Annotated in this window: 54 protein-coding genes and 1 tRNA gene (2 of these 55 only partly in view); 17 read left to right on the plus strand and 38 right to left on the minus strand. The window is 70.6% G+C overall.

Annotated elements, in window-relative coordinates:
• A protein-coding gene (locus ACFO9I_RS05865; RefSeq protein WP_379178744.1) for an ABC transporter substrate-binding protein crosses the window boundary here: on the minus strand, positions 1-908 show its 5' portion. Its footprint begins 352 nt before the window's first position; only the first 908 of its 1,260 coding nucleotides appear in the window; its start codon is at positions 906-908; its stop codon lies beyond the left edge, outside the window.
• 199 nt (positions 909-1,107) lie between these two features.
• The gene (locus ACFO9I_RS05870) at positions 1,108-2,112 is read right to left on the minus strand and encodes a LacI family DNA-binding transcriptional regulator (protein WP_379178746.1); all 1,005 of its coding nucleotides are present in this window, start codon (positions 2,110-2,112) and stop codon (positions 1,108-1,110) included.
• Positions 2,113-2,303: 191 nt separating this feature from the next.
• Between ACFO9I_RS05870 and ACFO9I_RS05875 the strand changes: the two genes are divergently transcribed.
• A complete protein-coding gene (locus ACFO9I_RS05875) occupies positions 2,304-3,662 on the plus strand; it encodes a glycoside hydrolase family 172 protein (protein ID WP_379178748.1) in 1,359 nt (452 codons plus the stop codon).
• A gap of 5 nt (positions 3,663-3,667) precedes the next feature.
• Positions 3,668-4,924 (plus strand): glycoside hydrolase family 32 protein, encoded by a 1,257-nt coding sequence (locus ACFO9I_RS05880; RefSeq protein WP_379178750.1) that lies wholly within the window; start codon positions 3,668-3,670, stop codon positions 4,922-4,924.
• Positions 4,925-4,949: 25 nt separating this feature from the next.
• Here the strand turns inward: ACFO9I_RS05880 and ACFO9I_RS05885 are convergent, their stop codons facing one another.
• The 21 genes from ACFO9I_RS05885 to ACFO9I_RS05985 all read right to left on the minus strand — a co-directional run bounded on the left by ACFO9I_RS05885 (position 4,950) and on the right by ACFO9I_RS05985 (position 26,334).
• Positions 4,950-5,375, minus strand: coding sequence for an SOUL family heme-binding protein (locus ACFO9I_RS05885; RefSeq protein WP_379178752.1), 426 nt, complete (start codon positions 5,373-5,375; stop codon positions 4,950-4,952).
• A gap of 25 nt (positions 5,376-5,400) precedes the next feature.
• Positions 5,401-6,228, minus strand: a complete 828-nt coding sequence (locus ACFO9I_RS05890) for a hypothetical protein (RefSeq protein ID WP_379178753.1) — start codon at positions 6,226-6,228, stop codon at positions 5,401-5,403.
• Entirely contained in the window at positions 6,221-6,808 is a 588-nt protein-coding gene (locus ACFO9I_RS05895; RefSeq protein ID WP_379178755.1) for an RNA polymerase sigma factor, read from the minus strand. The genes ACFO9I_RS05890 and ACFO9I_RS05895 overlap by 8 nt, the downstream gene beginning before the upstream one ends.
• 529 nt (positions 6,809-7,337) lie before the next feature.
• Positions 7,338-8,534 carry an acyl-CoA dehydrogenase family protein gene (locus ACFO9I_RS05900; protein ID WP_379178757.1) on the minus strand — a complete coding sequence of 399 codons (1,197 nt, stop codon included), beginning with the start codon at positions 8,532-8,534 and terminating at the stop codon, positions 7,338-7,340.
• Between the two features lie 43 nt (positions 8,535-8,577).
• The gene (locus ACFO9I_RS05905) at positions 8,578-10,017 is read right to left on the minus strand and encodes an aldehyde dehydrogenase (RefSeq protein WP_379178759.1); all 1,440 of its coding nucleotides are present in this window, start codon (positions 10,015-10,017) and stop codon (positions 8,578-8,580) included.
• Positions 10,014-10,745 carry a 3-oxoacyl-ACP reductase FabG gene (fabG, locus tag ACFO9I_RS05910; protein ID WP_379178761.1) on the minus strand — a complete coding sequence of 244 codons (732 nt, stop codon included), beginning with the start codon at positions 10,743-10,745 and terminating at the stop codon, positions 10,014-10,016. Before fabG ends, ACFO9I_RS05905 begins: the two co-directional genes overlap by 4 nt.
• Positions 10,742-11,947, minus strand: a complete 1,206-nt coding sequence (locus ACFO9I_RS05915; RefSeq protein ID WP_379178762.1) for an acyl-CoA dehydrogenase family protein — start codon at positions 11,945-11,947, stop codon at positions 10,742-10,744. The genes fabG and ACFO9I_RS05915 overlap by 4 nt, the downstream gene beginning before the upstream one ends.
• Positions 11,944-13,089 carry a branched-chain amino acid ABC transporter permease gene (locus ACFO9I_RS05920; RefSeq protein ID WP_379178764.1) on the minus strand — a complete coding sequence of 382 codons (1,146 nt, stop codon included), beginning with the start codon at positions 13,087-13,089 and terminating at the stop codon, positions 11,944-11,946. The genes ACFO9I_RS05915 and ACFO9I_RS05920 overlap by 4 nt, the downstream gene beginning before the upstream one ends.
• Entirely contained in the window at positions 13,086-14,054 is a 969-nt protein-coding gene (locus tag ACFO9I_RS05925) for a branched-chain amino acid ABC transporter permease (protein ID WP_379178766.1), read from the minus strand. The genes ACFO9I_RS05920 and ACFO9I_RS05925 overlap by 4 nt, the downstream gene beginning before the upstream one ends.
• 10 nt (positions 14,055-14,064) lie before the next feature.
• On the minus strand, positions 14,065-14,781 hold the full coding sequence (locus ACFO9I_RS05930) for an ABC transporter ATP-binding protein (RefSeq protein WP_379178768.1): 717 nt from the start codon (positions 14,779-14,781) through the stop codon (positions 14,065-14,067).
• Positions 14,778-15,542, minus strand: coding sequence for an ABC transporter ATP-binding protein (locus ACFO9I_RS05935; RefSeq protein WP_379178770.1), 765 nt, complete (start codon positions 15,540-15,542; stop codon positions 14,778-14,780). The genes ACFO9I_RS05930 and ACFO9I_RS05935 overlap by 4 nt, the downstream gene beginning before the upstream one ends.
• A 63-nt stretch (positions 15,543-15,605) precedes the next feature.
• Positions 15,606-16,916, minus strand: a complete 1,311-nt coding sequence (locus ACFO9I_RS05940) for an ABC transporter substrate-binding protein (RefSeq protein ID WP_379178772.1) — start codon at positions 16,914-16,916, stop codon at positions 15,606-15,608.
• A gap of 301 nt (positions 16,917-17,217) precedes the next feature.
• On the minus strand, positions 17,218-18,375 hold the full coding sequence (locus ACFO9I_RS05945; RefSeq protein ID WP_379178774.1) for a CaiB/BaiF CoA transferase family protein: 1,158 nt from the start codon (positions 18,373-18,375) through the stop codon (positions 17,218-17,220).
• Positions 18,362-19,153 (minus strand): enoyl-CoA hydratase/isomerase family protein, encoded by a 792-nt coding sequence (locus ACFO9I_RS05950; protein WP_379178776.1) that lies wholly within the window; start codon positions 19,151-19,153, stop codon positions 18,362-18,364. The genes ACFO9I_RS05945 and ACFO9I_RS05950 overlap by 14 nt, the downstream gene beginning before the upstream one ends.
• Positions 19,150-20,343 carry an NAD(P)/FAD-dependent oxidoreductase gene (locus ACFO9I_RS05955; RefSeq protein ID WP_379178777.1) on the minus strand — a complete coding sequence of 398 codons (1,194 nt, stop codon included), beginning with the start codon at positions 20,341-20,343 and terminating at the stop codon, positions 19,150-19,152. The genes ACFO9I_RS05950 and ACFO9I_RS05955 overlap by 4 nt, the downstream gene beginning before the upstream one ends.
• A gap of 2 nt (positions 20,344-20,345) precedes the next feature.
• Positions 20,346-21,503, minus strand: coding sequence for an acyl-CoA dehydrogenase family protein (locus ACFO9I_RS05960; protein WP_379178779.1), 1,158 nt, complete (start codon positions 21,501-21,503; stop codon positions 20,346-20,348).
• Positions 21,500-23,044 (minus strand): long-chain-fatty-acid--CoA ligase, encoded by a 1,545-nt coding sequence (locus tag ACFO9I_RS05965; protein ID WP_379178781.1) that lies wholly within the window; start codon positions 23,042-23,044, stop codon positions 21,500-21,502. Before ACFO9I_RS05965 ends, ACFO9I_RS05960 begins: the two co-directional genes overlap by 4 nt.
• Positions 23,041-23,934 (minus strand): SDR family NAD(P)-dependent oxidoreductase, encoded by an 894-nt coding sequence (locus tag ACFO9I_RS05970; RefSeq protein WP_379178783.1) that lies wholly within the window; start codon positions 23,932-23,934, stop codon positions 23,041-23,043. The genes ACFO9I_RS05965 and ACFO9I_RS05970 overlap by 4 nt, the downstream gene beginning before the upstream one ends.
• A gap of 9 nt (positions 23,935-23,943) precedes the next feature.
• On the minus strand, positions 23,944-24,882 hold the full coding sequence (locus ACFO9I_RS05975; RefSeq protein WP_379178785.1) for an acyl-CoA thioesterase: 939 nt from the start codon (positions 24,880-24,882) through the stop codon (positions 23,944-23,946).
• Positions 24,879-25,082: a ferredoxin gene (locus tag ACFO9I_RS05980; protein ID WP_379178787.1), complete on the minus strand. Its 204-nt coding sequence runs from the start codon at positions 25,080-25,082 to the stop codon at positions 24,879-24,881. The genes ACFO9I_RS05975 and ACFO9I_RS05980 overlap by 4 nt, the downstream gene beginning before the upstream one ends.
• A gap of 16 nt (positions 25,083-25,098) precedes the next feature.
• Positions 25,099-26,334, minus strand: a complete 1,236-nt coding sequence (locus ACFO9I_RS05985; protein ID WP_379178789.1) for a cytochrome P450 — start codon at positions 26,332-26,334, stop codon at positions 25,099-25,101.
• A 270-nt stretch (positions 26,335-26,604) separates the two neighbouring features.
• On the opposite strand from ACFO9I_RS05985, the gene ACFO9I_RS05990 reads away from it, so the two are divergent.
• From ACFO9I_RS05990 to ACFO9I_RS06025, 8 genes are read left to right on the plus strand one after another with little or no spacing between them, the layout of a single operon-like run.
• Positions 26,605-27,792, plus strand: coding sequence for a lipid-transfer protein (locus ACFO9I_RS05990; protein WP_379178791.1), 1,188 nt, complete (start codon positions 26,605-26,607; stop codon positions 27,790-27,792).
• Between the two features lie 2 nt (positions 27,793-27,794).
• Positions 27,795-28,250: a MaoC family dehydratase N-terminal domain-containing protein gene (locus tag ACFO9I_RS05995; protein WP_379178793.1), complete on the plus strand. Its 456-nt coding sequence runs from the start codon at positions 27,795-27,797 to the stop codon at positions 28,248-28,250.
• Entirely contained in the window at positions 28,247-28,669 is a 423-nt protein-coding gene (locus tag ACFO9I_RS06000; protein ID WP_379178795.1) for a MaoC/PaaZ C-terminal domain-containing protein, read from the plus strand. Before ACFO9I_RS05995 ends, ACFO9I_RS06000 begins: the two co-directional genes overlap by 4 nt.
• Positions 28,666-29,469: an SDR family NAD(P)-dependent oxidoreductase gene (locus ACFO9I_RS06005; RefSeq protein WP_379178797.1), complete on the plus strand. Its 804-nt coding sequence runs from the start codon at positions 28,666-28,668 to the stop codon at positions 29,467-29,469. Before ACFO9I_RS06000 ends, ACFO9I_RS06005 begins: the two co-directional genes overlap by 4 nt.
• On the plus strand, positions 29,469-30,635 hold the full coding sequence (locus ACFO9I_RS06010) for a thiolase family protein (protein ID WP_379178799.1): 1,167 nt from the start codon (positions 29,469-29,471) through the stop codon (positions 30,633-30,635). The genes ACFO9I_RS06005 and ACFO9I_RS06010 overlap by 1 nt, the downstream gene beginning before the upstream one ends.
• Positions 30,636-30,681: 46 nt before the next feature.
• On the plus strand, positions 30,682-31,452 hold the full coding sequence (locus ACFO9I_RS06015; RefSeq protein ID WP_379178801.1) for an SDR family NAD(P)-dependent oxidoreductase: 771 nt from the start codon (positions 30,682-30,684) through the stop codon (positions 31,450-31,452).
• A gap of 25 nt (positions 31,453-31,477) precedes the next feature.
• Complete coding sequence (locus tag ACFO9I_RS06020) at positions 31,478-32,281, plus strand: enoyl-CoA hydratase/isomerase family protein (protein ID WP_379178802.1); 804 nt, start codon at positions 31,478-31,480, stop codon at positions 32,279-32,281.
• On the plus strand, positions 32,278-34,071 hold the full coding sequence (locus ACFO9I_RS06025) for an AMP-dependent synthetase/ligase (protein ID WP_379178804.1): 1,794 nt from the start codon (positions 32,278-32,280) through the stop codon (positions 34,069-34,071). Before ACFO9I_RS06020 ends, ACFO9I_RS06025 begins: the two co-directional genes overlap by 4 nt.
• On the opposite strand, the gene ACFO9I_RS06030 is transcribed toward ACFO9I_RS06025, so the two are convergent.
• Both ACFO9I_RS06030 and ACFO9I_RS06035 read right to left on the minus strand, forming a co-directional pair.
• Positions 34,062-35,240, minus strand: coding sequence for a TetR/AcrR family transcriptional regulator (locus ACFO9I_RS06030; protein WP_379178805.1), 1,179 nt, complete (start codon positions 35,238-35,240; stop codon positions 34,062-34,064). The two genes, ACFO9I_RS06025 and ACFO9I_RS06030, sit on opposite strands and share 10 nt — an antisense overlap.
• 58 nt (positions 35,241-35,298) lie before the next feature.
• Positions 35,299-36,636 carry a flavin monoamine oxidase family protein gene (locus ACFO9I_RS06035; protein WP_379178807.1) on the minus strand — a complete coding sequence of 446 codons (1,338 nt, stop codon included), beginning with the start codon at positions 36,634-36,636 and terminating at the stop codon, positions 35,299-35,301.
• 213 nt (positions 36,637-36,849) lie between these two features.
• Between ACFO9I_RS06035 and ACFO9I_RS06040 the strand changes: the two genes are divergently transcribed.
• Positions 36,850-37,101, plus strand: a complete 252-nt coding sequence (locus ACFO9I_RS06040) for a hypothetical protein (protein WP_379178809.1) — start codon at positions 36,850-36,852, stop codon at positions 37,099-37,101.
• Between the two features lie 9 nt (positions 37,102-37,110).
• On the opposite strand, the gene ACFO9I_RS06045 is transcribed toward ACFO9I_RS06040, so the two are convergent.
• Positions 37,111-37,662: an acyl-CoA thioesterase gene (locus tag ACFO9I_RS06045; RefSeq protein ID WP_379179392.1), complete on the minus strand. Its 552-nt coding sequence runs from the start codon at positions 37,660-37,662 to the stop codon at positions 37,111-37,113.
• A 112-nt stretch (positions 37,663-37,774) separates the two neighbouring features.
• Here ACFO9I_RS06045 and ACFO9I_RS06050 point away from each other — a divergent pair, with 112 nt between their 5' ends.
• The 3 genes from ACFO9I_RS06050 to ACFO9I_RS06060 all read left to right on the plus strand — a co-directional run bounded on the left by ACFO9I_RS06050 (position 37,775) and on the right by ACFO9I_RS06060 (position 40,448).
• Complete coding sequence (locus ACFO9I_RS06050) at positions 37,775-38,536, plus strand: SDR family oxidoreductase (RefSeq protein ID WP_379178811.1); 762 nt, start codon at positions 37,775-37,777, stop codon at positions 38,534-38,536.
• A gap of 200 nt (positions 38,537-38,736) precedes the next feature.
• Positions 38,737-39,636 carry an ABC transporter ATP-binding protein gene (locus tag ACFO9I_RS06055; protein ID WP_379178813.1) on the plus strand — a complete coding sequence of 300 codons (900 nt, stop codon included), beginning with the start codon at positions 38,737-38,739 and terminating at the stop codon, positions 39,634-39,636.
• Complete coding sequence (locus ACFO9I_RS06060) at positions 39,633-40,448, plus strand: ABC transporter permease (protein WP_379178815.1); 816 nt, start codon at positions 39,633-39,635, stop codon at positions 40,446-40,448. Before ACFO9I_RS06055 ends, ACFO9I_RS06060 begins: the two co-directional genes overlap by 4 nt.
• 165 nt (positions 40,449-40,613) lie before the next feature.
• On the opposite strand, the gene ACFO9I_RS06065 is transcribed toward ACFO9I_RS06060, so the two are convergent.
• The 7 genes from ACFO9I_RS06065 to ACFO9I_RS06095 all read right to left on the minus strand — a co-directional run bounded on the left by ACFO9I_RS06065 (position 40,614) and on the right by ACFO9I_RS06095 (position 47,709).
• Complete coding sequence (locus ACFO9I_RS06065; protein WP_379178816.1) at positions 40,614-41,270, minus strand: response regulator; 657 nt, start codon at positions 41,268-41,270, stop codon at positions 40,614-40,616.
• The gene (locus ACFO9I_RS06070; protein WP_379178818.1) at positions 41,267-42,412 is read right to left on the minus strand and encodes a sensor histidine kinase; all 1,146 of its coding nucleotides are present in this window, start codon (positions 42,410-42,412) and stop codon (positions 41,267-41,269) included. The genes ACFO9I_RS06065 and ACFO9I_RS06070 overlap by 4 nt, the downstream gene beginning before the upstream one ends.
• A gap of 297 nt (positions 42,413-42,709) precedes the next feature.
• A complete protein-coding gene (locus ACFO9I_RS06075; protein ID WP_379178820.1) occupies positions 42,710-43,552 on the minus strand; it encodes a phospholipid scramblase-related protein in 843 nt (280 codons plus the stop codon).
• Positions 43,553-43,906: 354 nt separating this feature from the next.
• Positions 43,907-45,529, minus strand: a complete 1,623-nt coding sequence (locus tag ACFO9I_RS06080) for a DUF726 domain-containing protein (RefSeq protein ID WP_379178822.1) — start codon at positions 45,527-45,529, stop codon at positions 43,907-43,909.
• 349 nt (positions 45,530-45,878) lie between these two features.
• On the minus strand, positions 45,879-46,262 hold the full coding sequence (locus ACFO9I_RS06085; protein ID WP_379178824.1) for a hypothetical protein: 384 nt from the start codon (positions 46,260-46,262) through the stop codon (positions 45,879-45,881).
• Between the two features lie 592 nt (positions 46,263-46,854).
• On the minus strand, positions 46,855-47,349 hold the full coding sequence (locus tag ACFO9I_RS06090) for a hypothetical protein (RefSeq protein WP_379178826.1): 495 nt from the start codon (positions 47,347-47,349) through the stop codon (positions 46,855-46,857).
• A gap of 286 nt (positions 47,350-47,635) precedes the next feature.
• A tRNA-Met gene (locus ACFO9I_RS06095) sits at positions 47,636-47,709 on the minus strand.
• A 106-nt stretch (positions 47,710-47,815) separates the two neighbouring features.
• On the opposite strand from ACFO9I_RS06095, the gene ACFO9I_RS06100 reads away from it, so the two are divergent.
• Positions 47,816-48,667: a YihY/virulence factor BrkB family protein gene (locus ACFO9I_RS06100; protein WP_379178828.1), complete on the plus strand. Its 852-nt coding sequence runs from the start codon at positions 47,816-47,818 to the stop codon at positions 48,665-48,667.
• A gap of 28 nt (positions 48,668-48,695) precedes the next feature.
• On the opposite strand, the gene ACFO9I_RS06105 is transcribed toward ACFO9I_RS06100, so the two are convergent.
• The 5 genes from ACFO9I_RS06105 to ACFO9I_RS06125 are packed head-to-tail and all read right to left on the minus strand — an operon-like array spanning position 48,696 to position 54,174.
• Positions 48,696-51,650, minus strand: a complete 2,955-nt coding sequence (locus tag ACFO9I_RS06105; RefSeq protein WP_379178830.1) for a UPF0182 family protein — start codon at positions 51,648-51,650, stop codon at positions 48,696-48,698.
• Positions 51,647-52,300 (minus strand): PPA1309 family protein, encoded by a 654-nt coding sequence (locus ACFO9I_RS06110; RefSeq protein ID WP_379178832.1) that lies wholly within the window; start codon positions 52,298-52,300, stop codon positions 51,647-51,649. The genes ACFO9I_RS06105 and ACFO9I_RS06110 overlap by 4 nt, the downstream gene beginning before the upstream one ends.
• Positions 52,297-53,349: a PDZ domain-containing protein gene (locus tag ACFO9I_RS06115; RefSeq protein ID WP_379178834.1), complete on the minus strand. Its 1,053-nt coding sequence runs from the start codon at positions 53,347-53,349 to the stop codon at positions 52,297-52,299. The genes ACFO9I_RS06110 and ACFO9I_RS06115 overlap by 4 nt, the downstream gene beginning before the upstream one ends.
• 53 nt (positions 53,350-53,402) lie before the next feature.
• Positions 53,403-53,672, minus strand: a complete 270-nt coding sequence (locus tag ACFO9I_RS06120; protein ID WP_379178836.1) for a hypothetical protein — start codon at positions 53,670-53,672, stop codon at positions 53,403-53,405.
• 46 nt (positions 53,673-53,718) lie between these two features.
• Positions 53,719-54,174, minus strand: coding sequence for a molybdenum cofactor biosynthesis protein MoaE (locus ACFO9I_RS06125; RefSeq protein ID WP_379178838.1), 456 nt, complete (start codon positions 54,172-54,174; stop codon positions 53,719-53,721).
• 67 nt (positions 54,175-54,241) lie between these two features.
• Between ACFO9I_RS06125 and ACFO9I_RS06130 the strand changes: the two genes are divergently transcribed.
• Both ACFO9I_RS06130 and ACFO9I_RS06135 read left to right on the plus strand, forming a co-directional pair.
• The gene (locus ACFO9I_RS06130) at positions 54,242-55,591 is read left to right on the plus strand and encodes a zinc-dependent metalloprotease (RefSeq protein ID WP_379178839.1); all 1,350 of its coding nucleotides are present in this window, start codon (positions 54,242-54,244) and stop codon (positions 55,589-55,591) included.
• On the plus strand, positions 55,588-55,754 hold the start of the coding sequence (locus ACFO9I_RS06135) for an NUDIX domain-containing protein (RefSeq protein ID WP_379178841.1). Its footprint extends 433 nt past the window's final position; the window shows 167 of its 600 coding nt (coding positions 1-167); it begins with the start codon at positions 55,588-55,590; the stop codon falls past the right edge of the window. The genes ACFO9I_RS06130 and ACFO9I_RS06135 overlap by 4 nt, the downstream gene beginning before the upstream one ends.

Genomic DNA, 55,754 nt, shown 5'->3' on the forward strand with positions numbered 1-55,754 from the left:
GCCGAGGCGACGTTCATGACGATGTCCTGCTCACCGACCCCGTCGTCGAACGTGGCGCCGTTCCAGAAGACGGTGTCCGCCGCGACCGACGAGTCCTGGATGGCGCTGGACGCCCACACGCCGGCATCGAGCATCGCCGCCTTCCCCTTGAGGAACTGGTCGACGGCCTGCTGATAGGTCTGCGTCGAGACGTTGGAGGCGAAGGCCCCGGCGTCGCGCAGCTCGGCGATGTGCTCGTACATCCGCACGAAATCGGGGTTGTCGTAGCTCTCGGAGCCGTCGAGGATGCCGTCGATCTTGTCCTCGAAGCCGAAGCGGTCGAGCCACACCAGGAAGGACCAGACGCTGAAGGAGGACTGGTTCGCCCCGTCGGAGATGGTGACGATGCCCTTGTCGTCCAGGGTCTTGGCGACGGCCACGAGGTCGTCGAAGGTCTGGGGCATCTCGAGCCCGTTGTCACTGAGGATCTTCGTGTTGACCCAGAGCCCGGTCAGCAGTCCCTGGTAGGGGACGCCGTAGATCTTGTCGTCGGCGGTGAAGTTGTCGACGGTGCTCTCGGGCAGCCGGTCGGTGATCCCGAGGTCGTCCAGGGTCGGCTTCAGGTCCATGACCTTGCCCGCCTCGAGCATGTCCTCGGCGGTCGCCTTGTAGACCCAGAACACGTCGGGGAGCGTGTCGCTCTGGGCCGCGATCGAGAGGCTCTGCAGGTGCTCGGCGACCGCCTGGCCACTGACCTCGACGTGGATGTCGGGGTTGGCCTTCTCGAAGGCGCTGACGATGGCCCAGGTGGCCGGGTCCGCGGACTTCACGTCCGGGTTCTGCATCGACAGCGTGATCGTGGTCTTGCCGTCCTCGCTCTCGGCATCACTCGCACTGCTGCACGCGGCGAGAGCCAGGAGCGACGACACCGTCAGCAAGACACCACCGAGGCGGCGCCGGCTCCGGCACCGACCGGCGAAGTTGCGACCAATCATGGCGTTTCCTTAAGAAAGAGGAGGGGTGGGCGGGGTCAGAACCACCGAGATCATCGAAACGTTTGCGCGAATCGTTTCGCTGAAATTACGTGTCCCCCGTCACACCTGTCAAGCACTTCTGCGGGTCCGCCCGTCATGCCCTACGGAGGACGTAGTCCTCGGTGGAGGACCGCAGCTCCAGCCGCTGCTGGAGCCGCGTGGTGCGCGGACTGGTGCGCGGCGCGGCCAGTCGCTCGATCAGCATCCCGACCGCCGTGGCACCCATCTCGAACGCCGGCTGCCGGACCGTGGTGATCGCGGGCCGGAAGAGGTCGGAGTGGCTGAACCCGTCGAAGGTCGCGAAGGCGATGTCGTCAGGGACCATCGTGCCCACGTCACGCAGGCACTCCAGCGCGGCGACGGCGAGCGGGCTGCTGGCCGCGATGACGCACGTGACCCGGTCCCCGGCGAGGGCGTCAAGCAGTCGACGCTTGAGCTCGTCGTTGTCGGCCCCCTCGAGGACGATGCTGCCCTCTGCCTCGCCACCGAGCACTGCATCCCTGAACCCGGCGAGTCGCTCGACCAGGGTGGGGACACGGGTGTCCCCCGCCACCAGGACGAACCGGCGGTGTCCCTGCGTGAGCAGGTGTGCCGCGAGGCGTCGCATGCTCTCCCTGTTGTCAGCGCCGACCTGGTCGCACGGGGCGCCGTCGAAGACCCGGTCGAGGAGCACGACGGGCGGCGACTCCGACGACATGGTGCGCACCACCTCCGAGGAGGAGGTAGGGCAACGGGCGAGGATCAGGCCGTCGACCCGCCGCGCGAGAAGCGTCCGCACCGCACGCGTCTCCCGCTCCTCGTCCTCCGCGGAGTTGGCGAGAACCAGCGTCAGGCCCTGGGCGGCCGCGGCGTGCTCGACGCCGTGGACCATCTCGGCGAACGCCGGCTCCCCCGCGTCGGAGACGACGAGGCCGATGCTGTCGGTCCGGGAGCGGCGCATCGCGCGCGCCACGGCGTCCTGGCGGTAACCGGTCTTCTCGATGGCGTCGAGGACCTTCCGCCGGGTGGCGGGCTCGACGTTGCGCGTGCCGTTCAGCACGTGGGAGACGGTCGAGGTCGACACCTGCGCCAGACGGGCGACCTCCACGATCGTGGCCATGCGGGGCTCCGTTCAAACGTTTCTCCGTTGCGGCTCCGGCGACGCCGCAGGCCCTGACGACGCTGAACATACCGCGATACGACGTGCCTTGCGTCACGTGAGCCCAGGCGCCTACGATGCGGCTCCTACGCAAACGTTTCGATGCCTTGTCGAGGCTCGTTCGCCGGGCCTCCCGCCCGCACGAAAGGACGATGATGACTGCAGACCTCGCTCCCGGTGGCCTTCTGGGCGACCTGACCCGGGCGCGCCCCGGGCGGACGGCTCGGGCCTCGAGCTACGACCAGACCGGTCGCAACCGCGACAACTGGATCGTCATGCCGGGTGAGGAGCGCACGCTGGCGGATCTCGAAGGGCCCGGCTTCATCACCCACATCTGGATGACACAGTCCTGCCGGGTCCAGCCCGGCCCCGGCCAGATCGACCCGGACGTGGTGGGTGTGCCGATGCTGGAGATCCACAACGCCCTGGGGGTGAGCTGGGAGGTCGTCGACCCGGACTACTACCGCAAGGTCCTGCTCAAGATCTACTGGGACGACCAGGAGACCCCGAGCGTCGTCGCGCCGCTCGGCGACTTCTTCGGGCTCATGAACTCGCTGTCGGGCAGCTACGACTCACTGCCGTTGTCGGTGTCGGCGAAGGAGCCCGAGCTGCACACCTTCGGGGGCAGCGCCGCGTTCAACTCCTACTTCCGGATGCCGTTCGCGAAGCGGGCCCGCGTCGTCGTGGAGAACCAGAACGACATCCCCTACCTGCAGTACTTCTACATCGACTACGAGCTCTCGCCGGCTCCGCTGCCCGAGGACACTGTCTACTTCCACGCCCACTGGAGGCGCGCCCTGCCCAACGTCGGGTGGGGCCCGGACCTGCAGGCCAACAGCATCGAGACCACCGTGGCCAACCTGGACGGGGTCGACAACTACGTCGCCCTCGAGACCGAGGGACGGGGCCACTACGTCGGCTGCACCCTCGCGGTCCGACACTTCCAGGGGTCCTGGTGGGGCGAGGGCGACGACATGATCTTCATCGACGACGACACGTGGCCGCCCAGCCTCCACGGCACCGGCATGGAGGACTACTTCGGTCACGCCTGGGGCATGCAGCGCAACGCCTACCAGTTCAACGGCACGATCGTGCACGAGGAGGACGTGCCGGGGTTCCACCACAGCTACCGCTTCCACATGGTCGACCCGATCCGGTTCGAGAAGCGCATCAAGGTGACCTTCGAGCACGGGCACGGCAACCACCTCTCGGACGACTGGTCGTCCACGGCGTACTGGTACCAGACCCTCCCGTCGCCCGTCCTCGAGGTTCCCGACGTCGACCAGCGCCTGCCGTTGCGACCGGTCGACCGGGTCATCGAGGCTCCGCTCCCGCCGCTGACGGACGAGCAGCGCACGGCGCGGGAGCGGGCTGCGGAGCGGATGCGGCGATTCGTCGAGGCGCGCGACGCTCTCCGCGAGGAGCGTCGTCAGCAGGTCGACGAGTGGGAGCGTGGCAACGTCGACCAGGCCCGCGCGATCCGTCGCGCCTACAACGCCGGACAGGAGTGAGCGGGATGCGACCCAGGATCCACTTCACCTCCGAGACCGGGTGGATCAACGATCCTCACGGCCTCACGTTCCACGCGGGCGAGTACCACCTCTTCCACCAGTACGTCCCGGACAGCCCGGTGTGGGCACCTCACTGCCACTGGGGCCACGCCACCAGTCCTGACCTGCTGACCTGGACGGCCCGGGAGGTGGCGATCGAGCCGGGTCAGGGCGACGACGGCATCTGGACCGGCAGCCTGGTCGTCGACGGTGAGCGCACGCGGATCCTCTACACCTCCGTCGCCCTGCCGGACCTCGGGCTTGGGCGGGTCCGCCTCGCGACCCCGGCCGACGACACCTGGGACGAGTGGACGAAGGGCGACATCGTCGTACGCCCACCCGAGGACCTCGACCTGATCGCGTTCCGCGACCCCTTCGTCATCCGCGAGCATTCCGGCTGGCGGATGTTCATCGGCGCAGCCACCCGTGACGGCCGGGCCCTCGCGCTCACCTACGTCTCGGACGACCTCACCACGTGGAGCTACGACGGCGTGGCGCTGTCACGTTCGAGCGACGAGAAGGCCCCGGTCTGGATGGGCGCCCTGTGGGAGTGCCCGCAGATCTTCGAGGTCGACGAGCACTGGGTCATGGTCAGCTCGGTCTGGGACGACGACGTCCTCCACTACGCCGGCTACGGCATCGGCGACGCCGACTCCTACCGCGACGGGCGCTTCTCCCCCACCGACTGGGGGCAGCTGAGCTTCGGCGGCTCCTACTACGCACCGTCGTTCTTCCGCGACCGCGACGGCCGGCCCTGCCTGATGTTCTGGATGCGCGGCGTCCAGGACACCGACCAGGGATGGGCCAGCTGCCTGAGCGTGCCCTACCTGCTCTCGGTGCAGGACGGTCGCCTGGTCGCACGACCGCACCCGGAGCTGGAGGCCCGACGGAGCGCGGAGGTCGCGGCGGGCGAGCCTGCTGTGGCGTTCGACCTCGAGTGGACACCCGCACCCGACGGCGACCAGCTCGCGCTCGGGTCGGGCAGCGGCAAGACGGCCCGCATCTCGGTGGGCGATGGCCTCGTGGCCCTCGAACGACCCGGACTGGAGACGTGGACCATGCCCTGGTCGGGCGGCCCGGTGCGCGTCCTGGTGGACGGCCCGGTCCTCGAGATCTGCACCACCGACGGCGTCCTGGGGGCAGCGATCGAGCCGAGCAACACGTGGCACGCCCCATTCGGTCATGCCGCCGCCTGGCGCATCTCCACCGCGCAGACCGTCTGAATTCCTCGTCCGCGGCCCGGCGCGCTCACGGCGGGCCGCTGACGTCGGACGAGTCAGCGACGGGGACGACCTCGTTCCTCTGCAGGAACCACGGTGTCCACGGCGGGTCGAAGCGCGCGTACCGGGAGGCGCCGGCGACCTCCAGCCCGTGCTCCTCCGCGGCCGCGAGCAGCTGCGTGCTCCGCTTCGCGAAGGAGCTGTGCGACCAGCGCCCGGAGAACCGCGGCGCGGCCGCCGTCTGGGCCGGCACCCGGCGGACGTGCACCGCAGAGTCCACCGGGTCCGGGAGGTCCTCGGCGCTGACGTCGGCGGGCATCACGAAGCCCACGACGTAGCGACGGCTGCCAGGGTGCTGCTCCTGCACGACGGGCGCGGCGTCGGAAGCGGAGGATGCTGCCGCGTTCGGCGCGACCGGCGTCCTTCCAGCACCGTTGACCGACGGGGCTTCCACGGGTCAGTGCGGATGGCCCGTGCCGCTACCGGGCCCGCGCCGGCAGGTGGTCGGTGACCGAGGTGGTGGAGATGGTCCGGTAGGAGAGGTGGTTCCCGACGTCGGGATTCCCGACGCCCTGCATGCCGACCAACGTCCCGGAATGCCGGTCGAAGATGAACTGGGTCTCCAGCGGCTCACCCCGACCGATGATCACCACCGACCGGTCGGCCATCACCGCGTCGTCGTCGACGACCTCGACGCCCTCGACGTCGCGCAATGCGGTGAACAGCGCCGCCTGAAGCTCGGGCGGTGCCGTGTCTGACGCCAGCAGCTCGCCCGCCCGCTCGTACGCGGCGTCGTCACCCTCTTGGTCGCCTAGGGGACGCCGGAGCCACGCCAACAGCTCTTCGGCCGACAGGCCCGTCCGCCCGTAGATCTTGGGCAGCGGCGAGCGGCTCCGGTAGACGAACCCTTCGAAGTCGCGGAAGACGCGCGGCTCGTAGTCGTTCCCCGGCAGCCAACGCTCCTGGACGGTGGTCTCGGGCCCGTCGTCGTACCAGCGGGTGGTGACCTCGCGCACGTGGAGGTACTCCCCCGGCCCGGGCCAGCTGAGCTTGCCGGCCTTTTCGGCCGCGCGACTCAGTACGGCGGCCGCAGCCGGGCTGCCCGTCGGCCCGCCGCCGGTCAGGGCCAGGACGCCCGCGACCACAGCCACCACGGCGGCACTCGCCAGGACCAGACGACGCCGGCGCCGGCCGGCGCCGGACACGATGAGGGCACGCCTGAGCACGCGACGTCGGGATCGGACGAGCGACGCGGGGTCGATCACCACCTCGGACCGGAATCGTTCGATCAGGGCCATCTCATCCATGTCGGGTCGTCCTCTCTGCTCGCTCGGTCTGGTCTCCGATGTGATCGCGCAGCTTTCGTCGTGCTCGGTGCAATCGGGACTTGACCGTTCCCACGGGGATCTCGAGGGCCGCCGCGATCTCGTCGTGCGACAGCTCGGTCCAGGCGACCAGCAGGAGCACGTTCCGGTCGCCGGGAGAGAGGTCCACGAGCCGGGCGGCGAGGCCGGCGGCCTGCTCGGCGGCGTCCAGTCGCGCGGCGGATGCCTCCTCGAAGATCGTGACGCCGGGGTCGACCGGGATCCGCGCCAGGGCGCGCAAGAACCGGACCTCGTCGCGGCGGCGGCGCAGGAGGAGGTTGCTGGCGATCCCGTACAACCACGGTCGAGCGCTCTGCGCCGTGGCTTGGAAGGAGCCGCGCCTCTCGAGCGCCACCAGGAAGGTCTGGCTCAGCAGGTCCTCGGCCTCCTGCGCACCGACCCGGCGGGTCAGGTAGCGCAGAATCTCGGGTGCGTGCCGGTCGAAGACCTCCCCGATCAACCGCGGCGCCGCCACCGACGCGGCGAGCAGCTCTGCGTCGCCGAGGTCCCGAGGATCAGTCATCACGTCCTTACTTTTCCGAACCGCACGACCGGGTTCACGGGCGGCGTCCACCACTGTGCACGGCAGCAGCAGTACATGAAGTACGCCCGGGTCGTGCTGCGCACCGCGACGGGTGCAGCACGAGGTGGACGGCCGGGGGCTCGTTGCTCGAGCCGAGAACCCAAGTCCGCGTACCTGTCGTAGCTCAGTCCACGTGAGTAGACGCTCACCCTTGCCGTTGGCGCGCATCACGACGAGGTAGGCGGCGGAGTTGAGCTCGTCGCCCGCCGATTGAGGGGCGCTTGCTGCCGGTGATCCACTTCCCAGCTGATGACCGACTCCGGCCGCTCCGCCATCCAGCCATGGCGCTCGCGACTCCAGGGCGGACGACTCCTGACGGTCGTCGATGGATGAATGAGGCTCGAAAGGACGGTCGGTACGAGGGAGTTCGCAGATCTGCGCTCCCGCTCTCGAACCTCGTTTCTTGACTGTTCCGCAAGACCGACACGACACGGCGATCAGACGAACGACGCCCCGCGACCGCCGGCCGTCAGCGGAAGGCGGCGATGCCGGTGAGCGCCTGTCCGAGCACCAAGGTGTGCATCTCCACGGTGCCCTCGTAGGTGAGGACCGACTCGAGGTTGTTCTGGTGTCGGATCACCGGGTACTCCAGAGAGACGCCGTTCGCGCCCAGGATGGTCCGCGCGGTCCGGCAGATCTCGATTGCCTCCCGGACGTTGTTGAGCTTGCCGATGCTCACCTGCTCGGGACGCAGCAGCCCGGCGTCCTTCCGGCGGCCGAGGTGCACGGCGAGCAGGTAGCCCTTGATGTACTCCAGCGACATGTCCGCCAGCTTCTGCTGGGTCAGCTGGAACGCGGCGATGGGCTTGCCGAACTGGACGCGGTCGATCGAGTACTGGCGCGCGGCTTCGAGGCTCGAGCGAGCGGCGCCGAGCGCTCCCCAGATGATGCCGTAGCGGGCCTCGTTGAGGCAGGAGAGCGGCCCCTTGAGCCCGCGCACCTCGGGGAGGACGGCGGACTGCGGGAGCCGGACGCCGTCGAGCACGAGCTCGCCGGTCGCGGAGGCACGCAGCGACATCTTGTGCTTGATCTCGGGAGCCGAGAAGCCGGGGGCGTCGGTCGGGACGACGAAGCCGCGGATGCCCTCGTCGGTCTGCGCCCAGACGACCGCGACGTCGGCGTACGGCGCGTTCGAGATCCACATCTTGCGGCCGTCGAGGATCCAGTCGGAACCGTCCCTGCGTGCCCGCGTCGTCAGCGCTCCGGGATCGGAGCCGTGGTCGGGCTCGGTCAGGCCGAAGCAGCCGATCGCCTCGCCTGCCGCCATGCGGGGCAGCCACTCCTGCTTCTGCTCCTCCGAGCCCCACCGCCAGATCGCGAACATGGCGAGCGAGCCCTGCACCGAGACCAGCGACCGGAGGCCGGAGTCCGTGGCCTCGATCTCCAGGCACGCCACGCCGTACTCGGTCGCGCTCATGCCGGCGCAGCCGTAGCCGTCGAGGTGCATGCCCAGCACCCCCAGGGAGCCGAGCTCCCTGGCGAGGTCGCGGAACTCGGGGATGGCACCACGCTCGAACCAGTCGGCGATGTGCGGCTCGACGGACTTGTCGAGCATGTGGCGGACGGAGGCGCGGACCGCCTTCTCGTCGTCGGTCAGCAGGTCGTCGAGGGCGGCGGGATCGGTGGGATCCACCGCGGGGAGGACCGTGGGGTCGGGGTGGCTCAACGTCTTCGTGCTCCTGGTTCCTTCAGCAGTGAGGGCGATCGGATCAGCCGGCGAGGACGATGGACTTCGCCTCGAGGTAGGCGGAGAGGCCGTCGGCTCCCATCTCCCGGCCGATCCCCGACGACTTGAAGCCGCCGAACGGCGCCGTCGGCTCGGTTGCGAATCCGTTGACGGTGATCGTCCCCGTGCGGATCCGCCGCGCGACGTCGAGTGCCCGCTCCCGGTCCGCCCCGAAGACGGCGCCGGAGAGCCCGAAGTCGGAGTCGTTGGCGATCCGGACGGCGTCGTCCTCGTCGGCGTACGGGATCAGGCACACGACGGGCCCGAAAATCTCCTCCTGCGCGATCCGCATGGAGTTGTCGACATCGCCGAAGAGGGTCGGGGCGAGGTAGCAGCCGCCCTCCAGCCCGGCCGGCACTCCCCCGCCGGTCAGCAGCGTGGCGCCCTCCTCCTGGCCGATCCGGACGTAGTCGAGGTTGCGCTCCTGCTGCCGGCGCGACACCAGGGGACCGACCTGCGTCGACGGGTCCATCGGGTCGCCGACCGGCAGTTCGGCGGCCGCGGCGCTGAGTCGTTCGGCGACCTCGGCGTACCGGCTGCGCGGTGCGAGCACACGGGTGAGCGCGATGCAGGCCTGACCGTTGTTGAGAGCCCACGAGGCCCCGGCGATGGCCGGGATCGCGGTGTCGAGGTCGGCGTCCTCGAGGAGGACCGCCGCGGACTTCCCGCCCAGCTCGAGGGTGATCCGACTCAGGTTTCCTGCCGCCACCTCCATCACGCGCTTGCCGGCGGCGACCGACCCGGTGAAGGACACCTTGTCGACGCCGGGGTGGCCGACGAGGTACTCGCTCACCTCGCGGTCGGCGGGCAGGACGCTCAGGACGCCCGCAGGCAGGCCGGCCTCGACAGCGACCTCGGCCAGCAGGTTGGCGTCCAGGGGTGTCTCGGGGGACGGCTTCAGGACGACGGTGCAGCCGGCGGCAAGTGCTGGGGCCAGCTTCAGGGCGGCGGCGAACTCCGGCACGTTCCACGGGACGACGGCGGCCACGACCCCGACCGGCTCGCGCCGGACGACGACGGGACCGCGCATGCCCTCGCGACGTTCCTCGAACGGGTAGCCGCGCGCGATGCCGGCTGTGACGGCGTAGATCGCCGCCGACACCCCTGCCTGGGCGCGGGTGCTGAAGGCGATCGGTGAACCGTTCTGGCGGGTGATGAGCGCGGCCAGCTCGGGGGTTCGCCCCGTCAGCAGCGCCCCGATCCGTTCGACGACGGCCAGCCGCTCCTCGAGGGCGAGCCGTGGCCAGGGCCCGGACTCGAACGCCGCGCGGGCGGCGGCGACCGCCGCGTCCACGTCGGTGGTCGTCGCGTGCGGCACGCGGCCGACGGGCGTGCCGTCGTGCGGGTTGACGACCTCGATCACGCCGTCCCCCGTGGACTCGACCCACCGGCCGCCGATGAACAGCTTGTCGTAGGTGCTCACATGAACCTCCCACCGGTGACCTCGGCGACGGTCCCTGTCATGTACGACGAGAGGTCGGAGGCGTAGAACAGCGCGACGTTGGCGACCTCGTCCGGCTCGCCCGGGCGTTGCATCGGGATCTCGGACAGCTTCTGCTCCCAGATCCGCTCGGGCATGACCTCGGTCATCGCGGTGCGGATCAGGCCGGGTTGGATGACGTTGACGCGGATGCCCCGGTGCGCGACCTCCTTCGCCGCCGCCTTGGAGAGGCCGACGACGCCGGCCTTGGCGGCGGAGTAGTTGGTCTGCCCGACGAAGCCGACCTTCCCGGAGATCGACGAGACGTTGACGATCGAGCCGCGGCCGGCCTCCCGCATGACCGCGACAGCAGCACGCGTGCCGATCCAGCAACCGCGGAGGTGGACGTCGACGACCTGGTCGAAGTCCTCCTCGGTCATGGTGCGCAGGGTGGCGTCTCGGGTGATCCCGGCGTTGTTCACCATGACGTCCACGCTGTCGTACGCCGAGGACGCCGCCTCGAGCAACGCGGAGGTCTCCTCGGCCGACGTGACGTCGCAGCGCACGCCGATCGCCTCAGTCCCGAGGGATGCTGCTGCGTCCTTGGCCCGCGCCTCGTCGAGGTCGCCGATCACGACCCGCGCTCCGTGCGCCGCGAAGGTCCGCGCGATCGCGAGCCCGATGCCCTGGGCCGCGCCGGTGATCACGGCCGTGCGTCCGGAGAGCATCATGCGCCACGCACCCGGGCGCCGCGGACGAGTGCGCCGCCGATGATGAGGCGCTGGATCTCGCTGGTGCCCTCGTACAGCCGCAGCAGCCGCACGTCGCGGTAGATCCGCTCGACCGGCACCTCGCGCATGTAGCCGGTGCCGCCGTGGACCTGGACCGCGAGGTCGGCTGCCTTGCCGGCCATCTCGGTGCAGTAGAGCTTGGCGACCGACGGTGCCACGCGGGTGTCGACGCCGGTGGCGTACAGGCGCGCGGCGTCACGGACCAGCGCCCGCCCGGCGTGCACGCCGGTCTGCAGGTCGGCCAGCATCGCCTGCACCAGCTGGAAGTCCCCGATCGGGGTGCCGCCCTGCGTCGCGGAGGCGGCGTAGGTGACCGACTCGTCGAGGGCACGCTGCGCACACCCGACCGCCATCGCAGCGACGACGACGCGGCCTCGGGCCAGCGAGGTCATGGCCGCCCGGTAGCCGGCCTCCACGTCACCGCCCACGAGGGCCTCGGGCCCGACCCGGGCGCCGGTGAAGGTGACCTCGGCGGTGCGTGAGCCCTCCTGCCCCATCTTGACGTCCTTCGCGCCGACCTCGACTCCGGGCGTGTCCGCCGGCACCAGGAAGACCGCGATCCCGGGGTCCTTGCCGACGGCCGGTCGCACGCGGGCGAAGACCACGAGGAGATGGGCGTCGGGGGCGTTGGTGATGAAGCACTTCGATCCGTCGATGACCCAGTCGTCGCCGTCGCGGACGGCGGTCGTGCGCATCCCGGCGGGGTTCGACCCGGCACCCGGCTCGGTCAACGCGAAGGCGGCGACCACCGCCCCCGACGCGATGTCCGGCAGCCAGCGTGCGCGCTGCTCGTCGGTGCCGTAGCCGACCAGCACCTGGCCCGCGATCCCGTTGTTCGTGCCGAACATCGAGCGCAGCGACAGACAGGTGTAGCCCAGCTGCATGGTGAGCTCCACGTCCTGGACGAGGTCGAGGCCGAGCCCTCCCCATTCCTGCGCGATGGCGTAGCCGAACAGGCCCATCTCCGCGACCTGGGCACGCAGGTCGGCCGGGATGGCGTCGGTCGTCATGATCTCGGTCTCCCGAGGGACGACACGCGTCCGCACGAAGTCGGTCACCTGCGCGAGGACGTCGGCGAACACGTCGTCGGGCACGGCGGGATTGCCGGCGTACGTCGACGGGTCGCTGGCGAGGGTGGTCATGATCGCTCCATCTCGATGGCGGAAGACACGGCGGAAGAGCTGTCGGAACGGGTAGCGGAAGGCGCCGCGGCGGGGACCGCGACGAGCGCGGCCGCGGGAGGCGCCGGGACACGTGGCACGACCACCGCCAAGCGGGATCGGATCCGTCGCAGGAACGCGACGATGCCGCCGGGCATCGCGAAGACGACGACGATCAGCACCGCGCCGTAGACCGCTGTCGAGAGCGCCGACGCGTCACTGTCGGACACCAGGGGCAGGGCGCCGGCCCAGTGCTTGCTCAGCTCGGGCAGCCAGACGACCGCCACCCCGCCGATGACCGCGCCCGAGATGGTGCCGGCGCCGCCGATCACCATTCCGGTGATCAGCGTGACGGCGACGAGGAAGCCGCCGCTGTCGGGCGTGACGATCGGCACCGCGAGCATCATCAGCGAACCGGCCAGCGAGGCGTAGGCCGCGCTGACGGCGAACGTCGACGTCTTCCAGGTCGCGGGGTGGACCCCGGAGACGGCGGCGCCGATCTGGTTGTCCCGCAGCGCCACAACCGCACGGCCGACCCGGCTGCGCATGGCGTTCGAGGCGAGCATGAAGAGCACGCCCGCGATGGCCGACAGGGTCAGGAACACCCAGGCGGCGCTCGTCACCGTGAACGGGAGCCAGGTGGGCGGGAGCCACTGGATGTACGCGAGCTTGCCGTTGGCCCCGCCGGTGAGGGTGTTCAGCTGGTCCATCTTGGCGATGGCCGGGAACGCCAGCGCCAGCGCCAGCGTGACGAGCGCCAGGTAGAGACCGCTGATCCGCAGCGCCGGTAGGCCGAGGAGGAACCCGATCGCGGCACCGGCCAGGGCCGAGATCGGGAGCGTCCCGACGAACGACACCCCGTAGTCGGCGTACAGGATGGCGGTCAGGTAGGCGCCGAAGCCGAAGAACGCACTGTGCCCGAGGGCCATTTGGCCGCCGTACCCGATGATCAGGTTCATGCCGAGCAGCGCCACCGACCAGGCCGCGACGGCGCTGAACTGGGCCATCCGGTAGTCCGGCTGGGTGAGCGCGATGCCGAGCACGACGGCGGCGATCCCGCCGTAGAGGATCACCTGCCAGACCCGGTGCTCGGTCGAGCCGTGCTGGATGGTCCTGGTCCTCATACCCTCACCACTTTCGCCTTGCCGAAGATGCCTTGTGGCCGCACGAGGAGGACGGCGACGATGACGACCAGGGCCATCACGAGGCTGAGCTCGGATCCGATGAAGCTGAAGAACGCCGGGACGAGCGCCTCGACCAGACCGACGACCGCGCCACCGACCACGGCGCCCGGGATGCTGTCGAACCCGCCCAGGGCTGCCGCAGCGAGGCCGTACAGGATGACGGCTGCCATCAGGTTGAAGTCGAGGGAGCCGGTCTTCTGGGAGAACAGGACGGCGGCGAGCGTGCCGATCCCGGCCGCCAGCGCCCAGCCCAGCATCAGCATCCGGTCCTTGGGGATCCCGACGAGGAGTGCCGACTCCGGGTTGGCGGCGACCGCCCGGTAGCCGAGCCCGAGCCGGGTGCGCTGCAGGAGCAGCCAGAGCAGCCCGACCACGACGGCGAGCGTGACCCAGATCCCGATCGTCGAGTAGCGGATCGCGAACTGCGGCGGCCCGTCCAGGATGACGAAGCGGTCGCCCGGGTCCGACGGGAACGGCGTCACGGGGGTGACCGGGTCGGCGCCCCAGATGACGGTGTCGACCGCATTGATGACCAGGAACAGGCCGAGCGTCACGAGCACCACCCCCATGCCGCCCCTCCGCTCCACCGGTTGGACGAGGGTCCGCTGCAGGACCGCGCCGACGACCATCGACAAGACGATGGCGGCCGGGATGGAGATCCAGTACGGGACGCCGCGCTCCACCGAGATCGAGAACACCAACAGGCAACCGATGGTGCCCATCTCACCCTGGGCGAAGTTCAGGTGGCCGGTGGTCCGGTAGACGATCACGACGCTGAGCGCCATCAGGGCGTAGACCGCCCCGTTGGCCAGGCCGGTCGTGATCAGCTGCAGGACGTACGACCAGTCGAAGAAGGCAGCGTTGACCCCCGGAACGGTCCAGGGAATCGCCATGAGCAGGTTCATGTGTCTCTCCTCAGAACCCGAGGTAGGCGCGACGGACCCCGTCGTCGTGCTGGAGCTCGGACGCAGGACCGGTGAGGACGATCTCCCCCGACTCGATGACGTAGGCACGCGAGGCGATCGAGAGCGCCAGGGTGGCGTTCTGCTCCACGACGAGGATCGTCGTCCCGTCGTTGCGGTTGAGGTCCGCGAAGATCTCGAACAGGCGCTGGATCACCAGCGGCGCCAGCCCGAGCGACGGCTCGTCCAGGAGCAGGAGCTGGGGGCGACTCAGGCAGGCACGAGCCACCGCGAGCATCTGCTGCTCGCCCCCGGACAGGGTGCCCGCCGACTGGTGGCGGCGGTCCGCGAGCCTCGGGAACGTGTCGTACCAGCGCTCGATGTCGTGGCGGACCTCGCGTCGGTCGCGGCGCAGGTAGGCGCCGGCGTCGAGGTTCTCCGCGACGCTGAGCTCGGGGAACGTGCCCCGCCCCTGAGGCACGTGGGCGATGCCTCGACGCACGACCTCCTCGGTGCGGCATCCGACGAGGGACCGCCCGTCGAAGCGGACCCGGCCGCCGGTGCTCAGCCCGGGCAGCTGGCACAGCGCGCGCAACGTGGTCGTCTTGCCGGCGCCGTTGGCTCCCAGGAGCACGACCACCTCACCGCGCTCGACCGTCAGGTCGATGCCGTGCAGCACCCGCACCGCGCCGTACGACGCCTCGAGCCCCTCGACCTCCAGCAGCGTCATGCGACACCGCTCCCGAGGTAGGCCTCGACCACGGCCGGGTCCTCGCGGACGACGGTTGGGGCGCCGTCGGCGATCTTCTTGCCGAAGTCGAGCACGACGACGTTGTCCGAGAGTCCCATCACCATCTGCATGTGGTGCTCGACCAGCAGGATCGTCAGGTCGAAGTCGGAGCGGATGGCGCGCAGGGTGTCCGCGAGCTCGGCGACCTCGGCGTGGGTCAGGCCGGACGCCGGTTCGTCGAGCAGCAGCAGCCGCGGTCGCGCGGCCAGCGCACGGGCGATCTCGACGCGCTTGAGCGTGCCGAACGGAAGTCCTGCACAGGGTCGGAACGCGATGTCGTCGAGGCCCAGGTAGGTCAGCAGCTCCCATGCCTCCGCCTGCAGCTGGTCGTCGTCGCGGCGCGTGCGCAGCCGCAACGCCGCTGTCAACCAGTTCTGTCGCGAGGCGGCATGGGCGCCGACCATGACGTTCTCGGCGACCGTCATCGTGGGGAACAGCGCGAGGTTCTGGAACGTGCGGGCGATCCCCCTCGCGGCCGTCCCCCACGCCGGGACCGAGAGCAGGTCCTCACCGTCGAACGTGATCGAGCCGCTGGTGGGCAGGTAGACCCTGCTGACGCAGTTGAAGAGCGTCGTCTTGCCGGCACCGTTCGGGCCGATCAGTCCGCAGATCTGGCCCGCCTCGACCGCGAACGAGAGGTCGCTGAGAGCCACGATGCCGCCGAAGCGGACCGTCACGTCGTCGACAGTGAGTAGTGCCATGTCCAAGTCCCTTGTCCGTCGAACGGGTTGCCCGGGGGCGGCCGTACCGCCCCCGGGGCCACGTCAGCCGCTGTACGCGCCGGTCTTGCCCTCGCGGTCGATCGGGTCGCCGACCGGGACGAGCTCCTGCTTGGCGGCGTCCCACGACACCATCTGGCCGGTCTCCTGGGCATAGGCGTCCTTGGTCCCGTCGGTGCGCGCCGCTCCGCCGACGGACGCGAACCACCGCGTGTCGAGGTTCCACGCCGCGTCCATGAGGTTCGCCCGGGTCAGCCCGCCGTCGAGCTTCGCGGCGGCCTTGGCCGCCTCCACGAAGATCATCGCGTAGCGGTAGCCGCTGAGCGCGTCGTCGGTCGCCTTCGCTCCCTCGCCGTACTTCGCGATGTCGTCCTTGAACTTCTGGATGTCGGGATCGCTGTCGTCGGTGATCTGCTTGTTCTCCGCCACCGCCAGGGCGCCCTGCGCAGCAGGGCCGAGCACCGGGAAGATCGCCGCCGCCGCGCAGGTGTACGCCGCGATGGTCGTCCCCTTGAAGCCACCGGCGGCCATGGCGCCCATGGCCTTGGCGCACGACGCGCCGACCGACATCAGGATGACGACGTCCGGCTTGGCGGCCAGCAGGTTCGTGACCTGGTTCTCGACGGTCGCGGCGTCGGGAGCGACCTTCTCGCTCGCCACGACGGTGAGCCCGTCCTCCTTCGCGGCGGCCTCGAATCCGTCCGAGTACGCCTTGCCGCCGTCGGTGTCGATCGCGAGGTAGGCGACCTTGGCGCCGGGCTTGGCCTCCATCAGGTAGTCAGCCCACGCCTGCGCCTCGGTGTTGTAGGCCATGGCGCCCGAGATCGTCCACGGGTGGTTCGCGGGGTCGCCGTACTGGGGCGCGCCGGTGCCGACGAACAGCTGCGGCGTGCAGGTCTGCTCGTACAGCGGCTGGACCGCGGCAACGTTGGGCGTGCCGGCCTGCGCCACCGTGGCGAAGACCTTGTCCTGCTGGATCATCTTCGTGACCACCGGCAGGGTCTTCGACGGGTCGTAGCCGTCGTCCTCGGCGTCCAGCTCGACCTGGTGGCCGTCGATGCCCCCGTCGGCGTTCACGCTGGCGAACGCCGTCTTCATGCCGGCGACGATCGGCTCGCCCAGCGCGGCGTACGGCCCCGACAGCGGCCACACGGTCCCGATCTTGATCGGGTCGCCGTCTCCGAGGGCGGTCGTGGCGTCCGGCGGGCAGCTCTTGGTGCTGACCTCGAAGGCGCCGCTCGCGCTCGTCCCTCCGGTGCCTCCTGCCGCCGAGTCCGAGGCGTTGGAGCAACCGGCTGCTGTCACGGCAAGCGCTGCGGCGATGCCGAGAGCCTGGAGCCGCCTGTAGCTGTTCATTCGTGGCATTCCCTTCGTGGAGCCCTGGGTCGCCGGACTCGGTCCGGCCGCACGGCCGACCAGTCGGGGCGTTCCCCAGGGTGAGGCAAAGTGACTATCCGTTTGGAGTCGATGTGGTCTAGTGGGATCGTTCTGCTCCGAGATCGGCTACCGCTCAGATCGGGGTATCGTCACTAAGACAGGCTTCGCCGTACTACCTGCTGTGCACTCTCAGGGTCTGAGACAACACATTATGTGAATGATCGTTAGAGTAGATAAACCCTGCAGGCGGTGTCAAGGACTTGGCGCCTGCTCCTCTGGTTCACGCAACGACGCCGCGGGCGCGGAGCGCCTCGATCGCGGCCGACTCGAGTCCGGCCTCCCTGAGAACGCCGTCCGTGTCTGCGCCCACGGTCGGGGCGGGCCGCGGCGGCGCCGGCGGCGTCGCGGAGAACCGCGGCGCGGGCGCCGGTGCGATCGAGCCGCCGGCACCGGTGAGGAACGTCCCGCGTGCGACGTTGTGGGGATGAGCCGGGGCCTCGGTCAGCGAGAGCACCGGGCTCACACAGGCGCCACGACCGGAGAGGACCTGCTCCCACTCGTCGCGCCGGCGGCGCGCGAAGATCTCGCCGAGAGCCTGGCGCATCCGGCCCCAGGCCGAGCGGTCGGCGCGGTCGCCGAAGTCCGGATGGCCGGTCAACCCGAGCGCGTCGAGCAGCACCCGGTAGGAGCGCTCGTCGCCGATGCCGAGGGCCACGTGGCGGCCGTCGGCACAGCGGTAGGCGCCGTAGCAGGGCGATGCCCCGTCGATGGAGTTGCTCGCGCGCTCGTCGCGCCACCGGCCCTGGTTGAGGAAGCCGTGGACCATCGCCAGCAGCGTCGCCGAGCCGTCCGTCATCGCGGCGTCGACCACCTGGCCCTGCCCGCTGGTCCGCGCGTTGAGCACCCCGCCGAGCACGCCCAGGGCCAGCAGCATGCCGCCCCCGCCCATGTCGGCCACCAGGTTCAACGGGACGGCGGGCTGCTCGGCGGTGCCGATCGCGTGCAGCACGCCGGTGAGCGCGAGGAAGTTGATGTCGTGTCCCGGCTCGTCCGCCAGCGGGCCGGACTGCCCCCATCCCGTCATCCGCCCGTAGGTCAGGCGCGGGTTGCGGGCGAGGAGCTGGTCGGGCCCGATCCCGAGGCGCTCGGCGACACCCGGCCGGAAGCCCTCGATCGCGACGTCGACCTGCTCGGCGAGCCGCAGCACGACCTCGACCCCGGCGGGATGCTTGAGGTCGAGAGTGATCGACCGGCGGTTGCGGAAGAGCACGGGATGGCTGCTCGCCCGTCCGGCCTCGTCCGGTCGGTCGACACGCGTCACGGTGGCGCCCAGGTCACCGAGCAGCATGCCCGCGAAGGGGCCGGGGCCGATGCCGCCGAGCTCCAGGACCCGGAGTCCGGCAAGCGGACCGCTCGCCGACGTCTCAGGACCGGGCATACCGCGGGGCCCGCTTCTCCACGAACGCCAGGCGCGCCTCCTCCACGTCGGGCGAGGCGGCGCACAGGGCGTACTGCTCCGCCTCGAGCGGGAGGTAGTCGCCCAGGGACAGGCTCATGGCCGCCTGGAGGTTGCGCCGGGCTGCCGCGACGCCGTACGTCGAGTACGACGCGAGCTCCGTGGCGACCTCGCGCACTCGCGCGGAGAGCCGGGCGTCGGGGACGACCTCGGTCACCAGTCCCCGCTCGCGCAGCTCGTGACCCCTGATCTTCGGGGAGAGCAGCATCAGCTCCTTGGCGCGCATGGGTCCGAGCAGCTTCGTCAGGTGCCAGGGCGCGGCGAGGTCGCCACCGAAGGCGACCTTGACGAACGCGGTGCTCATCACCGCGTTGTCGGAGGCGAATCGCAGGTCGCAGTTCAGCGCGAGCGACAGGCCGGCCCCCGCGCAGCCGCCTCTCACCTCGGCGATGGTCGGCGTGTTCATCTCGTAGAGGAACGTCACCAGCCTCGCGAAGTGCAGCAGCTTCGTGCGGCCCTGCAGGTGGTCCCCCGGCGGGTACGGCGGCGGGTCGGTGTCGGCGTTGTCCCGGCCGACGCAGAAGTCCTTGCCGGTGCTGGCGACGATCACCGCGCGCACGGCGGGGTCGTTCTCGGCCCGCTCCAGACCGGCGAGCAGGCCGTCGGCCATCTCGATGGTGAACGAGTTGCGGCGGTCGGGCCGGTTCATCGCGACGGTCGCGACGCCGTCCTCCTGGCGGTACACGACGGTGTCGGTCATGACGTGGTCCTCACGAGTGCGTGGTGGATGCGGTACTGCTGGACGAGCTGCTGGCGCAGGGTCCTGGCCTGACGCGGCATGTTCCAGGCCGCGACGGCCGTCAGCCGGCCGGCGTCGTCGTGCTGGACCGCTGCGAACGGCCCCTCGTCCGGGTCGCCGTCGACGACGGTGAAGTCCGTGCCGGCCGGCCGGCCGTAGACCTGGATCCGCACGTCGAACTGGTCGCTCCAGAAGTAGGGGACGGGGGCGAAGGGCACCCGCTGGCCGAGCAGGGTGCGGGCGGCCGCCATGCCCTGCTCGGTGGCGTTCATCCGGTGCTCCAGCCGGACCCGGCCGAGCACCGGGTGCGGCCACGACGCGACGTCGCCGGCGGCGACCACGCCTGACGCTGCCTGGCAGAACTCGTCGCAGACCACGCCGTCACCGACGGTCAGGCCGCTGTCGCGCAGCCAGTCGACGACGGGCTCGGCGCCGATCGCCACCAGCACCACGTCCGCGACGAGCTCCTCTCCGTCGTCGAGCACGACCGCGGCGACGCGGCCGTCGTGCCCGCGGAGTGCGGACACGCCGGTCTCGCAGCGCACCTCGACCCCGTGCTCACGATGGAGCCGGGCCACGCGCGCTCCGACGCAGGCGCCGAGCTGACGCACCATGGGTGCGGGGAGCGGGTCGACCACGCAGACCTCGCAGCCGAGCTCGCGGGCGACGGCCGCCGCCTCGGTCCCGAGGAAGCCGGCGCCGACGACGACCACACGCCGGCCCGGGAGCAACGCCGCGCGCAGCGCGTCGGCGTCCTCGACCGTGCGCAGGACGTGGACGCCGTCCAGGTCGGCTCCGAAGGGCAGCCGCCGCGGCCGCACCCCGGTCGCGACGACCAGGCCGTCGAACTCCAGCGCGCTGCCGTCGGCCAGGTGGACGCGACGGTCGGAGAGATCGAGCCGCTCGGCTCGCAGCCCGAGCCGCCACTCGGCGTCGAGACCCGCCAGCGCGTCGGCGGGCCGCAGGGCGAGGCGCTCACGGTCCCAGTCGCCGCGCAGCCACTGCTTGGACAGCGGCGGGCGGTCGTAAGGCGGGTGCGGCTCGGCGTCCACGAGGGTCAGCCGTCCGGCGTACCCCTCACGTCGCAGGGTCTCGGCCGCGGTGAGCCCGGCGGCCGACGCACCGACGACCACCACGTTCGACAGGCTCATGCCTACAACCCCATGTCCTTAGCGATGATCGTCTTCATGACCTCGCTGGACCCGCCGTAGATGCGGTTGACGCGGATGTCGGCGTACAGGCGCGCGATGGGGTACTCGCGCATGTAGCCGTAGCCGCCGTGCAGCTGGAGGCACTTGTCCACGACCTGACCGGCCATCTCGGTCGCCTGGAGCTTGATCCGCGCAGCGTCGGCGGGGGTCAGCTCACCCTCGTGCTCGAGCTCGATGCCCCGGTCGACGAGCGCCTGGGTCGCCAGCACCTGGGTGTCGCACTCGGCGAGCACGAACTTGGTGTTCTGGAAGGCGGCCACCGGCTTGCCGAAGACGTGCCGTTCGAGGACGTAGTCCTTGGCCAGCTGGACCGCGGCCGCGGCGCGGGCGACCGCGTCGACGCCGACGACGAGGCGCTCGCGGGGCAGGTTCTGGCCGAGGTAGGAGAAGGCCCGGCCCTCCTCGCCGAGGAGGTTCTCGGCCGGCACCCGGACGTCGGTGAAGGACAGCTCGTTGGTGTCGCTCGCCTTGAGCCCGATCTTGTCCAGGTTCCGACCGAACTCGAAGCCCTCGCTGTCGGTGGGCACGACCAGCAGGCTCAGGCCGGCGCGGCGGTCGTCGGGTGTGGCGGGCGCGGTCCGGGTCACCACGACGCAGAGCTCGGAGGTGCGGGCGCCGGAGATGAACGTCTTGGCGCCGTTCAGCACGTAGTGGCTGCCGTCCTCCGACAGCTTCGCCGACGTGCGGATCCCCGCCAGGTCCGAACCGGTTCCGGGCTCGGTCATGGCGATGCAGAGGACGATGTCCCCGGCGGCGATGCCGGGGAGCCAGCGCGCCTTCTGCTCGTCGGTGGCGAGCGTCAGCAGGTAGGGCAGCACCATTCCGGTGCTGAGCCCGTAGTGGCCGAGCATGATGCCGGCGCGGGCACTCTCCTCGCTGATGATGGCCGAGTACTTGTAGCTGATGTCGCCGGGACCGCCGTACTCCTCGGGGATGCCGAAGCCGGTGACGCCGAGCTCGCCGAGCTTGGTGAACAGCTCCCGCGGCGGCTGGCCCGCCTGCTCCCAGTCCGGGTAGTGCGGGACGACCTCCTTGGCGATGAAGTCCCGGATGACCAGGCGGAAGGACTCGTGGTCCTCGTCGTAGACGGTGCGCTTCATGAGGTCTGCTCCTGCGAGGTGTCGTGGGTGGCACGCAGCTCGCGCTTGAGGATCTTCCCGGTGCCCGACACGGGCATCGCGGTGACGAACTCGACGCTGCGCGGGGCCTTGTAGCCGGCGATCAGGGTCTTGGCGTGGGCGCGGATCTCCTCCGCGGTGGCGGTGAACCCGTCCCGGAGGACGATCACGGCATGGACGCGCTCGCCCCACTCGGCGTCGGGGAGGCCGATGACGGCGCTCGACTCGACGGCGGGGTGCGAGGCCAGGGCGTTCTCGACCTCCGCGGAGTACACGTTCTCGCCGCCGGTGATGATCATGTCCTTGATCCGGTCGACGATGTAGAGGTAGCCGTCCTCGTCGAGGTAGCCGCCGTCACCGGTGTGCATCCACCCGCCGCGCAGCGCGTCCGCGGTCGCCTGCTCCTTGTTCCAGTAGCCGGCCATGACGTGGTCACCACGGGTCACGACCTCGCCGACCTGGCCCGGGGGCAGCCGGTTGCCCTCGGGGTCGACCACCGCGAGGTCGACCATCGGCGTCGGCCGCCCCGCGGAGCGCAGCCGCGGGCCGCCCACGCGGTGCTCCTCGCCGCTGAGCGAGGTGAGCACGCCGGTCTCGGTCATGCCGTAGACGTGGACGAGGTTGGTCGTCGGGAAGTGCTTCATCGACGCCTCGAGCTGGCTCTGGGGCGTGCCGGCGGCGCCGTACCCGATGAACTCGAGGCTGCTGACGTCGTAGGAGTCGAAGTCGGGGTGCTCGTAGAGGCGCTGGATCATCGCCGGCACCAGCGCGCAGCTGGTGACGCGGTGCTCCTGGATCGTGCGGAGCACCTGCTCGGGCACGAACGCGGAGACGAACACGAGGCTCCCACCCAGGATCGTCTGGGCGTACCAGCTCAGGAGGGCGCCGATGTGGAAGAGCGGCGCGGTGAGCATGGTGGTGCCGCCGCGCTTCACCGACGACCCGGCGATCTGGTAGCTCAGGAGCGACGTGCTGAACGACCGGTGCGTCACCATCACACCCTTGGGTGTCCCGGTGGTGCCGCCCGTGTAGAGCAGCATCGCGAGGTCGTCGCCGTCGCGGCGGGCGTCCGGGACCGCGGAGCCGCCGCCCAGGAAGTCCTCGTAGGCCACCATGCCCGCGGGGGTCTCCCCCGACCCGCAGTGGACCAGGACGCGAAGGCCCGGGACCCGGTGCCGCAGCTCGCTTGCGAACGCGACGAAGCTGTCGTCGAGGAAGACGACCTGGCTCCCCGAGTCGTTGAGCGCGTAGGCGATCTCGGTGGCCGACCACCGGGTGTTGACCGGGTTGGCGACCGCGCCGGCCCACCAGCTGGCGAAGATCACCTCGTGGTGCCGGTCGCAGTTGGCCGCGACGATCGCGACGCGGTCGCCGTCGGCGATCCCCGCGTCGCGCAACGCACCGGCCAGTCGGGCCACCCGGTCGACGACCTCGCTGGTCGTGCGCACCCGGTCGCCGTCGATGGTCATCACCTGGTCGGGCCAGAGGTTCACAGCCCGGTGCAGCGCGTGGGTGAGATTCACGAGGTCCTCCTCAGCAGCTCGGGCGTCCTCACGTCGATCGACCGGGGGAAGCCGTCGGAGCCGAGGACGGCGGCCAGCTCGCTGACCGTCCATCCCTGGTCCGTCTCAGCAACATGCCCCACCGAGTGCCCGGCGTACAACCCGACGTGACCGCCGGTGACCGAGAAGACCTGGCCGGTGAACGGACAGTCGGCGCTCGAGAGGTAGGCGACCAGCGGGGACACGTTGCGCGGGTGGAAACGGTCGAAGGCCTGCTCGTCCTCCGGTGGGGCGACGGCGGCCGCGAGCGCGGGCGCCGACGTCACCATGGCGGTGCGCGCGGCCGGCGAGATCGCGTTGGCGCGAACGCCGTACCGTCCGAGCTCGTGCGCGGCCACCGTCGCCTGCACGGCGACGCCGGCCTTGGCTGCGGCGTAGTTCCACTGACCGACGTTGCCGTGCAGGCCGGCGGCCGAGGTGGTGTTCACGATGGAGCGGTCGACGACCTCGCCCGCCTTGGCCCGGTCGCGCCAGTAGCGGGCGGCGGCCCGGGTGAGGGAGAAGGTGCCCTTGAGATGGACGTCGAGCACGAGGTCGAACTCGTCCTCGGTCATGTTCCACACCATGGCGTCGCGCACGACCCCGGCGTTGTTGACGATCGCGTGCAGATCGCCGAAGTGCTCGAGAGCCGTGCCGACCAAGAGCTCGCCGGTGGCCATGTCGGCGACGCTGGCGGCCACGGCGACCGCCTCTCCGCCGGTGGCCCGGATCTCCTCGGCGACGGTCTCGGCGCCGGCAAGGTCGTTGAGGACGACCGCGGCGCCCTCAGCCGCGAAGAGCAGGGCGTGCTCACGCCCCAGTCCCGTGCCGGCGCCGGTGATGACCGCGACGCGGCCCTCCAGGTGTCCCATGGGTGCTGCTCACCTTCCGTTCGGCGGCCCGGGGACCGCATCGTTCGAGGGGCGGGTCCGCACGTTGCGGAGCACCGATTCCTGGGCCGCCGAGGCGACCAGGACGCCGTCGCGGGTCCAGAACTCGCCGTGGTTGAGGCCGCGGCCGTCCCCGGCCGAAGGGCTGCGCTGCGCGAACAACAGCCACTCGTCGGCGCGGAACGGCCGGTGGAACCAGACCGCGTGGTCGATCGAGGCCAGTGCCAGCCGGGAGGGGTCCCGGCGCAGCGGGTAGAGCACGTCGTGCTCGAGGGTGGCGGTCTGGGCGAGGCTGATGTCGGAGAGATAGGTCAGCGCGCTCGCGTGCAGCAGGGAGCCCTCGTCGAGCGCGTGCGAGCTGCGGAGCCAGACGTGCTGGAGGATCTCGCCCTCCCGTCCGGGGACGGCGTCCTCGGCGGGGACGACGCGGAGCTCCGTCACGTGCGCGTACGGCGAGATCTCGTAGGAGACCGGATGGATCTCCGACCACACCTGCCAGGCGTCGACCAGGTCCTCCGGCGGTGTCACGTCGGGCATCGCCGGCTGCCTCTCCGGGCCCGCGTCCACGCCCTCCGGCGCCTTGAACGAGGCGGCCAGGGTGAAGATCGGCTCGCCGGCCTGCGAGGCGACCACTCGGCGGGCGTCGTAGCTGCGCCCGTCCCGCAGCCGCTCGACGGCGTACTCGACCGGGCGGCGGGTGTCACCACTGCGCAGGAAGTAGCCGTGCAGGGAGTGGACGGCGTGTCCGGGATCGACGGTGTGGCCTGCGGCCATGAGCGCCTGCGCCGCGACCAGGCCGCCCATCGCCCGCAGCGGTGCTCCCCCGTGGCACCAACCGCTGAAGCGGTCCGCGTCGACGCGGACCACGTCCAGCCAGTCGGTCAGCTCGGAGGTGGCTCCGGGGACCACCGGCTCGGCCGATGAGCTCACTGAGCGGTCTCCTCGAGGGTGATCGCGAGCGCCGGGCACAGGAGGGCGGCCTCGCGGACCTGGTGGTCCAGGTCAGTGGGCGGCTGGTCGTCCAGCAGCACGACGATGCCGTCGTCGTCCCGCTGGTCGAACACCTCCGGCGCAGCGAGCACGCACTGCCCGCCTCCGACGCACTTGTCCTCGTCGATGTGGATCTTCATGGGGTCACTCCTTCCGTCACCAGGTCACGAGCAGCTCGTGCGCGCCGTAGATCGACATGTCCGTCTTGAACGGCACGTCGGCGAGCGGTTGCGCAAGGGCGAGCGTCGGGACCCGGCGGAACAGGGTCGAGAAGACGACCTGCAGCTCGACACGGGCGAGCTGCTGGCCGAGGCACTGGTGCACCCCGAACCCGAAGGCGAGGTGGTGGCGGGCCGGTCGCGTGAGGTCGAGGCGGTCGGGGTCGGTGTGCTCCTCGTCGGCGAAGGCCGCCGCGTCACGGTTGCCGGAGCCGAGCGCGAGGATGACGCCCTCGCCGCGACGGATCGTGGTGCCCCCGACCTCGAGGTCCTCCACCGCCACCCGGCGCAGGCCGCTGTGCACGATCGTCAGGTAGCGCAGCAGCTCCTCGACCGCACCGGCGGCCACCGCGGGGTCCTCGGCGTCGCGGATCAGCGCGAGCTGGTCGGGGTTCGTCAGCAGTGCCGCCGTGCCGAGCGCGATCATGTTCGCCGAGGTCTCGTGGCCGGCGGTGAGCAGCAGGAGGCCCATCCGGGACAGCTCCTCGCGAGAGCGCAGGCCGGGCACGAGCTGCTCGGTGGCGAGCCGGCTGAGCAGGTCGTCGCCGGGCGCCTGGGCCTTCTCGTCGAGGAGGCCACCGATGAGGTCGAGCAGCTCCTCCGCCGCGGCGGTGGTGTCCGCCGGCGTCGACGAGGCGGCCACGAAGACCTTGGTCAGGTCCTGGACGCGGGCATGATCGACGTCCGGAGCGCCCAGCAGGTCGCAGATCATCACCGTGGGCACGGGCAGCGCCAGCTTCTCGACGAGGTCGGCCGGCTTGTCGCCGGCGAGCATCTCGTCGATGGCGCGATCCGTGACCTCCTGGATGACCTCGCGGAGCGACTGCATCCGCTTGGCCGTGAACTCCCGCGCGAGCACGCGGCGCGGCTCGTCGTGCTCCTCGACGCCGTCGGCGGTGAAGAAGGTCTTGGCCCGCGACCGGCGGGCGCGGATCGCCGCCGACTGGTGCGGGTAGCCCTCGTTGTCGATGTCGGCGCTGATCGCCGGATGACTGAGGACCGCACGGATGTCCGCGTGGCGGGTGACCAGCCACGGCCGGCTGCCGTCCCAGATCTGGACCCGGCGGATGCCCTCGCCGTCGCGGATCTCGGCCAGCTCCGCCGGGGGGTCGAACGGGCAGCGCGCGGCGTCGCGCGGCATCGGGTAGGAGGGTGCGTCACCGGTGTGCAGCATGAGGGGCTCCCCAGGGATCGTTCTGAGATGGGTCTGTTCAGGACTTCACTCTAACCATAATTCACTTCTTGGGTGCGATGTCAAGGCGTCCAACCGGCTGGGGTGAGCACTTCACGGCTTGAGTGCCGTCGATTCTCGCATGGAGCGGGCAACGAGGATTGCGGGCAGCAGTCGAACTGTGAATTACATGGGAAATCGTTCCCTCCCCTTGACAACCCGGCGCCATCCTGCCTATAAGTGAATCCTCGTTAGACCAAATGAAGGGTAAACATGAGTCGCAGAGTGCTCGTCGCCGGCGTTGGCATGGTCCCGTTCACGAAGCCGAGTGCTGGCCTGACCTACGACAGTCAGGGGGCCGAAGCCGCCCGCTCCGCGCTGACGGACGCCGGCGTGCAGTACGCCGACGTGCAGCAGGTGTACGCCGGTTATGTTTACGGCGACTCGACCGCAGGGCAGCGCGTGGTCTACCAGCTCGGCAAGAGCCGGGTCCCCGTGCTCAACGTGAACAACAACTGCGCCTCCGGATCGTCCGCACTCTGGCTCGCCCGTCAGGCCGTGGCCAGCGGCGCGGTCGACTGCGCGCTCGCGGTCGGCTTCGAGCAGATGCCCCCCGGCGCGCTGAGCGCGAAGTGGACCGACCGTCCCGCACCCCTGAGCGACTTCAAGGCCACGCTCGAGGACATCTACCCGGTCGACGCGGAGCTGCCGATGACGCCGCAGTACTTCGCGGCAGCCGGTGCCGAGTACGTCGAACGCTACGGCGTGGGGCCGGAGATGTTCGCCACCGTCTCGGTGAAGTCGCGCAAGCACGCGGCCAACAACCCGTTCGCCGTCTTCCGTGACGCGGTCTCCGCGGAGCAGGTCCTCTCCTCCCCCACCGTCGCCGGCCTGCTGACGCGGCTCCAGTGCTGCCCGCCCACCTGCGGCGCCGCCGCGGCCGTCGTCTGCTCCGACGACTTCGCCCGGGCGCACGGCCTTCGGCCGCAGGTCGCGATCGCCGCCCAGACCCTGCAGTCCGACGCCGACGACGTCTTCGACAGCCGCAGCGCGATGACGCTGGTCGGCCAGGACGTGACCCGCCGGGCGGCCGCGGAGATCTACGCCGCCGCCGGCGTCGAGCCGGCCGACGTCGACGTCGTCGAGCTCCACGACTGCTTCACGGTCAACGAGGTGCTCTCCTACGAGGCGCTGGGACTCTGCGACGAGGGCGGCGCCGAGAAGTTCATCGCCGACGGCCAGAACACCTACGGCGGCCAGGTCGTCACCAACCCCTCCGGAGGCCTGCTGTCCAAGGGCCACCCGCTCGGCGCCACCGGGCTCGCCCAGACCGCGGAGATCACCTGGCAGCTGCGGGGCGAGGCCGGCGACCGCCAGGTCCCCGGCGCGCGGGTCGGCCTCCAGCACAACCTCGGCCTCGGCACCGCCGGCGTCGTGACCCTGCTCGAGAGGCTCTCCTGACCATGCCCGTCGATCGCAGCATCATCGGCACCCGGACGCCCGCGTTCTCGACGGTCGCCGAGCGCGGCCGGCTGAGGTTCTTCGCCGAGGCGACCGGGCAGACCGACCCCGCCTACACGGACGTGACGGCCGCAGCACGGGCCGGGCACCCGGACCTCCCGGTCCCGCCCACCTTCCTGTTCTGCCTGGAGATGGACAACCCCGACCGCGGCCGGTTCCTGGCCGACCTCGGCATCGACGTCCGCACGATCCTCCACGGCGGCCAGTCGTTCCGCTACCACGCCCCGGCGTACGCCGGCGAGACACTGACCTTCTGGACGGAGGTGGTCGACGTGCAGTCCAAGAAGGGCGGCGCGCTGGAGCTGATCATCCGTGACACGCACGTCGAACGCGACGGCGCCGAGGTCGCGACCCTGACCGGCACGATCGTCGTGCGCGACCCGAGGGCGGCCCGATGACCCTGACCGATCTCGCGCCCGGCGCGGTTCTCACGCTCCAGTGCCCGACCATCACCCGCACCGCCCTCGCGCTCTACGCCGGCGCGTCGGGCGACCACAACCCTGTGCACCTCGACATCGATGCGTGCCGGGCGGTGGGCATCGACGACGTGTTCGCCCACGGCATGCTGTCGATGGCCTACCTCGGCCGGCTGCTCACCGACAACGTCCCGCAGCAGAGCCTGCGGTCCTTCGAGGTGCGCTTCACCGCGATCACGCCGGTGAACGTCACGCCGTGCTGCCGCGCCACCGTGACGCGGGTCGAGGACGGGTGCGCCGACCTCGAGCTCGTCGTCCAGCTCCCCGACGGGACCGTGACCCTGCAGGGCCGCGCCGTCGTCTCCCTCCCTGAAACCGATCCGAGGAAGTTGCACTCATGAGCACGTTGCAGGACAAGGTCGCGATCGTCACCGGCTCCGGACGCGGCATCGGCCGCGAGGTCGCGCTCAAGCTCGCCTCCGAGGGAGCCAGCGTTGTCGTCAACGACATCGACGAGGCGCCCGCGAAGGAGACCGTCGCCGACATCCTGGAGGCCGGCGGTCAGGCGGTCGCCTGCGTCGGGTCGGTCACCGACCACGAGTTCGCCGACCGGTTCATCGGCACCGCGACCGACACCTTCGGCGGCCTCGACATCATCGTCAACAACGCCGGCTACATCATGGACAGCGTCATCCAGCGGATGACCGACGACCAGTGGAACACCGTCCTGGACATGCACCTCACGGCTCCGTTCCGCATCCTGCGGGCGGCCCAGCCCTACATCAAGGCGAACCCCACGGACCACCACCGCAAGGTCGTCAACGTCTCCTCGGTGTCCGGCGTCTACGGCAACGTCGGCCAGGCCAACTACGCCGCGGCCAAGTCCGGTGTGATCGGTCTGACCAAGACGCTCGCCAAGGAGTGGGGGCGCTACAAGGTCAACGTCAACGCCGTCGCCTTCGGCTTCATCCTCACCCGGATGACGGAAGCCGTCGCCGGCGACGACATGTTCATCGAGATCGAGGGCCGCAAGGTCCGCGCCGGCGTCAGCCAGGCGGCGATGGACAGCATCACCCGCACCAACCCGCTCGGCAGGCCCGGCACCCCTGCGGAGGCCGCCGGCGCCGTCTACGCCTTCTGCCTGCAGGAGATGAACTACGTCTCCGGCCAGTGCATCACCGTGGACGCGGGGTCCCGATGATGCGCGACGCGGTGATCGTCGACGCCGTCCGCACGCCCGTGGGCAAGCGCAACGGCTCGCTGTCCCGGATGCACTCGGCCGACCTCTCGGCCCACGTCCTGAACGCCCTCGTCGAGCGCACCGGCCTCGACCCGGCCACGGTGGACGACGTCATCTGGGGCTGCGGCATCCCGATCGGCATGCAGAGCGGCTGCGTCGGCCGGGCCGCGGTCCTGGCCGCCGGATGGCCGGAGTCGGTGCCCGGCGTGACCGTCGACCGGCAGTGCGGGTCGTCCCAGCAGGCCGTGCACCAGGCGGCCGCCGGTGTGATCGCGGGCCAGTACGACGTCGTCGTGGCGGGCGGGGTGGAGATCATGAGCGCCGTCCCCGCGAGCGCCGCTGTCGGGGACGGGTCGCACGGGCTGCCGTTCGGCCCGACGGTCTGGGAGCGCTACGACGGGTTCCGCTTCCACCAGGGAGTCGGAGCGCAGCTGATCGCCGAGAGGTTCGGCATCTCCCGCACCGAGATGGACCAGCACGCGCTCGACTCCCACGCGCGGGCGGCCAACGCCATCGACGAGGGTCGCTTCAAGGACCAGGTCACGCCGGTCACGGTCAGCGACGACGACGGCTCTGCGCGCACCTTCGACACTGACGAGGGCGTCCGCCGCGGTTCCACCATCGACAAGCTCGCGTCGCTGCCGCCGGCGTTCGACGAGAACGGGTCGATCACGGCCGGCAACGCCTCGCAGATCTCCGACGGTTCGGCAGCCCTGCTCGTCACGACCAGCGAGCACGCCGCAGCGCAGGGATGGACCCCGATCGCCCGGGTCCACACGGCGGTCGTCACCGGCGCCGACCCGGTCACCATGCTGACCGGGCCGATCCCGGCGACCGAGAAGGCCTTGAAGCGCAGCGGCCTCGCGCTCGACGACATCGGCGTCTTCGAGATCAACGAGGCCTTCGCCTCCGTCACCCTCGCCTGGCTCCGGGAGACCGGCGCCGACTACGAGGCGATGAACCCCAACGGCGGCGCGATGGCGATCGGGCACCCGATCGGCGGCTCGGGCGCCCGGATCATGACGACCCTCGTCCACCACATGCGCGACCGGGGCATCCGCTACGGGCTGCAGTCGATGTGCGAGGGCGGCGGCATGGCCAACGCCACGATCCTCGAGCTGCTGTGACCTTCCCCCCGGTCCCTCGACCGACCACGACCCCAGGAGGTGTGCGATGACACGCACCGCACTGGTCACGGGCGCCGCCCGCGGCCTCGGCCGGCAGATCGCCGTGAGTCTCGCCAAGGAGGGCTACGCCGTCGCCGTGGTCGACACCGACTTCGACGGCTACCGCGAGTTCGACGAGGCCGACTGCTCGGTCGTCGAGGAGCTCGAGCGGTGCGGCGTACCGACGATCGCGGTCGAGGCCAGCACCACCGACGTGACGGCCATGACCGGGCTCGGGGCGCGGATCGCCGAGGAGTGGTCGGCCCTCGACGCGCTGGTGTGCAACGCGGGCGGCGGCTCGGGAGCGTTCGACGCGAACAATGCCGCCGACATCGACCTCGACGCGCTCGACGACGTGCTGCGACGCAACCTGCACGGCACCATCACGACCGTGCAGGCCGCCCTTCCGGCGCTGCGTCGTGCGACGGCCCCTGCCATCGTCACGATGGGGTCGGTCACCGGGGTCGTCGCCAACCCCCGCGGCACGTACGCCCACTACGCGGTCACCAAGGCCGCCGTCATGCACTACACCCGCTGCCTCGCCAACGACCTGGCGCCCGAGGGCATCCGCGTCAACTGCGTCGCGCCCGGGATCATCGCCACGGGACGGGCCCGGATGCGGCTCAGCGAGCAGCCCGAGCGGGAGCGGGGGGTCCTCCGCAAGATCGGCACCCCCGAGGAGGTCGCCAGCGCCGTCTGCTACCTGGTCTCCCCCGACACGGCCCACATGTCCGGCCAAGTGCTCCAGCTCTGGCGTGCCGACGCCCACCCAGCCTGATACCCCCACGACAGAGAGACTCCGCATGCCCGCGACGTACGACTACCAGCTGCTCGAGACCTCCTTCCAGGACGGCGTCCTGGAGGTCCGTCTCGACCGACCGCAGGACTTCAACGCCATCAACCACGACCTGCACTGGGAGCTGATCAGCCTGTGGCGGCAGATCCGCCGCGACCACGACGTCCGCGCGGTGGTGCTGACGGGCAACGGCAAGGCGTTCTCCGCCGGCGGGAACCTCAAGGGCCCCCGCATGCAGGCCGGCGACGAGCTCGACGCCTTCTTCAAGGACGCACGCTCGATCGTCGTCGACCTGCTCGAGATCCCCCAGCCGGTCATCGCCGCCGTCAACGGGCCGGCGATCGGTCTCGGCGCCACGATCGCGCTGCTGTGTGACGTCGTCTACGCCTCCTCGGGCGCCGTCATTGCCGACCCGCACGTGACGGTCGGCGTGGTGGCCGGCGACGGTGGTGTCATCGCCTGGCCGTGGCTGGTCGGCATGTCGCGTGCCAAGGAGTACCTCCTCACCGGGGACAAGCTGAGCGCCGCCGAGGCGGAGCGGATCGGCCTGGTCAACCACGTCGTGGAGCCCGAGGAGCTGCTCGAGTCGGCCCACGCGCTGGCGCGGCGGCTCGCCGACAGTCCGGTGAAGGCCGTCCAGGGCACCAAGGCGGTGCTCAACATGATCCTGCGCGACACGGCCACCCTCGTGCTCGACACCGCTCTCGCCACCGAGAAGGAGTGCTTCGCGTCCGGTGACCACGCCCGGGCCGTCGAGGCGTTCCTCGCGCGGCGCGAGCAGGAGAAGCAGCGCCAGGCCGAGGGGAAGTGAGCCAGGTGCCCGACATGATGTCGCTGTCCGAGGTCGTCGAGGCGCCCAGCCTCTGCGCCGTGTTCCAGGCCACGGTCGCCGCCTGCCCGAACGAGGTCGCGCTGCGGAGGTGGGAGAGCGGCGACCAGATCACCTGGGGTGAGTACGGCGACCGGGTGCGCCGGATCGCCGCGGGCCTGGCCTCCCTCGGCGTACGTCGCGGCGACACGGTCGCGATCATGCTGACCAACCGCCCCGAGTTCCACCTGGTCGACGCCGCGGTCATGCACCTGGGCGCGACGGCGTTCTCGATCTACAACACCTTCACGCCCGAGCAGGTCGCCTCGCTGTTCGACAGCGCCGGCAACCGGGTCGCCATCTGCGAGCAGCGGTTCGCCGACACCATCCGGCAGGCGGCGGTGCACCACCCGCTCACCCACGTCGTGTGCGTGGACGACAGCGCCACCGACCTCCTCTCGCTCGACGCGCTCGTCGAGTCCGCCGATCCGGCGTTCGACTTCGAGGCGACCTGGCGCGCCGTCGATCGCGAGGACCTGGTCGCGCTGATCTACACCTCGGGGACCACGGGCGATCCCAAGGGGGTCGAGCTGACGCACGCGAACCTGCTGTTCGCCGTCGCCGCCAAGGCCGAGCAGCAGCGGGAGTTCACCCAGGAGGTGGACGAGGAGCGGGTGATCTCCTACCTCCCGGACGCCAACCTCGCGAACCGGTTCGCCGCGCACTACGTGCCCATGGCCACGGCGACGACGGTCACCGACGTCGCGGACGGTCGCTCCGTCCTGCGCGCCTTCGCCGACGTCCACCCCACGACGTTCATGGGCGTGCCGATGATCTGGTACAAGCTCAAGGCCCTGCTCGAGGACGAGCTCGCATCGTCCGCCGGGCAGCACGCCCTCGAGACCGGCTTGCGGAAGGCGCGGCTGGAGCTGGCGGGCGAACCGGTGCCGGCCGACCTGGCCCAGGAGTACGCCGAGGTCGACGCGACAGTCCTGACCGCAGCCCGCACCAAGCTCGGTGTCGACGCCCTGGTGTTCGCCACCTCGGGGGGCGCGCCGATCGCTCCGGAGACGCTGGAGTTCCTCCTCGCTGTCGGCGTGCCGGTGTGCGAGGTGTACGGGCTCACGGAGAGCGCCGCCTCCGGCATCGGCAACCACCCGGACCGGATCCGGATCGGCACCGTCGGTCAGCCCCGGGCCGGGGTGGAGGCGCGACTCGCGGACGACGGCGAGCTGCTGCTGCGCAGCCGCGGCGTGATGCGGGGCTACCGCAACGACCCGGAGAAGACCGCCGCCACCATCGACGCCGACGGGTGGCTGCACACCGGGGACATCGCGACCATCGACGCCGACGGCTACGTCCGGATCGTCGACCGCAAGAAGGACATGATCATCAACTCCTCGGGCAAGAACCTGGCGCCCGCGAACATCGAGAACGCCGTCAAGCTGTCCTCTCCCCTGCTGGGCTCGGTGGTGGCTGTCGGCGACGGCCGCCCGCACGTGGTCGCCCTGCTGGTCCTTGACCGCGAACAGGTCGAGGCGTTCGCCGAGCAGCACCAGATCACGGACCGGCGACCCGAGGCCCTGGCACGCGACCCGCAGGTCCTCGCCGCGGTCGCCGAGGGCGTCGCGCGGGGCAACGAACGGCTCTCCCGCGTCGAGCAGGTGCGGGCACACACGGTGCTCCCGACGTACTGGGACGCGAACGGCGACGAGCTGACCGCCACCACCAAGGTGCGCCGCAAGCTCGTCAACGAGAAGTACGCCGCGGAGATCGAGTCGCTCTACGCCTGATCCAGGCCCACCATGGCCCGGCCGAGGGCGAGGAGGGCCCTCCCGGAGGTCCCCTGGTCGGCCGGGAGGTGCTTGCGCAGCATGTTCATCACCGACTGCGTGGTGCGCACCAGCGCCTCGGCCTCCGCGGCCGACCGATCCGTGCGGACCTGGGTGAGCAGCGCGACCCACTCGTTGACGTAGTCCTGCTGGACGCGCCGGATAGGAGCCCGCTCGTCCTCGGGGACGTTGACCACCTCGGTCGCGAGGGCACCGAGCGCGTCGCCGTGCGCCACGTTGATGCGGACGAACGACGCCAGGGTCAGCTCGAGCGCCTCCCCGGGCTCGTCCGTGCTCCCCAGGGCGGCAGCGAGGTCGAAGTAGAGCGCTTCGAGGCACCGCATGATGACCGTGACCAGGATGGCCGTCTTGCCCGGGAAGTGGTGGTAGAGCGTCGGGCCGGAGATACCCGCGGCGGCGCCGATGTCGTCCATCCCGACGGCCTGGAACCCGCGCGCGGCGAACAGCTCCACCGCCGAGACCAAGGCGGCCTCGCGGCGCGAAGCCGGAAGCAGGTGGCCGCGGCCGGACGCATCGCTCCACGTCACGTCCTCGGGCACGAGGGGTCCCGGCACGGCCGTGACGGCCGTCGCGGCCTCGGCCATCAGCACGCCGGCCCGGTCACGGTCCAGCTTGGGCCACTCGAACGCCCGACCGCTGCTGATCACGCCGTGAGTGGCCCAGGTGATGATGGTCAGGTCGCGCTCGCTCAGCTCAGGACGGGCGTCGGCGATCGCCTGGCGCAGCGGCTGGAGCGCGGCGTCGTACCGTCGGCCGAGGGCGTCGCGCTGGGGAGGCTCCAGGAACATCTGGTTGCGCTCCCACAGCGCGTCCGCCCGGTTCGGACGCAGGTTGATCCGCGCGGCGTCCGCGAGCAGCTCGACCACCCCGCGGCCGGGATCCCGGTACGACGTCTCCAGCTGCTCGATCTCCCGCTCGATCGCGGCCACCAGCAGCTCGTGCTTGCCGCGGAAGTGGCGGTAGAGCGCCGGGCCCGTGATCCCGACGTCCCCGGCGATGTCACCGATGGACGCGTCGTGGTAGCCGCGCCGCTCGAACTGCTTGGCGGCCGCGGTGACGATGAGCTGCTTTCGGTTGCGCGGCCTGCGCTGGACCTCCGTGTCCGGCATGCATCGTCCTCTCGTCCCGTCGGGCGCCTGATGCTATCGGTTCGCGCCGCCCGGGGACTCAGGCGAGGACCTCCGCGGCGGCGCGACGACCGGACCGGACGGCGCCGTCCATGTACCCGTTCCACACCTCGGCAGACTCCGCGCCGGCCCAGTGGATGCGGCCGACCGGTGCCGCGAGGGCGGGCCCGTACTGCGTCCACACGCCGGCGCCGAGACGGCCGCCGTAGCAGCCGCGGCTGTACTCCTCGGCCGACCAGTCCTTCTCGACGTACTCCAGCGGCTCCGCCGCCTCGGGGCCGAAGTACTTCACCAGGCAGTCCACGGCGAGCTTCTCGCGGTCCGCCGGTGACTTCTCGCTCAGCGGCCGGGCGTGTGCGCCCTCGAAGAACCCCAGCAGGACACCGTGGTCGGTGCCCGGCGGGGTGTTGTCGATGACGACGGCGAGCGGGTCCTGCGTGCTGAAGGCCTGGCCACTGAGGCCGGCCTCCCGCCAGAACGGCCGCTCGTAGACGACGTGCACCTTGATGACGCTGCCCATGGGCACCTGCTGGGTCAACCCGTCGCGCACCGGCGGCAGCGCCGGCTCGTAGCGCAGCCGGCCGGCCAGCGTCGGCGGCAGCGTGACGATCGCGTGCTCGGCGGTGACCTCTCCTCCGTCGTACGACACGCGCACCCCGAGGTCGTCGTGCCGGATCGTGTGAACGCGGACGCCCAGACGCACGGCGTCGCCGAGGTCCTCGGCCATCCGCTCCGAGATCCGGTGGGAGCCGCCGAGCACCCGGCTCTCCTGCGCTCCTCCCCGGATGCCCATCAGCATGCCGAGCGAACCGGCCGACTTCACGTAGAAGAGGAAGTGCAGGAGCGAGAGCTCGAACGTCTCGGCGCTGAAGATCGTGGGCACGAGCACCCGCAGGTACTGCAGCGCCTCGGCGTCCTCGACCTCGGCGGTCAGCCACGACTCGAACGTCATCGAGTCCCAGAGGTCGCCCTCGGCCGTGAGCCACGGGGACGACAGCGACACCGTCGACGCCATCTGGTCGAGCCGGTCGATGACGGCGGCGAGCGCGGCGCCTCCCGTCGCCGAGATCGTGGGGGCCTCCTGGACGCGGTGGCTCTCCGAACCCTGGACGACGGTGACCCGCTGGCCCTCGTCGTACTGGGGGAAGGTCTCCAGGCCGAGCTCCTCGATCAGCGCGAGCACCTCGGTCTGGCTGCCGCCGACCCACTGGCCGCCCATCTCGAGGACGCCGGCGCGGGTGACGGCGTGGTCGGTGCGCCCACCCACCCGGTCCCGGGCCTCGAGCACGACGACCCGCTTCCCCGCGGCCGCGAGGTCCCGCGCCGCCGCCAGACCAGCGAGGCCGGCTCCTACCACCACGACGTCGTACTCCGACATTCCTGAATCCTCCCGATCTTGACTGGCGTCGATTCCTAACCGTGACTAACATATGATGGCAGAACACGCTGTCGAAAGCGAGAGTGAGTCCATGGCAAACCAATCACGCATTCTCTTCTGCTGCTGCGTGGCGAGGGGGTGAGGTCCTTGTCCGACCTCAGCGCCGCTCACGCGTGCGCCTGCCACGCGTCAGACCTGTCGGGACCGTGGATCGTGTCCACGGCGCACCGGACCCAGGAGGTCAACGACTTCGACCTGGTCTGGGTCCCGCACGGCCTGCGGCATGCGCGACGCATCGGCTCCACGACCACCGCCTGCGGCCAGCCGGCACATCTGTGGAAGAACTTCCACGAGCTGGCCTTCACGCCCGGCGGGCCCCTGGCATGCCGGGCGTGCGCGGAGGAGATCCTCGCCGAGCGAGCCGGACGACGGCCTCGAGGCGGACCGGCGCGGTCGCGGCGGTAGCCGTCTGCGTCAACGCTGCCCGCGCCTCGTCAGGAGGCGGCCGCCCCCCGCGGTCGGCTGAGCCACGAGGAGCTCGGCCGTGTCGGGCGGGATCGGCCAGGTCCGGCCGGTGCTCGAATCGGCAAGGACCAGCACGGTCTCGGCGACGACGGCCGGCCGGGTCGTGGCGGAGGTTCGGATCTCGCTGCGCATCCGGACGGACGTCCTGCCGACGGCGATCACCTCCATCGCGACGAGGAAGGGCGCCGCCTGGTACCAGAGCTCCGCGCGATACTCCACGTCCTGCCGCCGGACGAAGTGACGCACATGCTCAGGCACGAGGTCGAGCACTCCGCCGGCGGCGCCGGGTGTCGCCGGGCGGCCGAGGAAGGTGCGCCGAGCCTCTTCGATGATCCTCACCGCGGCGACGTTGTTCACGTGTCCGGATGCACCCAGGTCGTCATACCGAACAGCCACGGCCACCGTCGTCGCCCGGGTCCCGACGGCGTCCACCTCCACCGGCGCCTCCACGGTCACTGATCCCACGTCGTCTCCCTCGATCCGTCGACGGCACAAGGCCATCTCTGCCACCTAATGACTTCGAACGCTAGTTCACTTCGCAGCCTGAACTCGTGTGCGGTTTATCACCTCCTCGATCACTTAAGACCTGGTGAACCGTGGTGGACCATGCAGCATGACCTCTGGCTTTCGTGGACAGACCGCGATCATCACCGGCGCGAGCCGCGGCATCGGCCTCGCAATCGCTGAGCGGCTCGTCGAGGGCGGCGCACGCGTCGTCCTCACGGGTCGAGACTCCGACTCCCTCGATCGGGCGACCGCCGCTCTGGGCCGCGGCGACCGGGCGATCGGGATCTGCGGGGATGCGGCGGACACCGACCACCAGGCGGTGGTGGTCGAGCGTGCGGTCGAACACTTCGGCAGCGTCGACCTGCTGGTGAACAACGCCGGAGCGAACCCGGCGTACGGCCCCCTGGTCAAGGTCCCCCTGGACAAGGCCCGCAAGGTCGTCGAGGTCAACGGCCTCGCCGCGCTGTCGTGGGTCCAGCACGCCTACGCCGCATGGATGGAGCAGCACGGAGGTGCGGTGGTCAACGTGACGTCGGTGTCCGGGATCAGGCATGCCCCCGGCCTGGGCATGTGCGGCGCGAGCAAGGCAATGCTGGCCCACCTGACCGCCCAGCTCGCGGTCGAGCTCGGCCCGGCCATCCGCGTGAACGCGGTCGCTCCAGCCGTGGTCAAGACGAAGTTCGCGACCGTGCTGTACGAAGGCCGCGAAGACCGGGTCGCCGCCGCGTACCCGCTCAAGCGCCTGGGCGTGCCCCACGACGTCGCAGGCGCCGTCGCCTTCCTCCTCGGCGAGGAGGCGGCCTGGATCACCGGCCACACTCTCGTCGTGGACGGTGGCGTCACCCTGGTGCGCACCACATCGGCCTGACCCGCTGTCGGTGCCCCGACGTACCGGTCCCGGGCCTCCGGTGAGTGCGCGCCGCTTCGAGACGTGCACTGTGGCGAATGTGGGGATGCGTCACGTTCCCGAGATCGACCGAAGGCACGGTCCCGGCCCGTACTTTCGGTCAGGACAACACTGGCCATCGAACCGATACGCGCACGATGCGATGCGGCCAGGGTTGAGCCATGATCACAGTCGAGTCCCTGACCCGGAGGTACGCCGGCTTCACCGCGGTCGACGACGTCTCCTTCACAGCCCAGCCCGGCCGCGTGACCGGTTTCCTCGGTCCGAACGGCGCCGGCAAGTCCACCACGATGCGCGTGATGGTCGGTCTGACCGCCGCGACATCCGGCTCCGCGACCATCAACGGCGAACGGTTCGCCGACCTCCCCAACCCCGGCCGCGAGGTGGGCGTCCTGCTGGACGCCTCCGCGCAGCACGCCGGCCGCACCGGACGCGAGATCCTCGCGGTCGCCGCCGCCACGATGGGCCTGCCCCGCACCCGGGTCGACGAGATGATCGAGCGGGTGAGCCTGACACCCACCGAGGCCAGGCGCCGGGTGCGCAACTACTCCCTCGGCATGCGCCAGCGGCTCGGTATCGCCACGGCACTCCTCGGAGACCCCCAGGTGCTGATCCTCGACGAGCCCGCCAACGGGCTCGACCCCGCAGGGATCCGGTGGATGCGCGACCTGCTGACGGGCTTCGCCGGCCGGGGCGGCACCGTGCTGCTGTCCTCGCACCTGCTCCACGAGATCGAGGTCATCGCCGATGACCTCGTCGTCATCGGCAACGGCAAGATCGTCGCAGCCGGCACCAAGGAAGAGCTCCTCACGACCGCCGGGACGCTCGCCCGCTCGACGTCACCGCGCGACCTCGCTCACGCACTCGAGCAGGCCGGAATCCCCAGCACGCTCACCAGCGACGGCTCGGTCCGCACCGACGCCGACCCCGCCCGAGTCGGGGCCGTGGCCCTGACCGCCGGCATCGCCCTCACCGAGCTCCGGTACGCCGAGAGCGCCGGCCTCGAGGACATGTTCCTGTCGCTCACTGCCGGCACCCAACGCGATGGAGCTGCAGCATGACCGCCGCGATCGTCCCTCCGGCGTCCACCACGGAGGCCGCACCGGTCCGCCGGACCGCCCAGCCCATCCCCATCACCCGACTCGTCAAGGTCGAGCTGCGCAAGATGTTCAACACCCGCTCCGGCTTCTGGATGCTCGTCAGCATCGGCGTCCTGTCGGTCATCGCGACCGGGGCGGTCCTCGTCTTCGCTCCCGACAGCGCCGTCACCTACGAGAGCTTCGCGACGGCGATCGGGTTCCCGATGTCGGTGATCCTGCCGATGATCGCGATCCTGGCCGTCACGAGTGAGTGGAGCCAGCGCAGCGGGCTCACCACGTTCACGCTGGTGCCGAGCCGCGGCCGCGTGATCGGCGCCAAGGCGATCGCGACCCTCCTGGTGGGCCTCGGCTCGATGGCCGTCGCCTTCGCGGTGGGCGCCCTCGGCAACGTGGCCGGTTCCGCACTCGCCGGCGTCGACACCGTGTGGGACGTGTCGTTGTCCATGGCGCCCCAGATGGTGCTCGGCGACCTGGTCGGCATGGCCGTCGGCTTCACCCTCGGTGTCGTGCTGCGCAACTCCGCGGCCGCGATCGTGGGCTACTTCGTCGTCTCCCTGGTCATGCCGGGCATCCTCGTCCTCCTGGCCCAGGTACGCCCGTGGTTCGAGGACCTGCAGCCGTGGATCGACTGGAACGACACGCAGGTGGTGCTCTTCGACGGCGCCACGAACACCGTTGAGGAGTGGGCGATGCTCGGCTCGACCACGATGATCTGGATCGTCGTCCCCCTCGTCGTCGGGCTGCTCTCCCTGCGCCGCTCCGAGGTCAAGTAGTCACCCGCACGGGCGGCGGTGTCCGGAACTCCTCGGCGCGTTCCGGACACCGCCGTTTCGTGGTGGGTCGGCTCAGCGTGCAGACCGGTCACCCTGCGGGCGCGGAGGTCCCAGCGCGGGGACGTCTGAGCGACATCACCGCGGCACGCCGTACGAGGCCGGCCCCTACTCCCGGACCCGGCCGTTCTCGTAGCCCCACATCGCGACCTCCACCCGGTTCCGGGCGCCGAGCTTGGCCATGAGGCTGCCGATGTGGGTCTTCACCGTGCTGAGGCTGATGTGCAGCTCGGCGGCGATCTCCGCGTTGGTGCGACCCCGCGCGATGGTGAGCAGCACCTGCTCCTCGCGTTCGGTGAGCGGCTCGAGGGGCTGGGCGGGAGGTGCTGCCCGGGCCGTGCCCGCGAACGTCGACAGCAGCCGGCGGGTGATGCTGGGCGAGATGAGCGAGTCACCTCGGGTGGCCGCCCGGATCGCCTCGCCGAGCAGCTCGGGTCCGGCGTCCTTCAGCAGGAAGCCGGTGGCGCCGGCCAACAGCGCACCGTGCACGTACTCGTCGAGGTCGAAGGTGGTGATCACGACGACCGCGACCGGGTCCTCGACGCTCGGTCCGGCCAGCAGACGGGTGGCTTCGACGCCGTCGAGGACGGGCATCCGGATGTCCATCAGGCACACGTCGGGACGGAGCTCGCGGGCCAGCCGCACCGCCTCCTGCCCGTCGCGCGCCTCCCCCACGACCTCGATGCCGTCCAGGGTGCCGAGGATCAGCCGCAGCCCGGTCCGCACGAGATCCTGGTCGTCGGCGACCAGCACCCGGATGCTCACGCCGACACCTGCCGCGGCAGTGTCGCGCTGACGGCCCAGCCGCGACCGGGGCAGGGACCTGCCCGGAAGGACCCACCCAGGAGCAGCGCTCGTTCCATCATCCCGGTGAGCCCGAACCCCGCTTCGGGGGCGGGGCCGGCCGGGCTCGGGTCACCGTCGTCGCGGACGACGAGGCTGACCGTCGACTGGTCGCCGGCGACGCGCACGTCGATCAGGGTGGCGCTCCGGGCATGCCGCCGGGCATTGGTGACCGCCTCCTGGGCGATCCGGAAGACAGCGGCGTCGATCGCCGCCGGGAGGGCGGACAGGTCACCCGAGACCGTCACCTCCACCCGCGGACCGGCGGGCGATGCCCCGGACAGCCGCTCGAGGTCGGCAACACCGGGCTGCGGGGCGTAGTCGACGGGCGCCTCGTTGCGCAGCACGCGGACCATCGCCCGCATCTCCGCGAGCGTGCGCGTTGCTTCCACCTCGATCACCTCCAGCGCCTCGAGCGGCGACGAGGGGCTGGTCGCCGCGAGGGCGCGGCCTGCTTGGGCCTGCACGGCGATCGCAGAGACGTGGTGGGCGACCGTGTCGTGCAGCTCGCGCGCCAGCAGGACCCGCTCCTCCGACTTCACCTGCTCCATCCGTCGCTCCCGGGCGCCGTGCTGGGAACGCACGGCCCAGCCCAGGGCGAAGGCGGACAACAGGACAGCGACGCCGCCGATCGCTTCGGCCAGCCCGGTCCAGCTGACGACGAGCGCCATGGTGGCCGGGACCAGGATGATCGCCAGGCCCGCCATCGCTTCTCGCCCGGAACCCCACCGGAAGAGTGAGTAGGGCAGCAGCAGGAAGTAGAGCATCGTGTAGCTGTCGAGCGCCGGTGCGTCGGTTGCGATCAGGCCGACGTCCACGACCGCGGTCACGCCGAAGGCGGCCGCGACCACGGCGAGCGGGTGGGTACGTCGCCACAGCAGCAGCGGCGCCAGCCCGACAGTCAACACCACCGACAGCACCGGTAGCGGCATGTCCTCACGCAGGACACCCTCCAGCACCCCGGTGACCGTCACGACCGCCAGCAGCGCCCAGTCCCGCCACACCCGGGCCGGTGGGGCCGAGGGCCGAGGTTCCTCCAGCAGGGGCCGCAGTGGATTGCTCACCCCCTCAGCGTAGGGATGGAGCGCCGCCACGGGACCGGCCGAAAGTCTGACCCGGCCCCCAGCCGTTGGCACTACCGGCTCGGAGCCTCACGGCCGATGCCTGAAGACCACGGGCGCCGTCCTACTCGTCATCGGCACCCTGCGCGCGCTCGTGGGCTTCCCGCTGCGGCACGGAGGGGCAGTGACCTGAGCGCGTCTCCCACGGACCGGGAGTTCTGGACCGCGCAGGGCAGCGGCCCTGCACCCAGGCGGGAGAGGAGTACGACAACCGGCCGGCGAGCATCCGAACCAATCCGACTACCGTTGGTGAAACGACGTGTCGATGACGAGTGCGGTCGCGATGCTGAGCAAGCGGAGCGGACCTGCCAGGTGGCCGGGGAACTCCACCACGTAGTTGTCGCCCTTGGTGAACAGCTCTTTGGCCAGTCCCGCTCGGGTCTTGATGATGCGAGCAACTACGGTCCCGCCAGTGTCTTGGACATTGAAATCGCGGTGCCGCCCACTGTCCTCCGCGTAGACAGCTCCGATCCGTTTGTTCCGGGCATCTTCGAGCTTGAAGCTGCGATCGATCTGATTCAAGTTCTTGGACGGAACTATGCGTCCGACCTTGGCCCCATCGTCAGCGGTCACCAGGACTTTGGAGCTCAGAATCGTGGCCTCGCGTCTCAGGTCGAGAAGGGAGCGCCCAGCCATGTCGACCACCTGCATGCGGCTCGACATCCGTTTTCCCCGTACAGCGGCCAGCTGAAGCCCGTTCCGGTCATAGATGGCGTACTCGGCGCGCAGCTCGACCAGTTTGCCCTTCTGGTTGATCACCAGGATCGGCTCGCTGTGGATCGCCAGGTCGGGGCTACCAGCCGTATTGGCCAAGCCGAGGTTCTGCACCTGCTCCTGGATCTGCGTCGCCTTGCTCTTCCCGGGCGCCTTCCTCCTGGCCCTCGGCTGCCCCACGGCAGGGGTCGGCGGACTCACGGGCGGTGTTGGTTGCATGGCGGCTGGTGGAGCGACACTGACGGCCGGATCGATCCACTGCTGTCCATTCGACGCCACGTGTTCGGTCCAGCGTCCGCCATCCCAGTACCGGTGCTCGGAGCGCCGGAACGGGTCAGGGTGCCAACCGGCCGGCGGCATCTGCGACATCAATATGCCTTTCCATCTTGGCGCGTGAGCGCCACGGCTACTCGAGCTCGATGAACGATGTCGACCGTCTTCGCCCGCGGTGAGCGCTCATCTCCCGATCTGACATGCAATCCATCTTCTACCACTCCGAGAGCTTCACCGACCGTCAGAACGAACATGGGGCGCGCCCTCCCAGCTCGCCGAGCGCCTCACCCAGTGACGCACAGGTGCTTCACTGCACCGCTCACCACCACGCACCTCTGCAAGCCCGATGTCGTGGACGCGCCTACTGACAGCCTGCAGGGCTTGAGGCCCGAGACATCACGTTCGGATCACCACGTCCTGCTGACAGTCCTGTCCCCCGTTTGCGGCGATTCAGGCCAGTTGAACGCCGTCGAAGTAGACGGAGTGCCCGCCGACGGTCCGCGTGACGTTGCGGTCCTTGATCCGCGGGAACTTCGAGCCGAAGCCGACGCTCCCGACTGACTTCTGTCCGAGTTCCGCGATCGCGTACACCGTGCCCAGGACCTCGTCGCGGCCAGACCAGTAGTTCCACACCACTCCGCTGACAGCAGCATCGAGTGACCGCCAGTCGCCACGGTTGCCGACCGCGGCGCCCAGCAGATGCATCGTTTCGATCTGCGGTTCGCCAGTTGCCCGCGTTCCCAACGCCTGCGCAGCGTGAACCATCACCCGCGCACCGAGACTGTGTCCGATGAGCACGTACGGCCCGTCGTCCGTCCGGGCGATGAGGTCGGCCAAGATCGCGCCGGTCATGGCGGCTCGGTTCTTCGCGACGGTCCAGGGGTTGGCGGCGATGTCGTGGGCAGCCAGTACCCAGCCGATCCCTGGTAGGGAGCTGAACGCCTTGCTTCCCTTCTTGCCGGCGCTGGCGACCACTTTCCGTGCTGCGACCTTGCCCGCGCCGACGCCGGCGAGGATGCCGAGGCTCTTGAGCTCCTTGGATCCCCAGTGCACGCGGTAGACCGTCGCGTCGGGGTAGCGGTGATCGATCAGGGGCTGCCAGGGTCCCCACCCGTCCTTTCCCTGCGTCAGGAACCCGGAGGCCAGCACCACGACGGGTCCGCGTCCGTCGCGGAGTTTCTCGATCCGGAACGACTTGTCGGAGCTGACGTAGGCGGACGTGGTGGTCGCGCCGAGGATGCCGCCGAGGGCCGAGCCTGTTGCTGTCACGACCGCGGTTCCTCCGGCCATCCCGAGTCCACCGGCAGCGACCGAGCCACCGCCGATCATGGCGAGTCCGTGCGATGTCGCCGCCGCGCCTGTGAGGCCGCCGCCCAGCGCGGACCCGCCGAGCGCCGCACCGATCACGGGTGCAGCGAAGAACGCCGCGGGCGCGATGACCACCGCCGCGCCGATCGTTCCGCCGGTGACCTTCGTGATGCGGTCGGCGTTCCTGTGGTCGAACTTGAGCCACTCACCGCTCTCCTCGAGGCTGCCCAACCTGACGGTGAGCTTCTCGAAGCTCGGGATCTCGTGGCGGTGCGGAGCGCAGTAGCTGAGCGTGACGCGGTCGTTGGCGGTGACGGCGGCGTGGTTGCGGCAACGAGGCAAGGCACAACGGACCGTCGGTGTGCCACAGTTCCCACACAGGTGCATGGCCTTCGGACGCGCGGATCCGCGGATGTGTCGATGGGCGGTGCGCTCGAAGCAGCCCGAGCACCAGGCGGTCGATTCCTCGGCGGAGAGCCGGCCGACCAGATCAGCAATCCCCGACGCGTCCTTGGCGTAGCGAAGAGCTGCCTCCCGATGGCTTGTGCGCTTCTCCGGAGAACGGGCGCGTCGGTACGCGAACTCGTTCTTGCCGTAAGCGAGCAGCGCCTCCATCAGTGCAAGGTTCGAGCGCAGCTCGACCGCGCCGGTCACCAGGGCATCCTCGGAAGCATCCGGGCATAGCACCGCAATCTCGAGCCCGTCTCGAGACCGCAGCCGCAGCTCGAAGCCCCTCTTCGCCGGCGTGTAGTCCAGCCCTGCCATCCGTGCCCCATCTTCCCCGATCCGAAGGGCCTCACGATCGCATGGGCTGATGGACCGCGGCCAGGAACCTGCGAACTGCCGCCTCAGCCTCAGGTACCTACCGTTGACGTTCGGCCTGCGCGGAGATGCCAAACCGCGGGCTTCGGCGGCCACCGAGGTGGAGCAGAGACTGCAATGCTGCCGCGACCTCGTCGAAGACAGCGCCATGCGTGCGCATCTGCGGCCCCCGCACTGTCCGTACCGCCCGGCCTGAGTCCGTTCAACCAGCCACGGCCGCGCTGAGCGTCGCGGCGCCCCCTCGAGTAGAAGGGGTTGGAGCCGCGGATACACCCTGAGCGCCGGAACCAGCTCAGTCACTCTCGCGGCTCACGTGCACGGCCAGGTTGCCTGCCTCGACCGCGGCCAACAACAACCAATCACCGAATGCGAGCTCGAGCCCGGAGAGCTCTCCGGCCTCGTTGAGGATCGGGCCCACCGATGTGACCGAGCGACCGACCAGAATGTTGAGGTCCCCGGTCGCAGTCGTGGGTTCCCAGAGACCCACCTCGTCGGCCAGCTCCTGGCGCTCGTCGGCCCCGGCCCCGGCGTAGGGGTCGGTCCACGGTTTCGAAGTCAGGTCGAGCGTCCAGTCGGCGTTGGCGTCGAGAGTGGTGAAGGTGCCGTCGCTCCACCCCAGCTCGATCGGCCCGGACTCACTCGGAATGGAGTCCGCGAACCGGTGCTGAATGAGCATTACCGACACACACCGTCTGCCGCGGAGCGTCTCAATCAATGCGGGAACACCTTCGAATTCTGAACCACCTGTCGGTGCTGCCGCCAGGAAACTCGTGACGAACTCGCCTCCTGGTCGGGTAATGAGCAGATCCTCCCCCTGTCGGAAGAAGAAGTAGTTCTCGCCCCCACCGCCTGCGGGGTTCCAACCTCCTCAGGGCACCTCGTCCGGATGCAGGTGCACGGCACAGGCGCGCTCCTTGAACCAGGTGCGCGAGGCATCGCCCACGTCGATGCCCCGCAGGACGTCGACATCGCCTGCCAGGCGTTGCTCGCCGCCCGCCCGGACTGGCACCGCTTGATGCCGTGACCGAGCGCACTCACTCCGCGATGAGATGAATGTTGCGCACATGCCAGAGGCCCTCACAGTCAGACTGTGAGGGCCTCTCGCACTTTGTAGAGGGGGGACCGCGCAGATCTGCGCTCGTCTGGTTGACCGTCGCCACTCCCCCGCGGCGCCAGGGATCTGCCCTGGCATCCGCCACCCGTTGCCCATGGCCGGATCGAACCACAGGTGCCGGAAACTGACACCCGCCCCTGTCACCGGTGGGCGGTCAGGACCTGTCGAAGTGCCAGCCGTCGGCGGTCGTGACGATCGACGGGCCGGTCGAGTCGCCGAAGACGCCGCCGCCGCCGTACTGCGTCAGTCGCAGGGCCGCGCCGGACGGCGTCCCGGACGCCACGCGCACCTGCACGGTGAGGAGCCCGTTCCCCGTGGCGGGGATCTGCTGAGTCCGGGGGGTCACCGTGATGCCGGCGCCCGAGGACCGCACGCGCACCTTGCCGCTGTCGGAGGTGGTCACGCAGACGGTCAGGTCGACCGGCTGGTCGTGGGGGTGGGTCTCGGTGGACCAGTCGGTGCCGAGCACCATGCCCGGGTCGGCGCCGACCATCGGCAGATCACTGCACTCCCCGGCGCTGGTGGGGCTGCCATGCGGACCGGGCGGCTCGCTGGTGACCGAGTCGTGACCACACGCCGTCAGCGCGAGCAGCAGGACCGACGAGGATGCGAGAAGCCGGCCGGGTAAGAAGTTCCGGATCTCCTGCACGATCCGCCCCCGTGGTGCGCTACTCGGCGCCGGCCCGATCTCGGGTCGTGTCGATGAGTCGGGGGACTTCGCCATGAGGAAATCGTGGCAGACCACCCGTCGCCGTGTGGCGGCTTCGCCCGCCCTGCCCCGACGCGGTGAACTGTTGCGACCGAGAACCGGGGCTTCCCCGCGCTCTGGCGGCTCAAGAGCGGGCGCATCCGGCGCGGATCTGCGCGCCGTCAGCGGGAATGGTTGCACGAACAAGAGCGGCCCTCACAGTCACTGTGAGGGCCGCTCCATCTTGTAGCGGGGGCAGGATTTGAACCTGCGACCTCTGGGTTATGAGCCCAGCGAGCTACCGAGCTGCTCCACCCCGCGTCGGTGAACACAACAGTACGGGACGGGTGCGGGAGCGCCAAATCGGGGTCCCCTCACCCGCGCAGGACGAAGGCGGGCTGCCCCGACGCGCCTAGCGTGGGAGGCCATGAAGGGTCTCGCCGAGTGGCGCGCGGACCCGCGCCTGCGTCACCTCGAGTCCACCCTGGAGTCCACGAGGGTGGGCCGGCTGGTGCTGGCGCTCTACCGGGGCAACCTGCGCGACCGGGCCCTGAACCTGGCGGGCCAGGCATTCGTCGCGCTGGTGCCGCTGCTGATCGTGCTGGCCACGATGGCCTCCAGCAGCGACTCGACCGCCGTGGGCACCTGGCTGATCGACCGGTTCGGGCTGGAGGGCGACGCTGCGGATGCCGTGCGCCAGCTGTTCACCCGACCGCCGGACGCCACCGGCAGCACCTCGGTCCTCGGCTTCCTGGTGCTGCTCGTGTCGCTCTCCAGCTTCGCCCGCTCGGTGCAGCGCAGTTACGAGACGGCCTGGGGCCTGCCCCCGCGGGCGCGCCTGCGCGGCCTCTTCGGCTTCGCCGGCGCCGTGCTCCTCGCCGCGACCGTGACGTCCACGGCCTGGGTCAGCAGCCTCGCGGGCAGCGTGACGCCCGGGCGGTTCGGTGCCCTGTTCGTCGAGCTGGCCATCGGCATCCTGGCGTGGTGGCTGGTCAGCTGGCTGCTGCTCAGCCGCAGGGCCCCGTGGAGCCTGCTGCTGCCGGGGGCCGCGGTGAGCGCGACCGGTCAAGCCCTGACCGGCTGGGTGGGCTCGATCTGGATCCCCCACCTGGTGCAGAGCAACACCGAGCAGTACGGCGTGATCGGTGTCGCGATCGCGATCCTGTCGTGGCTGGTCGTGCTCGCGTTCCTCATCGTCGCGAGCGCGGTCGTCGGCGCCCACGTCGGCAGCTGGCTGGCGGGCCGGCAGCCGGTGGTCCCGGCTGCCGGCGACGCCTGAGCTGCCCGAGGCCGAGGCTGCTCGACCCTCAGCCGGTGGCCTTCTGCTGGTCGGCCAGCGCGACCGCCTGGGCGATCAGCCTGCGGGCCTCCTCGACCTTCTTGGCGTAGGTGACGGTGTCGCGATTGTCCAGCGCCGTCTCCGCCTCCTTGAAGGCCTGGTCGGCGCGGTCGAGCAGCGAGCGGATCTGGGCGCTCACCGTGGCGGGCGGCTGGTTGCCGCCCTGGTTGCCCTTGCCGCCGTTGCCGCCGTTGTTCCCGCCCGAGGGGGGCGGGTTCGAGCTGCCCTCGGTGACCCCGAGGGCGTCGCCGAGCGCCTCGCCGAGGGTCCGGCCGATGCCGACCTCCCCGCCGTACGACACCAGCACGAACTGCAGGATCGGGTAGCCCGACGTCGACCCCGCGCGCACGGCGTACACCGGCTCGACGTAGATCAGCCCGTCGTCGACCGGCAGGGTCAGCAGGTTGCCGAAGATCGGCGGCGCGCCACCGAGCTGGTAGGGCTGCAGCTTCTCGCGCACGTCGTTGTTCGACGCGAAGTCGTTGGCGACCAGGCCGGGGCCCTGCGTCTGCTGGTCGGCCAGCTGCAGCACCCGCATCTGCCCGTAGGTCTTCGACGTCGCGTCCGAGTCGACCGACACGAACGCCGCCAGGTTGTTCTTGTTGTACGGCGTGAACACCGACGTCAGCGAGAACGTGCTCGAGGTGTCCCCCGACGCGGTCGGCTGGTCCACGAACAGGCGGTACGGCGGCTGCAGGTTGCCCTTGGAGTTGGGGTCCTCGGGGACCGCCCACCGGTTGTTGGCCTGGTAGAAGTCGCTGGCGTTGGTCACGTGGTAGCGCGCGAACTGGTAGCGCTGCACCTTGAACAGGTCCTCGGGGTAGCGCAGGTGGTCCATCAGGGCCGCCGGGATCTCCGACTTCGGCTTCACGGTCCCCGGGAAGGCCTTCTCCCACGCCTTCAGGATCGGGTCGCTCTCGTCCCACTCGTAGAGGGTGACGGTGCCGTCGTAGGCGTCCACGGTCGCCTTGACCGCGTTGCGCATGTAGTTGACCTCGTCGGTCGGCAGCGTCCGCAGCCCGGAGGAGTCCTGCAGCGAGTCGTCGATCATCGTCGTGAACGACTCACGCTCGGCCGACGGGTAGCGGTCGGTGGCGGTGTAGCCGTCGAGGATCCACTGGATCTTGCCGTCCACCACCGCGGGGTACGGGTCGGAGTCGATGGTCAGCCACGGGGCGACCTTCTCGACCCGCTCGCGCGGGCTGCGGTTGTAGAGCACCTGGCTGTCGGCGTTGACCCGCCCGGAGAGCAGGAAGTTCGGCTCGCTGAACTTCACGGCGTACATCAGCTGGTTGAAGAAGTTCCCGACCGGGACACCACCCTTGCCGGCGTACGTCGTGTAGCGGTCCGGGGCCTCCCCGTTCGACGTGGTCTCCCCCAGGTCGAGCTCCACGTCCTTGTCACCGGCGGGCTTGCCGACGATCGAGTAGTCCGGGCTCGACTCCCCGAAGTACACCTGCGTCTGGTAGTCACCCAGCGCGTTCTGCGCCTGCGGCTCGTCGGAGGTCGGCTGGCCCTCGGCCCACTGGATGCTCGTCGCCTCGGCGGAGTTGTCGGCCGGGCGCTGGTTGGCGTACGCCGCGATGATGCCGTTGCCGTGCGTGTAGACGGTGTGCAGGTTGGACCAGTTGCGGTCCCCGTCGGGGATGCCGTCCTGGTCGAGCTCGCGGACGCCGAGCACCAGCGCACGGTCGATGCCGTCGAGCTTGTAGCGGTCGACGTCGAGCACGTCGGCCACCGAGTAGTAGGCACGGGCCTGCTGGTTCTGCTCGAACGTCTGGCGCACCAGCTGCGGGTCCACCAGCGGCGTCGAGGAGGTCGCGCGGCTCAGCCCGGGCAGCTGGTCGGGCGACGCGGTCGGGTTGCTGGAGTAGGAGTCGACCTGGACGTCCTCGAGGTCGTAGGCCTGCCGCGTCGCGTCGATGTTCTTCTCGATGTACGGCGCTTCCTTGTCCGCCTCGGACGGCTTGACCTGGAACTGCTGGACGATCCCCGGCCAGATCAGGCCCAGCAGCACCGCGGAGAGGGCGAGCAGGGCCAGCCCGACCGAGGGCAGCAGCCAGGTCCGCCGCCACACGTTGAGGAAGAACAGCACCGCGCAGATGACCGCGATGCCCATCAGGATGTTCTTGGCCGGCAGCACCGCGTGGTCGTCGGTGTAGGTCATGCCGGTGATCAGGCCGCCGGAGCGGGTGACCAGGTCGAAGCGGTCGAGGTAGTAGTCGGCGGCCTTGGCCAGCACGAACACCCCGAGCAGCACCGACAGCTGCGCCTGCGCAGCGCCCGAGAGCCGGTCGTGGGAGGTCTGCAGCCGGATGCCGCCGTACAGGTAGTGCACGACGGCGGCGGCGAGCAGCGCCACCACCGTGACCGCCATCGTGAAGTCGACCAGGTAGTGCAGCCACGGCAGGTCGAAGACGTAGAAGCCGATGTCCTTGCCGAAGTAGGCGTCGTTGTTGCCGAACGGCACGCCGTTGCGCCAGAGCAGGTAGTTGCGCCACTGCCCGACCGCCGAGGAACCGGCGAAGCTGCCGAGGACCAGCGAGACGCCCACCAGCAGCCAGGTGCGGATCGGGGTCACCGCGTCGCGGTACCGGTCCAGGCCGGTCTGCTCCGGGGAGTTGGGCCGGAACATCGGCCGCAGCCGGTAGGCGAGGTAGACGTTGACGCCGACGACCGCCGCCATCACCGCCCCGAACACGAAGAAGAGGCCGGTCTTGGTCCAGAACAGCGTGCTGAACACCTCGGAGTAGCCGCCGTTGCGGTACCACAGCCGATCGGTGTAGACGCCGGCGAAGGTGGTCAGCCCGAAGAACGCGAGGATGACGACGACCGCGGTGATGATCAGCGCCCGCGAGCGCCGGGGGCGCTGCTTCACCGGCGGCGGGGTGTCCCGCGGGTCATCGTCGAACAGCTCGCTCATCGGGGCTCCTCCCCGTCGTCGTCGACCAGCGTGGAGCCCAGCAGCTCCAGCAGGGCGGGGACCAGGTCGGCACCGCCCACCACCGAGGCGGCGTCGTCGTGGGCGCGTAGCCGCAGGGCGCAGTACGTCGACCCGGCGCGGGTCGCACCGGCCACGATCCGGACCTCCTGGCGGTCCGGGTGCTCGCGGGCGAACTCCTCGGCGCCGGCCGGGTCCTCGGGGATCTGGGCGTCGGCGTCGGGCGGCAGCACCAGCCGCTCCACGACGGCCGCGCACCCGGCCACCCCGGCGGGCCACACGATCGACTCCAGCACCGACTCGAGCGGCCGGTCGGGGGCGAGCTGGTCCTGCTCGACCGGCGTCAGCGAGCCCTGCGCGGACGAGGCGTCCAGGCCCATCGCCGCGGCCAGCGCGGGCTCGTGCTCGACCAGCGCCGCGGTCTCGACCAGCGCGTACAGGCGGGCCGGCTGGTCCCACCCGCCCTCGGCGATGTGCGACTCGATCTCGAGGACCGCCGCGGCGAGCGCGGGGTCCACGTCGAGGTCGGCGGTCAGCTCGGGGCTCAGCTCGGGGCTGGTCTCCCCGGGGGCGCTCTCCCCCAGGTCGGCCTCCCCCAGATCAGCTTCAGGGCGGTGCTCGGGCTCGGTCACGAGTCCTCCTCGCAGGACGGCAGGTCAGCGTCGTGGTCGTCGTCCCACGCCTCGAGGGCGGTGACGGCGTCGTGCATCGTGGTCGCCTTCACCAGGCGCATGTCGCCGTTCGGCGCGCCCAGGGCGTCCTTGCAGTTGTCGGGCGGGACGAAGAAGAGCTTCGCCCCGGCGTCCCGGGCGGCGACGATCTTCTGCTGGATGCCGCCGATCGGGCCCACCTTGCCGGCCCCGTCGACGGTTCCGGTGCCGGCGATCGTCTCCCCGTCGGTCAGGGAACCCGGGGTGAGGGTGTCGTAGATGCCCAGCGAGAACATCAGCCCGGCGCTGGGACCGCCGATGGCCGGGTCGATGTTGACCGAGACCTTGAACGGGAACTCGTAGCCGGTGCCGAGCTGGATCCCGATCGTGGGCTTCCCGTCCTTCTCCTCCGGCGTCACGCCGACGTGGGTGGTCTTGCCGTCGCGGCGTACGACGACGTCCACGACCTCGCCCGGCTGCACCCCCTGGACGGCCTTGACCACGTCGTCGGGCGAGGAGATCTTCTGGCCGTCCACGGAGACGAAGATGTCGCGCACCTGCAGCTTGCCGTCGGCCGGCGACCCGTCGATCACGCTCAGCACCTCGGTGGCGGGCTTGACGTCGTACCCCAGCTCGTCGAGCGCCACCGCCACCGCGGAGTCCTGCGAAGAGACCATCTCGACAGCACCCTCGCGCTTGTTCTGCTCGGTCGTCGTGTCGGGTGCGTAGACCGCCTTATAGGGGTAGACCGCGTCGTCGGGGCTGACCCAGTCGCGCATCAGCTCGGCGAGGGTGACCTTGGCGGGGCGCGGCTGGGAGACGTAGACCGTGGTCATCCGCAGCTCACCGTCGTCGCGGTAGACCTTGTGGCCCTGGACCTGGATGATCTCCTGGCCCTGGGTCTCGGCGAGCACGTCGACGGTCAGGCCGGGCTCGTAGGTGACGAACGGCAGCGGCTCGGTCGCGGCCGCGACCCACAGCCCGATGAGCAGCGGAGCCGCGAGGATGCCGGCGAGGGTGCGCTGCGTCATGGCCGTAGCCTCTCACCCAGGGCCAACCGTGCCCGTCCCCCGGTCGGCACCGGTCAGGAGACGCGGCGCCCGCGGGGCTCGCCCGGCGCCGGCCGCGGCGCACGCGAGGGCCGCACCGCGATCCCGGTGCTGCGGTCGCGCACGGGCGTGCGGGCGGAGTACGGCGTGGGCCGCTTCGGCTCGCGCTGCATCGCCTCGGCCAGCCGGCGCACGGCCACGTCGCGGTCGACCTCACCGCGCCCCTCGCGACCGAGCCAGCTCACCCAGATCATCGCCACCACGGTGACGACGACCGGCGGCACCAGCCAGAACAGGATCTCCACCCGCTCAGGGTAGGTAACTCCCCCACCCGGATCAGGCCGACGCGCCCTAGGGGGACCCCACCCACTCCTCGCCCCCGTCGCCGAACCGCTGGTGCTTCCAGATCGGCACCTCGGCCTTGAGGGTGTCGATGAGCGCCCGCGAGGCGTCGAAGGCCTCGCCCCGGTGGGCGGCGGTGGTCGCGACGACCACCGCGATGTCGCCGATGGCCAGCGTCCCGGTGCGGTGCACCGCGGCGACGCCGTGCACGTCGTACTCCTCCGCGATCCGGTCGCACACCTCACGCAGCTTCGCCTCGGCGGTGGGATGCGCGGAGTAGTCGAGCCCGTCGACGTCCCGGCCGCCGTCGTGGTCGCGGACCCGGCCGACGAACAGCGTGAGGCCCCCGCTGCCCTCGTCGTCGAGCGCGGCCACCACCTCGGCCACGTCGAGCGGCGTCTCGCGCAGCGCGACGAGGCGGACGACGGCATCGGCAGCCGGAGAGCCCAAGGTCGAGTCGGTCACGGCCCCGACCCTAGCCCGCCCCACGGGCAGGCGGGACCGTCCTTCCGCCGCCGCGTACCGTTGCCCCATGAGCACGAACCCCGGCGAGACCCCCGACGAGCCCGAGGACAGCGGCCAGAACCCCTTCAAGGGCACGCCCTTCGAGCAGCTCTTCGGCGCAGGCCTCGGTGGCGCCCTGGGCGGCGGCGGGCAGATGCCCGACCTCTCCGCGCTGTTCGGCCAGATCCAGTCGTTGATGCAGCCGTACGACGGCCCGCTCAACTGGGACGTCGCGTTGGACACCGCCCGCAAGCTGGCCGCCCAGACCCCCGACCCGACGCCGACCCAGAAGCAGAAGGACGCCGTGGCCGACGCCCTGCGCCTGGCCGACCACTGGCTCGACGACACCACCACCTTCCCCTCCGGCGTCACCTCCACCGCGGCCTGGAGCCGCGCCGAGTGGATCGTGGGCACCACCGAGGTGTGGAAGGTCCTCGTCGAACCGATCGCCGAGGGCTCGGTCGCGGCGCTCGGCAGCGCCATCCCCGAGGAGGCGCGGGCGATGTCCGGGCCAGTTCTGGGCATCCTCGGCAAGGCCGTCGGCGCGATGCTCGCCTCGCAGATCGGCTCGGGCCTCGGCGGCCTGGCCGGGGAGGTGCTCAGCGTCTCGGACATCGGCCTGCCGCTCGCCCCGGCGGGGAAGGCGGCGCTGGTGCCCACCAACGTGGCGGCGTTCGCCGAGGGCCTCGACGTCACCGAGGACGACGTGCTGCTCTACCTGGCCCTGCGCGAGGCCGCCCACCAGCGGCTCTTCGCGCACGTGCCGTGGCTGCGTGAGCACCTCATCGGCGCCGTCGCCGACTACGCCCGCGGGATCGAGATCAACGCCGAGGGCATCCAGAGCCGGGTCGAGGAGCAGATGCGCGGCATCGACCCGACCAACCCCGAGTCGATGCAGCAGCTGCTCGAGGGCGGCCTCTTCGACCTGCCCCAGTCCCCCGCCCAGACCGCCGCCCTGCAGCGGCTCGAGGTGACCCTCGCGCTGGTCGAGGGCTGGGTCGACGAGGTCGTCGGCCAGGCCACGCACGAGCGGATGCCCAGCGCCGGCAAGCTGCAGGAGGCCTTCCGCCGGCGGCGCGCCGCCGGTGGGCCTGCCGAGCAGACGTTCGCCACGCTCGTCGGCCTCGAGCTGCGGCCCCGTCGGCTGCGCGACGCCTCCACGCTGTGGGGCTCGCTGCGGACCCGTCAGGGCATCGAGGCGCGCGACGGCGTGTGGATGCACCCCGACCTGCTGCCGACGGCCGCCGACCTCGACGACCCGCTCGGCTTCCGCGAGGACGCCACCGCCCCTGAGGCGCTCAGCGACGACGACTTCGACGCCGCGCTGCGCGACCTGCTGGACGGTGGCGACGGGTCCGGCGAGGCCCCGAAGGAGTGAGCCTCCACGCCGACGCCCTGGCCGTGCTCGAGTCCTGGGCGGCACCCTCGCCCGCCCAGGAGGCGCTGCGCGAGCGGTACGTCGCCCACCTGCGCGCCCACCCCGACGGGATGACGCGCGGCTGCCGGCCCGACCACCTCACCGCGAGCACCCTGGTGCTCGA

This window comes from Nocardioides sp. GCM10023255, assembly GCF_042653125.1.
Lineage (GTDB): Bacteria > Actinomycetota > Actinomycetes > Propionibacteriales > Nocardioidaceae > Nocardioides.

Bases quoted from the DNA above. Each gene is read 5' to 3' on its own strand.
- ACFO9I_RS05870 (WP_379178746.1), bottom strand. From the start codon at position 2,112: ATGGCCACGATCGTGGAGGTCGCCCGTCTGGCGCAGGTGTCGACCTCG.
- ACFO9I_RS05875 (WP_379178748.1), top strand. From the start codon at position 2,304: ATGATGACTGCAGACCTCGCTCCCGGTGGCCTTCTGGGCGACCTGACC.
- ACFO9I_RS05880 (WP_379178750.1), top strand. From the start codon at position 3,668: ATGCGACCCAGGATCCACTTCACCTCCGAGACCGGGTGGATCAACGAT.
- ACFO9I_RS05890 (WP_379178753.1), bottom strand. From the start codon at position 6,228: ATGGATGAGATGGCCCTGATCGAACGATTCCGGTCCGAGGTGGTGATC.
- ACFO9I_RS05895 (WP_379178755.1), bottom strand. From the start codon at position 6,808: ATGACTGATCCTCGGGACCTCGGCGACGCAGAGCTGCTCGCCGCGTCG.
- fabG (WP_379178761.1), bottom strand. From the start codon at position 10,745: ATGATGCTCTCCGGACGCACGGCCGTGATCACCGGCGCGGCCCAGGGC.
- ACFO9I_RS05915 (WP_379178762.1), bottom strand. From the start codon at position 11,947: ATGACCACCCTCGCCAGCGACCCGTCGACGTACGCCGGCAATCCCGCC.
- ACFO9I_RS05920 (WP_379178764.1), bottom strand. From the start codon at position 13,089: ATGAGGACCAGGACCATCCAGCACGGCTCGACCGAGCACCGGGTCTGG.
- ACFO9I_RS05925 (WP_379178766.1), bottom strand. From the start codon at position 14,054: ATGAACCTGCTCATGGCGATTCCCTGGACCGTTCCGGGGGTCAACGCT.
- ACFO9I_RS05930 (WP_379178768.1), bottom strand. From the start codon at position 14,781: ATGACGCTGCTGGAGGTCGAGGGGCTCGAGGCGTCGTACGGCGCGGTG.
- ACFO9I_RS05935 (WP_379178770.1), bottom strand. From the start codon at position 15,542: ATGGCACTACTCACTGTCGACGACGTGACGGTCCGCTTCGGCGGCATC.
- ACFO9I_RS05940 (WP_379178772.1), bottom strand. From the start codon at position 16,916: ATGAACAGCTACAGGCGGCTCCAGGCTCTCGGCATCGCCGCAGCGCTT.
- ACFO9I_RS05945 (WP_379178774.1), bottom strand. From the start codon at position 18,375: ATGCCCGGTCCTGAGACGTCGGCGAGCGGTCCGCTTGCCGGACTCCGG.
- ACFO9I_RS05950 (WP_379178776.1), bottom strand. From the start codon at position 19,153: ATGACCGACACCGTCGTGTACCGCCAGGAGGACGGCGTCGCGACCGTC.
- ACFO9I_RS05955 (WP_379178777.1), bottom strand. From the start codon at position 20,343: ATGAGCCTGTCGAACGTGGTGGTCGTCGGTGCGTCGGCCGCCGGGCTC.
- ACFO9I_RS05960 (WP_379178779.1), bottom strand. From the start codon at position 21,503: ATGAAGCGCACCGTCTACGACGAGGACCACGAGTCCTTCCGCCTGGTC.
- ACFO9I_RS05970 (WP_379178783.1), bottom strand. From the start codon at position 23,934: ATGGGACACCTGGAGGGCCGCGTCGCGGTCATCACCGGCGCCGGCACG.
- ACFO9I_RS05980 (WP_379178787.1), bottom strand. From the start codon at position 25,082: ATGAAGATCCACATCGACGAGGACAAGTGCGTCGGAGGCGGGCAGTGC.
- ACFO9I_RS05985 (WP_379178789.1), bottom strand. From the start codon at position 26,334: ATGCTGCACACCGGTGACGCACCCTCCTACCCGATGCCGCGCGACGCC.
- ACFO9I_RS05990 (WP_379178791.1), top strand. From the start codon at position 26,605: ATGAGTCGCAGAGTGCTCGTCGCCGGCGTTGGCATGGTCCCGTTCACG.
- ACFO9I_RS05995 (WP_379178793.1), top strand. From the start codon at position 27,795: ATGCCCGTCGATCGCAGCATCATCGGCACCCGGACGCCCGCGTTCTCG.
- ACFO9I_RS06000 (WP_379178795.1), top strand. From the start codon at position 28,247: ATGACCCTGACCGATCTCGCGCCCGGCGCGGTTCTCACGCTCCAGTGC.
- ACFO9I_RS06005 (WP_379178797.1), top strand. From the start codon at position 28,666: ATGAGCACGTTGCAGGACAAGGTCGCGATCGTCACCGGCTCCGGACGC.
- ACFO9I_RS06010 (WP_379178799.1), top strand. From the start codon at position 29,469: ATGCGCGACGCGGTGATCGTCGACGCCGTCCGCACGCCCGTGGGCAAG.
- ACFO9I_RS06015 (WP_379178801.1), top strand. From the start codon at position 30,682: ATGACACGCACCGCACTGGTCACGGGCGCCGCCCGCGGCCTCGGCCGG.
- ACFO9I_RS06020 (WP_379178802.1), top strand. From the start codon at position 31,478: ATGCCCGCGACGTACGACTACCAGCTGCTCGAGACCTCCTTCCAGGAC.
- ACFO9I_RS06030 (WP_379178805.1), bottom strand. From the start codon at position 35,240: ATGCCGGACACGGAGGTCCAGCGCAGGCCGCGCAACCGAAAGCAGCTC.
- ACFO9I_RS06035 (WP_379178807.1), bottom strand. From the start codon at position 36,636: ATGTCGGAGTACGACGTCGTGGTGGTAGGAGCCGGCCTCGCTGGTCTG.
- ACFO9I_RS06045 (WP_379179392.1), bottom strand. From the start codon at position 37,662: ATGGCCTTGTGCCGTCGACGGATCGAGGGAGACGACGTGGGATCAGTG.
- ACFO9I_RS06050 (WP_379178811.1), top strand. From the start codon at position 37,775: ATGACCTCTGGCTTTCGTGGACAGACCGCGATCATCACCGGCGCGAGC.
- ACFO9I_RS06055 (WP_379178813.1), top strand. From the start codon at position 38,737: ATGATCACAGTCGAGTCCCTGACCCGGAGGTACGCCGGCTTCACCGCG.
- ACFO9I_RS06060 (WP_379178815.1), top strand. From the start codon at position 39,633: ATGACCGCCGCGATCGTCCCTCCGGCGTCCACCACGGAGGCCGCACCG.
- ACFO9I_RS06075 (WP_379178820.1), bottom strand. From the start codon at position 43,552: ATGTCGCAGATGCCGCCGGCCGGTTGGCACCCTGACCCGTTCCGGCGC.
- ACFO9I_RS06080 (WP_379178822.1), bottom strand. From the start codon at position 45,529: ATGGCAGGGCTGGACTACACGCCGGCGAAGAGGGGCTTCGAGCTGCGG.
- ACFO9I_RS06085 (WP_379178824.1), bottom strand. From the start codon at position 46,262: ATGCTCATTCAGCACCGGTTCGCGGACTCCATTCCGAGTGAGTCCGGG.
- ACFO9I_RS06100 (WP_379178828.1), top strand. From the start codon at position 47,816: ATGAAGGGTCTCGCCGAGTGGCGCGCGGACCCGCGCCTGCGTCACCTC.
- ACFO9I_RS06105 (WP_379178830.1), bottom strand. From the start codon at position 51,650: ATGAGCGAGCTGTTCGACGATGACCCGCGGGACACCCCGCCGCCGGTG.
- ACFO9I_RS06115 (WP_379178834.1), bottom strand. From the start codon at position 53,349: ATGACGCAGCGCACCCTCGCCGGCATCCTCGCGGCTCCGCTGCTCATC.
- ACFO9I_RS06130 (WP_379178839.1), top strand. From the start codon at position 54,242: ATGAGCACGAACCCCGGCGAGACCCCCGACGAGCCCGAGGACAGCGGC.